This window comes from Streptomyces sp. NPDC028722, from assembly GCF_040637655.1.
GTDB lineage: Bacteria > Actinomycetota > Actinomycetes > Streptomycetales > Streptomycetaceae > Streptomyces.
In genome coordinates this window covers 1-47,196 of the sequence record NZ_JBEZWU010000036.1, presented here as the reverse complement: position 1 = coordinate 47,196, position 47,196 = coordinate 1, and the positions used below count along the sequence as shown (strand labels likewise).

Genomic DNA, 47,196 nt, shown 5'->3' with positions numbered 1-47,196 from the left:
AACATCGACTCCTTCGACCAGTGGGGCGTGGAACTGGGCAAGGTCCTCGCCAAACGCGTCGAACCCGCCCTCACCGAAGGCACCGACGTCCCCGGTCTCGATCCGTCGACGAAGGCCCTCGTCGCCACCTACCGTTCTCTCAGGAAGTGAAGTGACATGACAGCCATGCAGTTGGGCCTCATCGGTCTGGGCAAGATGGGCGGCAACATGCGCGAGCGGATCCGCCGCGCCGGCCACGAGGTCATCGGCTACGACCGCAACCCCGAGGTCTCCGACGTCAAGAGCCTCGCCGAACTGGTCGAGAAGCTCGACGCGCCCCGCCATGTGTGGGTGATGGTCCCGGCCGGCACCGCCACACAGGGCGTCATCGACGAGCTGAAGGACCTGCTGTCCGAGGGCGACACCGTCATCGACGGCGGCAACTCCCGCTGGACGGACGACGAGAAGCACGCCGCCGAACTCGGCATCAAGGGCATCGGCTTCGTCGACGCCGGTGTCTCCGGCGGTGTGTGGGGCCTGGAGAACGGCTACGCGCTCATGGTCGGCGGCGACAAGGAGCATGTCCAGCGGATCCAGCCGATCTTCGACGCGCTCAAGCCGGAAGGCCCGTACGGATACGTCCACGCGGGCCGGGTCGGCGCCGGGCACTTCTCGAAGATGGTCCACAACGGCATCGAGTACGCGATGATGCAGGCCTACGCCGAGGGCTGGGAACTGCTGGAGAAGATCCGCTCGGTGGACAACGTCCGCGAGGTGTTCCGCTCGTGGCAGGAGGGCACCGTCATCCGCTCCTGGCTGCTGGACCTCGCGGTCAACGCCCTGGACGACGACGAGCACCTGGAGAAGCTGCGCGGCTACGCGGAGGACTCCGGCGAGGGACGCTGGACCGTCGAGGCGGCCATCGACAACGCCGTGCCGCTGCCCGCGATCACCGCCTCGCTGTTCGCGCGGTTCGCGTCCCGGCAGGACGACTCGCCGCAGATGAAGATGATCGCCGCGCTGCGCAACCAGTTCGGCGGCCACGCGGTCGAGAAGAAGGACTGACCCGCCGTGGGGGACCTCCTGCTGGTCCGCCACGGTGAGACGGAGTGGAGCAGGTCGGGACGGCACACCAGCTGGACCGACCTGCCGCTGACCGGGCACGGCGAGGAACAGGCCAAGTCCCTCGTCCCGCTCCTCACCGGCCGGACCTACGCCCTGGCGCTGGCCAGCCCGCTGAGCCGTGCGATACGCACCGCCGAACTGGCCGGCCTGTCCGGGGTCGAAACCGACCCGGGGCTGCGCGAGTGGGACTACGGCGGCTACGAGGGCATCACCACCGTCGACATCCACCGCGACCGTCCCACCTGGGACCTGTGGACCGACGGCGTGCCGCCCGGCCCGGACGGCCATCCGGGCGAGTCACCGGCGCAGATCGGTGCCCGGGCCGACCGGGTCCTGGCCCGCGTCGGCGCGGCCCTCACCGAGGACGCCGGTGACGTGGTGCTCGTCGCCCACGCCCACTTCCTGCGCGTCCTCACCGCACGCCGCCTGGGCCTGCCGCCCGCCGAGGGCCGGCTGTTCCAGCTGGCCACCGGCACGGTCAGCCGCCTGTCGACCGAGCACGGCCGCCCGGTGATCGCGGAGTGGAACGTCCAGCCGTAGCCGACGCCCCGTGTGCCCCCGGTCCGCCGACGCGGACCGGGGGCACACGGCCGTCCGGGCACCGGGGGGCCGCGTTGACAGCCGCTCCCGGCCCGGGTCAGAGTCGCCCGGGTGGAGACCAGCGAGCTGACGGCGGCCGAGGAGCGGGTGTGGCGGGCGTTCCCGCGAGGGGAGTCGGTGGACCTGAGGGAGCGCCCTGACGAGGACACCGCGGACGGCGGCGGCTGGGGGCCCGGACGCACGGTGCGCGCCCGGGTGTTGCGGGCCCTGCTGCTGGACGGTCCGCGGCACGACGGGGAGATAGCCTCGCTGGATCTGGCGGGCGCCCGGATCACCGGCCGGCTCGACCTCCAGTACGCGACGATCGACCACCCGGTGCGGCTGCGGCACTGCCACTTCGACGAGGCTCCGCGGTGCGACGGCGCCCGGCTGCGCGAGCTGAACCTCAGCGAGTCCGTCCTGCCCGGGCTCACCGCCCACGCCCTCCACGTGGACGGCGTCCTGCGGATGACCCGCACCCGGTGCCACGGCACCGTACGGCTCGGCGGCGCCCGCGTCACCGGCAGCCTGTACCTGGAGAGCGCCGAGGTGGCCGCCCCCGGCGAGGAGCATCCGGTACTCCAGCTCAACCAGGTCACCATCGGCGGCGACTTACGGGCGCTGGGCCTGCGCACGCACGGGCAGACACGGCTCAACGGCGCCGTGATCACCGGGTCGGTCAACCTCTGCGAGGCGCGCCTGAACCATCCCGGGCAGGGCGCGCTCGACGCGCAGACGCTCTCCGTGGGGGGCGACATGCTGGTCCGGCACGCCGAGGTGCGCGGCTGGACGGGCCTGCGGGGCGCCCGTGTCGCGGGCCGGCTCGACCTGTCGTACACCCTCCTGTCCAATCCGGGGAGTCCGGCGCTGCGGGCCGGCAGCACGACGATCGGCGAGCTGTGGCTGCGCAAGAGCCCGCCCATGGACGGCTCCCTCGACCTGCGCCGCGCCCAGCTGGAAGTCCTGCTGCTGGAACCGGAGTCGGTGCCCGAGGAGGTGCGGCTCGCCGGCCTGACGTACACCTCGCTCACCCCGCACGCGCCCGCCGAGCACCGCCTGCCCATGCTGGAACGGGAGCGGGACGGCTATGTCCCCCACGCCTACGAGCAGTTGACGGCCTCCTACCGCCGGACCGGGGACGACCACGCGGCCCGGCTGGCGCAGCTCGCCAAACAGCGCCGGCACCGCCGCACCCTGCCCTGGTACGGCCGGCTGTGGGGCCTGGTGCAGGACGTCGCCGTCGGCTACGGCTTCCGTCCGCTGCGCGCCGCCGGCTGGCTGCTGTCGCTGCTCGCCCTCGGCTCCGCCGCCTTCGCGCTGCACCACCCGCGACCGCTGAACGCGGACGAGGCACCGCCGTTCCACCCGGTGTTCTACACGCTCGACCTGCTGCTGCCGGTGATCTCCTTCGGGCAGGACTCGGCGTTCGCGCCGCGCGGCGGCTACCAGGTTCTCGCCTACGTCCTGGTCCTCACCGGCTGGATCCTGGCGACGACCGTGGTCGCCGGCGTCACCCGCACGGTGAGCCGCCAGTGACACCGCGCGCCGGGTGCCGGACCACCGGCCGGCCGCGCCCCCGGGCCCTGCTTCTACAATCACCGGCACGCGCACGCGCACCCCGCCCAGGCTCCCCACGGCCCGAAGGAACCCGATGACCAGCGTCGAAGAACCGGCAGGACCCGGCGGGCGCCCGCGCGACCCCGCCCGGACCAGGGCCGAGATCCTCGACGTGGCCACGCGCGAGTTCGCCCGGGCCGGCTACGACGGCGCCCGGGTCGACGAGATAGCGGCCCGCACCCGCACCACGAAGCGGATGATCTACTACTACTTCGGTGGCAAGGAGCAGCTGTTCACGGCCGTGCTGGAGCGGGCGTACGGGCTGATCCGGGACGCCGAGCAGCAACTGGACGTCGAGCACCTGGACCCGGTCGCGGCGATCCGGCGGCTGGCCGAGCTGACCTTCGACCACTGCGAGCGGCACCCGGACTTCGTCCGCCTGGTCGGCATCGAGAACGTCCAGGGCGCCGGGCACCTCGCGGCCTCCGGGCGGCTCGGCCGGACCGGTTCCCCGGTGCTCGACGTGATCCGCCGCGTCCTCGCGGCCGGGCGGGACTCCGGGGTGTTCAGGACCGGCGTGGACGCGGTCGACCTGTACGCGGTGATCACCTCGTTCTGCTTCTTCCGGGTCGCCAACCGGCACACCTTCGGCACCCTGTTCGGGCGGGACCTGATGGACCCGGCCCAGCGCGCGCACCACCGGGCCATGCTCTCCGACATGGTGATCGCCTACCTCAGGGCGGAGCGGACGCCGGGCTGACGCCCACGCGCACGGATCGCCCGACCGGGCCGGCCCCGCCCGGCGCGCCCTCACCCGGTGGGGTCCACCGCCGCGTCGAGCAGCGGGCCGAGCTCCCGCACGACGGTGGTCAGGGGCCGTACGTCCCGCTCGGCGCGCGCCATCAGGATGGCGCCCTCCAGGGTGCTGATCATGAGGGTGGCCAGCGACCCGGCCCGTGCTGCGGGCACGCCCAGGTCCGTCAGCGCCGCGGTGAGCGGGCCGCTCCAGGCCGTGAACGCGGCGGCCACGGCCCGGCGGGTCGAGCCGTCCGAGGCGGCGCGGTCGACCGTGGCGGCGGCGACCGGGCAGCCCGCCGCGAAGCCGTCCCGGCCGTACTCGTCGGTCCACTGCGCGGCCATCGCCGCGAACAGCCCGCTGGGCGCCGGCTGGTCCAGGCCCGCGAGGAACCGGGCGATGCGCGTGCCCGCGTACCGGCCGGCCCACTCGACCGCCTCGTTGACGAGCTGTTCCTTGCCGCCGGGGAAGTAGTGCTGGAGTGAGCCGCGGGGGGCGCCGGCGTGTGCGGCGACCTCGCGCATGCCGGTCGCGGCGACCCCGTCGCGCCGGATGAGCTGGGCCGCGCTGAAGACCATCCGTTCCCGCGGACCGCGCCGCGCCTGTGCCATCTCCACCTCCGGTCCCCGGTCCCCACTCTATGACCCTCGTCATAACGCGCGCTACTATGACCGCTGTCATAGTCGGTGCGCGGCGGCGGAGGGCGGTCCCATGCCGGTCGGTTTCATCGGTCTCGGAGTGATGGGCCGGCCCATGGCCCTGCGTCTGGCGTCCGCCGGCACTCCCCTGGTGGTGTGGAACCGCACCCCGGAGCGCGCGGCGGAGCTGCGTGCGGCCGGCGCCGAGGTCGCCGCGGACCCCGGCGAGGTGTTCACGCGGGCGGAGACGGTACTGCTGATGCTCGCCGACGGGGCCGCGGTGGACGCCGTCCTCGGCCGTGGCACGCCCGCGCTGGCCGGGCGGGTCGCGGGCCGGACCGTCGTCCACATGGGCACGACCTCCCCGGAGTACTCCCACGCCCTGGAGGCCGAGATCCGCGCCGCGGGCGGCCGCTACGTCGAGGCACCCGTCTCCGGGTCCCGGGTGCCGGCGGAGCAGGGGCAGCTGGTGGCCCTGCTCGCCGGGGAGCGGGACGCCGTGTCCGCCGTACGGCCGCTGCTGGACCCGATGTGCCGGGAGACGTTCGTGTGCGGGCCGGCGCCGGGCGCGCTGCTGATGAAGCTGTCCGTGAACCTGTTCCTGATCACCCAGGTGACCGGGCTGGCCGAGGCGTTCCACTTCGCCGAGCGGCAGGGACTGGACCGCGGGCTGTTCCTGGAGGTCCTGGACGCGGGCCCCATGGCCAGCGGGGTCTCCCGGATGAAGGCGCCGAAGCTGCGCGAGCGGGACTTCGCCGTCCAGGCGGCGGCACTGGACGTGCTCAAGAACAACCGGCTGATCGCGGAGGCGGCTCGCACGGCCGGTCTGGCCTCACCGCTCCTCGACGTCTGTCACTCCCTGTTCGAGGAGACGGTGGCCCAGGGCCACGGCGGCGCGGACATGGTCGCCGTGCTGCGGGCGATCGAGGCGCGGACCGCCGGGGCGCCGTGAGCCCCGGCCGTACGGCGCCCGGTCAGCTCCGGGGGACGCCGTAGGCCCGCTCGACGCGCAGCCGTACGACCAGGCGGCGGTCGCGCACCATGGCGGCCCGGTAGTCGTCCCAGTCGGGGTGTTCGCCGCTGACGTCCCGGTAGAGCCGCACCAGTTCCTCGACGGTCGCGTCGTGGGTGTCGGCGGCGACCGGCGTCAGCTCGGCGGTGCCCTCGGCGACGGTGTACGCCCAGCGGTCGGCGCTGGTCACGTGGTACGAGGCGCGCGGGTCGCGGCGCAGGTTGCGGGTCTTGGCCCGGCCGTCGGTGACCGAGATCCGGATGACCCGCTCGTCCGGATCGTAGGCGTGGGTGACATTGGACAGCTGGGGACGGCCGTCGCGGCGGAGCGTGACCAGCACGCCGCCGTGACCTTCGGAGAGCAGGGCGAGCAGTGCGTCCTGCGGGGTGTCCTGAGTCATATCCGGATCAACTCCCGGCGGCGGTGCGCGCATTCCCGGCAGGCGGCAGCCGGGGCCACGGCGGTGCTCGCGCCCGGCGTCCCGGTGCTGTCCGGGCCACCGCGACACCCGTCCTCGCCGGCGGGTCCGCCCTGCTGAGCGGCGGGTTCGACGCGGTGATGACGGCGGCCGTCCGCATGACCGTCCGGCGGGGGCCACGGCCCTGGCCGTGTGAGCCCTGCCGCCGGCCCGCGCGTTGCCCGGCGCCGCCCCCCCGTTTCTCCCGGTGAGCCCGTCCCGCCGGGCGGTCCTGCGCGACGATGAGGAGCGGGCGCAGCCCTACGGGCCCCGTCCGGGACGGCGACGCGTGCGGAGGAGAGAGTGATGGCACAGCTGCGGCAGGACATCGGACCGGAGGAAGCGGGCCTGGACGCCGTGGCCCTGGACCGTCTCGACCGGCACTTCGCCCGCCACGTCGACGAGGGGCGCCTGCCCGGCTGTCTGGTGGCCGTGGCCCGCGGTGGCCGTGTCGCCCACCTGACCACGTACGGACTGCGGGACGTGGCGGCCGGGCTGCCGGTCGAGCCGGACACGCTGTGGCGGATCTACTCGATGACCAAACCCGTCACCGCGGTCGCGGTGCTGCTGCTGGCCCAGGACGGCCGGCTGTCCCTGGACGACCCCCTGGACCGTCATCTGCCCGCGTTCGCCGCCCCCCGGGTGTACGAGGGCGGGTCGGGTGCCGGCGTGCGCACCCGGCCGGCCGCCGACCCCGTCCTGATCCGGCACCTGCTCACCCACACCGCCGGCCTGACCTTCGGCTTCTACCACCGCCACCCCGTGGACGCCCTCTACCGGGAGGCGGGACTGGAGTACTCGGTGCCGCCCGGCGCCGGGCTCGCCGAGACCGTCGAGCTGTACGCGCGGATGCCGCTCCAGTCCGACCCGGGCACCGAGTGGAACTACTCGGTCGCCTCCAATGTGCTGGGCCGGGTGATCGAGGTCGTCTCCGGGCAACCGCTGGACGCGTTCTTCCGTGACCGGATCCTCGGCCCGCTCGGCATGACCGACACCGGCTTCCACGTCACGCCGGAACAGGCCGGCCGGCTGGCCGAGTTGTACGGCGAGACGGACGACGGTGGCATCGAGCCGGTGCCGGGACTGCCGGTGCACGGCCGGCCCCGGTTCCTGTCCGGCAGCGGCGGCCTGGTCTCCAGCGCCCACGACTTCCACCGGTTCATGGAGATGCTGCGCCGGGGCGGCGAACTGGACGGCGTACGACTGCTGTTGCCGCAGTGGGTGGCCCTGATGACCCGCAACCACCTGCCGGGCGGCGCCACCATCCGCTCCTTCGGCGCCCCGGTCCACCGGGAACCGGCCAACGACGGCCTCGGGTTCGGCTTCAACGTGTCCGTGGTCGTCGACCCCGCCCGCACCCCGGCCCCGTCACACCTGGGCACCTACGGCTGGACCGGCGTGGCCACCACCGCGTTCTGGGTCGACCCGGCCCACGACCTGACCGTGCAGTTCATGAGCCAGGTACGCCCGAAGACGCTGAAGGTCTTCCCCGAGCTGCGGCGGCTGGCGCACGAGGCGCTGGCGGACTGACCGCCGGCGGCCCGGCGAGCCGGAGCCGGTGGCGGGTGTCCCGTTCCGGGGGGCGGCACCCTGCCCGGGTGTCACGAGCCGTGGGCGACGGCGTCCAGATGCGGCAGATGGTGGTCCATCCGCTCCCGCTTGGTCCGCAGATAGGTGATGTTGCTCTCGCACGGCTCGATCAGCAGCGGCACCTGCTCGGCCACTTGGATGCCGTGCCGGACCAACGCCTCGCGCTTGCGCGGGTTGTTGGACATCAGCCGCACCGAGCACACCCCGAGGTCGCGCAGGATCTCCGCGGCGACGCCGTAGTCCCGGGCGTCGACGGGCAGGCCCAGCGCGAGGTTCGCCTCCACCGTGTCCAGGCCCTCCGCCTGGAGGGCCATCGCCCGCAACTTGGCGAGCAGGCCGATGCCACGGCCCTCGTGGCCCCTCAAGTAGACGACGATGCCGCTGCCTTCGGCGACCACCGCGCGCAGCGCGGCCTCCAGCTGGTCGCCGCACTCGCAGTGCCGGGAGCCGAACGCGTCCCCGGTCAGGCACTCCGAGTGCAGCCGCACCAGCACGCTGTCGGTGCCGATCTCACCGTGCACCAGGGCTACTTGCTCGTCACCGCGGTCGTGGTCCAGATAGCCGATCGCCTGGAATTGCCCGTACACCGTGGGCAGCGGCGCATTCACGACGCGCTCCGCACCCGACCGCGGCGGGGACTTCTTGCCGAGTACGCCGATGTTGACGCCGGTGTTTTCTGTCATGATCTGATTCCTATGCAGAGACGAAAGGCCGTGGACGAGATGAGTGGTTCGGGCGCGCGCGCAGCGGCATACGAAGTGGCGAGCGGCGTGATGCCGACGGACACCACGCAGGACGTACGGGCGCGGGGGGCGGGCGCGTCAGCACAGGTCGCCGTCCTTCCGGTCGGGAGCTTCGAACAGCACGGTGCGTTCCTGCCACTGGCGACCGACACGCTGGTCGCCTGCGCCGTGGCGCGGGAGATCGCCGCCGCGTACCCGGTGCATCTCCTTCCGCCGGTGACGCTCTCCTGCTCGCACGAGCACGCGGCCTGGCCGGGAACCGTCAGCATCTCCGCCGTGACCCTCCACGCGGTGATCACCGACATCGCCGCGTCGCTGCGCCGTTCGGGTGTCGACGCGCTCGTCGTGGTCAACGGGCACGGCGGCAACTACGTGCTCGGCAACGTCGTCCAGGAGGCCTCCGCGCGGGGCGAACGGATGGCGCTGTTCCCCGCCGCCGAGGACTGGGAGGACGCGCGGGAACAGGCCGGGGTGGTCACCTCGCTCCTCACCGACATGCACGCGGGAGAGATCGAGACATCGATTCTGCTGCACGCTCACCCCGAATTCGTCCGCCCTGGTAACGAGTCGGCCGATTTCACCGCCGACGACCGCCGTCATCTGCTCACCGTGGGAATGTCCGCCTATACCGAATCGGGCGTCATCGGCCGCCCCTCCCTGGGTTCGGCGGAAAAGGGAAAGGAACTCCTGGCGAGCCTCACGGAATCCTTCGCACCGTATTTCGCCCTGCTCACCGCGGCCACGGGACGGGAGTAGCCGGACGCGGGGGCCTGCCGGCCGGGACCCGTGGGGGCGGCCCCGGCCGGCAGGTGTCCGGTGTCCGGCGCGGAGCCGGGCTCCCGCGCGGCGGCCGGGCCGCGCAGACCCTCGTACCAGCGCAGGACGAGTACGGCGGCGCCCGGCAGACTCGCGACGAAGCTCAGCACGCCGTAGACGACGGCGACCGCGACCCCGGTGTCCGCGCCGAGGCCCGCCGCGCCGAACGCCCACGCGGTGACTCCCTCGCGGGGGCCGAACCCGCCGACGTTCACCGGCAGGCCCATGGCCAGCAGGGCGAGCACCGCGAGCGGCAGCAGCACCGCCACGGGGGCGGCCGAGCCGCCGACCCGGGCCGCCACGACGAACATCAGCAGATGCCCGGCGAGGACGGCCGCGGAGGACAGCGCGACCCCCGGCCCGCTCTGCCGGGACGCCAGGCCCCGGCGGGCCTCGCCGAGCACACGGCGCAGCGCCCCGACCCGGCCGGCCGGGGCCCGGTTCATCCGGACGGCGACGACGACGGCGAGCGTGCCCGCCACGGCCGGCACCATGAGCGGGGCGAAGGCGCGGGCATCGGCGCGCACCGGGGACGGCAGGGTCAGCAGCACCACCGCAGCGGTCACGGCCATCGCGATCTGCCCCGCTACCCGCTCCAGGACGACCGCCTTCACGCCGCGCCGCATGTCCCCCGCGCTCCGCCCGTGCCGGACGGCCCGGTGCACATCGCCCAGGATGCCGCCGGGCAGCGCCGCGTTCAGGAACAGCGCGCGGTAGTAGTCGGCGACGGCGGCACGGAGCGGCAACCGCAAACGCAGCCCCCGCGCGACCAGTTGCCAGCGCCAGGCGCTGAACACCGTGGTGACCGTGCCGATGCCCAGCGCGGCCAGCACCGTCACCGCGTCGATCCGCCGCAGCCCGTCCACGAGCACACCGGTACCGAGCCGCCACGTGAGGACACCGAGGATGACCACCCCGACGCAGGTCCCCGCCTGACTCCGCAGAAGGCGCGCGCCGGGGCGCCGGGGGGCGGGCGGTTGTGTGGGGGCGGGGGCCGGGATGCCGCCGGACCCGGCGGTGGAGGCGGGTGCCGGGGCGGCGCCGGGCGTGCTCGCGGCAGGCACCCCGGCAGGGCGGGCCGCGGCAGGTGGCGCCGGGCGCGGTTGCGGTTGCGGGTGCGGCGGGTGTGTGCCCGCGGGGTGCGTCTCGGTCACGTGAGGGCGGGCGGGGGCCGTCGGTGCCGTACGGGCGCGGGTGCCGGCGCCCGGCGCGGGGGCCGGCCGCGCGATCATGCGGGGCCGCCCGTCGGCCGGGGCAGCGCCAGCAGGTCGCTGTGGTGGACGGTGACCCACAGCTCGCCGGCCGCGCAGGCGGCGAGCCGGGCGTCCAGGTAGCGCTCGGCGCGGTCCCGCAGCTCCGGCCGCTGCTCGACGGCCGCGCCCACCCAGCCGCGCAGCCACTGCCCGGTCAGCGCGGCCTCGCCGGGGCCGAGCCGCCACGGGCTCGGGTGCACCCGGACCGTCGCCCCGCGCGCGGCGAACGCCTCGCCGGCCACGGTGACCGCGTCCGGGCCGAGCAGTCCGCCGCGCCGCTGGTGGGCGTTGAACGCGTCCGCGATCCCGGCGTCGAGCGGGTCCGCCGGGGTGAGTTCGACGCGGCCGGCGACGGAGAGGGTGAGCAGGGCCGGGCAGCCGGCGCCGGCGCAGGCGTCGGCCAGGTTCTCGATCTCCTCCCGGGTGAGGACGTCGAGCAGCGCGGAGGCCGTCACCAGCGAGGCTCCGGTCAGCGCGTCCGGGGTGAGCCGGGCCACGTCGCCGCGCCGGGTCTCGACCGTGACGCCGCTGCCGTCGGCGGCGGAGCGCGGGGAGGCGACGGCGGCGAAGTGCAGCAGGTAGGGGTCGCGGTCGTGCAGGATCCAGTGCTGGGCGCCGTCGAGGCGGGGCGCGAGCCAGCGGCCCATCGAGCCGGTACCGCAGCCCAGGTCGTGCACGGCGAGTCCGCCCGCACCGACCGGCCCCTCGGCCAGCCGGGTCCGCAGCGGCCCGAGCAGGTCGGCCGCGCGGGCCGCCGCGTCGGCGGGTTCCCGCAGCTGGAGCCACTCGGGCGCGTACCGCGGGCCGTCCTCGGGGGCGGCGTCGCGCAGCCGTACGGTGGCCCGCTCACCGGTCCGGACGACGGGCCCGGCCCCGGCGATGACCGCGCCCCGGGCCCCCTGGGCCCCCTTGTCAACTGCGCTGGTGTCGGTGTCCGGGCGGGTCATGGCGTCGTCCTCGGTGCTTCGGGGAGCCGTTGCAGGACTCCGGCCAGGCTACGGGCGGTGGTGGCCCAGCCGTCGAGCGCGGCGCGGCGGCTTCGCGCGGCGGCCTTGAGGCGGCGGCGTACGTCGGGTTCGCCGAACCAGCCGCGGAGTTCGGCGGCGAGCGCCGCCGGGTTCTCGGGCGGGACGAGGATGCCGGGCACCGAGCCGTCGGGGGCGCGGCCGACGGCCTCGGGCAGGCCGCCGACGTCGGTGGCGAGGACCGGGATGCCGCGGGCGAGGGCCTCGGTGACCGCCATGCCGTACGTCTCGGCGTAGGAGGTGAGGACCATCAGGTCGGCGGCGGCGTAGGAGGCGTCGAGGGCGGCGCCGGAGCGTGGGCCGGTCAGGTGCAGGCGGTCGCCGAGGCCGTGCCGGGCGATCAGTTCGCGCAGGTGGGCCACGTACGCGGGGTCGTTGCCGAGGCCGCCGACGCACTCGCAGGTCCACGGCAGGTCCCGTACCGTCGCGAGCGCCTCCACCAGGCGGTGCTGGCCCTTGCGCGGGGTCACGGCGGCCACGCACAGCAGCCGGGAGACGCCGTCGGTGCCCGGGGCGAGGGGCGCGATGTCGGCGCCGGGCGCGGCGACGTGCACCCGGCCGGGGGCGAGTCCGTGGTGGGAGACGAGCCGGCGGACCGCCCAGTCGCTGGTGGCGATCACCGCGGGCACGGCCCGCAGCACCGTCCGCTCGCGGGTGTCCAGGCCGGCGGCGACGGCCGGGTCCAGGCCGGTCTCGTCGCCGAGCGGCAGATGGACGAGGACGGCGAGCCGCAGGCGTCCGGCCTCGGGGAGGACGGTCTCCGGGACACCGCAGGCGACGAGGCCGTCGAGCAGGACGACGGCGTCGTCCGGCAGGTCCCGCAGGGTGCGGGCGAGCCCGTCGCGGGCGGCGCGGTCCGGGTGGGGCCAGGCGCCGGGGACGGGGTGCCGGGTGACCTGCCAGCCGAAGCCGGGCAGGTCCAGGCAGACCCGGCGGTCGTAGGCGTTGCCGCCGCTGGGCGCGGCCGGGTCGTCGACGCCGCCCGGCATCACGAAGTGCACGGTGCGCAGGGACATGGGAATGATTCCGGCGTTCTCGGCGGGGGTGTGCTGCGCGGGGACGTACGTCAGGCGGGCCGGCCGCACGGTCAGGTCGGTCACAGGTCACGCTCGTAACTCGCCCAGGCGACGTGCGACTCGTGCAGGGTGACGGTGATGCCGCGCAGACCCCGGGCGCCCTCGCCGAGGGCGCCCCGGTGGACGCGGTCGGCGAGCCGGTCGGCGATGACCTTGGCGAGGAACTCGGTGGAGGTGTTGACACCGGCGAAGTCGGGTTCGTCGTCGAGGTTGCGGTAGTTCAGTTCGGCGACGACGGCGCCCAGTTCCTGCGTGGCCAGGCCGATGTCGACGACGATGTTGTCCTCGTCCAGCTGTTCGCGGCGGAACGTCGCGTCGACGAGGAACGTGGCGCCGTGCAGTCGCTGCGCGGGTCCGAACACTTCGCCGCGGAAGCTGTGGGCGATCATGATGTGATCGCGGACGGTGATGCTGAACAACGGACGACCCTCCAGGTGCGGCGCGTCTGGTCCCCCGCCCTTGCCCGCCGGGGGATGTGGTGTAGTACGGCTCCTCGCTTCCCCGTGTTCAGCCGTGACTCACTCTTTTCTCAGGTCAGGCCGGTGTCGGTGTACCGGATCCGGTGGCACAAAGCCGGGATCGAGCCGGAGGCCAGTCGCGGCAGCACGGACGGCAGTTCCTCGAAGGCGCTCTCCCCGGTGACGAGCGCGTCCAGCGCCGGGTCGGCGAGCAGGTCCAGGGCGAGCGCCATCCGGTCGGCGTAGGTGCGGCCGGCCCGGGCGGCCGGGGAGACGGTGCCGACCTGGCTGCTGCGCACGGTGAGCCGGCGGGAGTGGAAGGTCTCGCCGAGCGGCAGGGCCACGCTCCGGTCGCCGTACCAGCTCAGCTCCACGACCGTGCCCTCCGGGGCGAGGAGTTGAAGGGCCCGGGCGAGGCCGGCCTCGGTGGCGCTGGCGTGCACGACGAGGTCGCAGTCGCCGAGCGCGTCGGCGGGCGCGGCGAAGTCCACGCCGAGTGCCCGGGCGGTCTCCGCGCGGCCGGGGTCGGCGTCGACGAGCTGGAGGCGGACGCCCGGGAAGCGGGCGAGCAGCGCGGTCACCGCGCAGCCGACCATGCCGCCGCCGATCACCGCGATCCGGTCGCCGATGAGCGGTGTCGCGTCCCACAGGGCGTTCACGGCGGTCTCGACGGTGCCGGCGAGCACGGCCCGTTCGGCGGGCACCCGATCGGGTACCACGGTGACGGCGCTCGCCGGAACGACGTAACGGCTCTGGTGCGGATAGAGACAGAACACCGTGCGCCCGGTCAGCTCGGCCGGCCCCTCCTCCACGACGCCGACGTTGAGGTAGCCGTACTTCACCGGGCCCGGGAAGTCGCCCTCCTGGAACGGCGCCCGCATCGCGGCGTGCTGGCTCGCGGGCACGCCGCCGCGGAAGACGAGCGTCTCCGTGCCCCGGCTGATCCCGGAGTACAGCGTGCGCACCAGGACCTCGCCGTCGGCGGGTCCGGTGAGGGTGACGTCGCGCAGTTCTCCCTGGCCGGGCGAGCGGAGCCAGAAAGCGCGGGCCGACCGGTTCATCGGCGTCCTCCTGAACGATCGGGAAGTTGTTCACGTACCGAGATGTGCACAGGCCGCGCAGAGTACGCGGCGTTGATCGACTCTGTCACTCGGCCGGAGGATGTGCGGTGGCCCTGAACAACACGTATGACGCGAGGCTCCAGCAGGAGACCGCTGTGGGAGCGGGCGTGCAGATCCTGCTGCTGGCCCTGCTCGGCTCGGCGATCGGCATGGGGCCGGCCGGCTGGCTGACGGGGCTGGCCTTCGCGTTCGCCACCTGGGCGGTCCTCTCCCGCGCCCTGCACCGCTCCCGGCTCAGCTCCTTCGGGCCCGCCAACCGGGTCACGCTCGGCCGGACGACCCTGGTCGGCGGGGTGACGGCGCTGGTCGCGGACTCCTTCGAGAGCGCGCCGCCGGTGACCCTGCTGGCCGCCCTGACCGCGGTGGCGCTGCTGCTGGACGGTGTGGACGGCAAGGTGGCCCGCCGCACCGGCACGTCCTCCGCGCTGGGCGCGCGCTTCGACATGGAGGTCGACGCGTTCCTCATCCTGGTGCTGAGCGTGTACGTGTCGACGCGCCTCGGCCCGTGGGTGCTGCTGATCGGCGGCATGCGCTACGCGTTCGTCGCCGCGGCCCGGCTGGCCCCCTGGCTGAACGCCGCCCTGCCCCCGTCCTTCGCCCGCAAGACGGTGGCGGCGCTCCAGGGAATCTGCTTGCTGGTGGCGGGCGCGGGTCTGCTGCCGCGTCCGGCGGACCTCGCGGTCGTGCTGCTGGCGCTGGGGTCGCTGGTGTGGTCCTTCGGGCGGGACGTGGTGTGGCTGTGGCGGAACGCGCGGACGGTCACCGAGGAGACGGTGACCGACCGGGCGGTGTCCGAGCCGATGGTGCTGGAGCTGGCGGGGCGGTGACGGCGCCCGGGGGCTCCCAGGGGTTCCCGGGGACTCCGGCACGCTCTTGGCACCGGTTCCCCGTGCGCCGAGGGACGTTCGCACGTCAGTCGACAGGATCAGTCCTGCTGGGTGTACCGGTAGTCGTAGTAGTCCTCGCCGCCCACCAGGACCGAGGTGACGTACCTCGGCAGGCCGTCGGCGTCCCGTTCGACCTCCTGTGAGGTCTGCCGGGTGAAGCCGAGCGACACCCCGGGGATCACGGGGTACTCCGGCTGCGAGGTGTCGACCGTCCAGCCCCGGTCGGCGGCCCGCCGGAAGAGGTCCTCGGCCGGGGTGGTGAACACCTCGTCGCCGTGGAGCAGGACGCGCGTGCCGGACGTGCGGCCCTCACCGGGCCACCACAGCTCGATCGCGGTGACATGGGCGCCGCCCTCGGCCAGGGCCTGTACGCCGACGTGGTCGAGGGTCCAGGACGCCTTCGCCGAGTTCCGGCTCGGGCGGCGCAGCACACGGGGTTCGCCCCAGTCGGGCACCGCGGCGAGTGCCTCGTCGAGCGTCATGCCCAGCAGGATCGGCGCGACTCCGCGCGGCGGGTCGAGTACCAGATCCATCGCCAACCCCTCGGTCCGTCCCGGCTCGTCATTTCAGGATGTCGTAGTTTATCGTCCAGCCCTTCTTCTCCAGCATGGCCTGGAACTTCCTGTTGTTCTTCAGGCTGTCGACCATGTCCTTGATGTGCGTGTCGTACTTGTCGCCGTACAGCTCACGGATCTCGTCGATGTCCATCTTCATGGCCTCGTCCCAGCGCCCGGCGTCGATGAACTGCCGCTGTTTCGCGCGCCACGCATCGCTCTCCTTGCTGGAACCCGTGCTCGTCAGCTCCCGGTGGTCCGCGGCGTCCATGCGGATCGCGGGGCCCATGCCGGCGCCGCCGCCGTTCTTGTTCGTCCGGAACCCGGGCATGTCGAGGTGGGAGTACGACGCCTTCGCGGGGATGTGGTTGATCTCCTGGTCGACGGGATTGACGCGGTTCTTCTCGTCGTCCAGGAGGTTCGCGGGCTGGAGGCCGCTGTACCAGCCGCCGTTCTCCGTGCACCCCTTGGCTATGAGGCCCTCGGGGTCCATCCGGGTGTGCGGGTTCGTGACGTACGCGACCGGGTTGGGCGCCGGGCCGAGGCCGAGCGGGTCGGGGCTGGCGTAGCGCGCGGTGTCCGGGTCGTAGTGGCGCTGGTAGTTGTAGTAGAAGCCGGTCTCCGCGTCGTCGTACTGTCCGGGCAGGCGCAGCGGTGTGTACGCCGTCGCGTCCCGGTTCCAGCTCGTGGCGCCCCAGACGGTGGACCGGCCGCGCCAGGCGATCACGCCCTGCTCGTCGACGAGTTCGCTGGGTGCGCCCACCAGGTCGGTGACGATGGCGAAGAAGCGTGCGTCGACCTCGCCCTGCGGCTCCTGCCCGGGGCCGATGCGGCGCTCGAGCTGGGTCAGCGGCCGGTGGCCCTCGTAGTCCCAGGTGGTGGTGATGTGGTGGGCCGTGTCCGTCTGCTCGGCCAGCCGGGTGCCGTCCCAGGTGAAGTGGACGGAGTGCACGACGGTGTGTCCGTCGTCGGCCAGACGGTGCTTGGCCGTGCGCCGCCCCAGCGGGTCGTACGCGTACGTCCACCGGGTGCCGTCCGGGGTGACGCAGGCGACGAGGCGGTTCTCCTCGTCCCAGGTGTAGCGCCAGGTGTCCGGCTTCTTCGACAGCCGCGTCTTCTGACGCAGGGTGGTGCGGCCCGCGGCGTCGTACGCGTAGCGGACCCGCCCGGCGGTCAGGACCCGGGTGCCCTCGTAAGTGCGCTCACCGCGGCCCTCCGTGCGCGCGGCCCGGTCGGGCCACTCGGCACTGATCTCGTTGCCGGCGCTGTCGTACGCGTACGCCTCCGACCAGTTCTCGGCCGTGACGCGCAGGGGGCGGCCGACCGGGTCGAGGCCGAAGCTGCGGCTGGTGCCGCTCAGTTCGTCGGATATTCGCTCCAGGCAGCCGTCGGCCCGGTAGCCGTACGCCCGGGCGCGCAGGGTCCGGCCGCCGGCGGTCAGCAGCTGTGAGGTCAGCCGGCCCAGCTCGTTCCACCCCGAGGTGAGGGTGACCGGTGCCTCGGCGGTTCCGAAGCTGCGGGTCAGCTCCTTGCCCCACGCGTCATGGGTGAAGGTCAGGGTGTGGCCGTCGGCGAGCAGCGCCGTGCGGTTGCCCACCTCGTCGTAGGCCGATCGTGCCACGGCGCCGGTGGGCGTGGTGCGGGTGGTGCGGCGGCCGGCGGCGTCGTAGCCGAACCGGGTGGTGCGCCCGTCGACGGTCTCGGCGACGACCCGGCCGACGACGTCACGTTCCAGCGTCAGCGTGGAAGTGGGTGAGGTCAGCGAGCTGACGCGGCCGGCCGCGTCGTACGTGCAGCGGGTGCGCCGGCCTGCCACGTCCTTCGCGGTGACGCGGCCCATCACGTCGTACTCGCTGGTGATGCGGGTGCCGAGCGGTGTCGTGCGCGCGACGGGCCGGCCCACCGGGTCGTACTCGTAGGTGACCGTGCGTGCGTCGAAGTCGGACTCGGACGTCAGGTTGCCGGCCGGGTCGTAGGTGTAACTCCACTTCATTCCCTGCGGGTTGAGGACCTCGCTGAGGCGCAGCTCGGTGTCGTACGTGAACGAGTACCGGGCGCCGTCCGCGCCGGTGCGGGCGGCGAGCCGGTCGAAGTGCGTGTACTCGAAGCGGGTGACGGCGCCGGTGGGTCCGGTGTGCGACGTACAGTTGCCCTCCGCGTCCCAGGTCCAGCGTTCCTCCGCACCGTCCGGTGCGAGGCGCCGGGCGAGCCGCCCCTGGGGGAGCCACTCCAGGAGGGTGGTCGCGCCGCCGGGGGCGGTGGTGCGGACGGGCCGGCCGAAGGCGTCGCGCTCCACGGACGCGGTGTGGCCGAGGGCGTCGGTGCGGGAGAGTACGAGACCTGCCGCGTCGCAGACGAGGTGCTCGGTCGCGCCGGTCGGATCGGTCAGGGTGCGCAGCGCGCCGCGCGCGTCGTAGGAGAAGTGTGTCTCGGTGCCGTCCGGCGCCGTGATCCGTATGCGGTTGCCGCGCTCGTCGAAGGCCTGGCGCCATGTCGTGCCGTCGGCCCCGGTGACCTCCTCCGGCAGGTTGAGGCCGTTGTAGCGGGTGGTCGACTCCGTACCGTCCGGGTACCGGATCCCGGTCAGATTGCCCCGCTCGTCCCAGGTGAAGCGGGCGGTGTTGCCGAGCTGGTCGGTGCGCTCCAGCAGGTTGTCGTGGCGGTCCCACACGAAGTGGACGGTGTGGCCGAGCGGGTCGGTCTCGGCGACGGTCTGGCCGAGCGCGTTGAGCCGGGTGACGGTGACGGCGCCGGTCGAGTCGGTGAACCGGGTGACGCGCTCGGCGGTGTCGTACGCGAAGCGCGAGGAGAGCGCGCCGTCCGGACCGGACGTCTCCACGACCCGGCCCGCCGCGTCGTACACGTAGGCGTAGGTGTGGCCGTTGCGGTCGGTCCAGGACGTCACCCGGTGCTGGTCGTCGTAGGTGAAACGCAGTGCGACGGTGTCGGAGAAGGAGGTGACCGCGCTCAGGTCGCCGTCCTCGTAGCCGAAGGAGGCGACCGTGACCGGGCCGTCGGCGGTGCGCAGCCGTAGAGCCGCGACGCGGCCGCTCGTCCGGTCGCAGGTCACCCGCACGTCGTAGCCGCCGTCGTGGACGACGGCCGCGGGCAGGCCCTCGTCGTCACGGACGATCTGTACGGCGTTGCCGTTGCGGTCCTCGATCTCGCTGAGCCAGTACAGACCACCGGAGGTGTAGGGGCTGCCGACGAACCGGCGCAGGTGACCGGAGTACGGGTCGGTGGTGGCGTAGGTGACCTCGCCGAGCGCGTTCCGCTCGACGTACGTGAGGGATACGCGCTCGCCCTCGACCGGCTCGACCGGATCGTCCGGGAAGGCCGGCACCCGGGGGTAGACGAGGAGTGAACCGTCCTCGCGTGCCCAGACCGCGCCGCTGCCCGTCAGCTCCAGGCGCTCGTCGAGCGTCGAGGCCCAGCTCGGTGCGAAGCAGTGGCCGTAGCGGTATCCGGAGATGTGGGTGCGCCGCAGCACCAGCGGCAGGACGCCCGGCAGACCCAGGTCCGTCTGGGACAGCACCATCTCGCCGCTCGCGACGTCGACCGGGTCGGTCTTGCAGCGGCGCCGGGTCAGGGCGACGCTCTTCTCGCGCGACTTGGCCAGGGCGTCCTTCAGCGATCCGGGCGGGCGCTTGCCCGTGCCGTCCAGGCGGATGCCTCCGCCGTGGTCACCGCCGCCCCGCTTGTGGCCGTTGATGGCGTCGAGCCTGTCGCGGACGTCCAGGTCGATGCCCTTGTGCAGGCGGGAGGTGGCCTTCACCCGGTCGGGGACTGTTTCCGTGAGGTGATGGGAGATCTTCTTCAGGGCCTTCTCCGAGCCGGTGATCGCACCGTGCAGCACGCTGTCGAACACCCGCGTGAAGGGATCGCGGCCCTTGCTCCGGCCGAACGCCCCCTTGACCCGACCCAGCGGTGAGGACGCGGCGGTGTGCAGCTCACCGCCGTGCCGGGAGACCTTGCCCGCGCCGTCCTCGAACTCGAGGTGGTCGATCCTGGTGACCCTTCCGCCACCGGAGGCGCCGGTGGACACGGGGGCACCGGCCGAGGCGAGCTGCATCCCGCCGTGCTTGCCACCCCCGTGCCCGCCGCCACCACCGCCGCCGTCGGCGGGCGGGAGGGAGAAGGCGCCCTCCGCGAGGTCGAGGACCATGTCCTCGACCATCGCCTCCAGCTTGGCGTTGACCGGCTCGGTGACCTTGGCGATCACCTCGTCGACGATCCGGTCCACGGCCTCGTCGAGGATCCGCTTGACCGCCTGCCGCATCGCGGTGATCTCGGCCGCGCCGAGCACCGCCGACAGTCCGCCGGTCACCCAGGCGAGCCCGATGGACAGGCCCACCGACCCGGCCATGACGGCCAGTTCGGCCTCCGCCTTCGTCTTCATCCAGAAGATGATCTCCGCGAGCACGTCACAGGCGTCCGCGAAGAGCCGTGCGAGCTCCGGGAGTTTCTCCAGATGGCTGGCCTTGACCTTGTTCCAGTGCGCTTCCATCGCGTCGACGGCCCAGCCCTCGGAGGAGGACAGGATCCGGGAGAACGCCGCGTGTGCGTCACCGCCGTGGCCCTCGAACTTCTCCGCGAACTCCCGCATGGCGTCCGCCATGTCGCGGTAATCGTCCTCATCGACGTTCGGAAAGTTGATCCCGATGAAGTCGAGGACCTCGTCGAGCCAGTTGGGCAGTGTGTAGCCCATCCCCCGTTGCCTCCATGCCTGTCGGCGCCGTTGCGTCGGCCCCGATCGATCCGATCATCAGCCTAGCCAGCGTCGGGCAGGAGAGAGCCGGGGGGACCGGCCACGGACGCACGCCCAGCACGGGAGGGTCCCGTCACCCCTTCTGCTCCACCCTCACCCAGTCCACCTCCGCCTGCACTCCCCCGGCCACGATCTTGTCGACGCTCGACTGGGGCAGGCCCCAGTAAGGGGTGGTGGCCTTGTTCCAGCCGGCCGGGTAGGCGCCGCCGAGGGCGAGGTTGAGGATGACGTACTGGTTGTGGTCGTAGACCCACTGGCCCCGGGTGGACTCCAGCTTGTTGCGGGTCGTCTCCTGGACCAGGCGGTCGTCCACGGAGAAGCGCAGCGCCGTCGGGGTCCATTCGACGGCGTAGGTGTGCCACTGGTCGGCGGTGCCGCCGTTGGGGTAGGTCTGGCGGGTGCCGATGTTGCCGTCGGCGGAGTAGCCGGGGCCGTGCAGGGCGGTGCTGGTCCAGTCCGGGTAGCCGATGTTCTCCATGATGTCGGTCTCGCCGGAGGCCGGCCAGGAGACGGACGGGTCGTCCACGTTGCTGCCGAGCAGCCAGAAGGCGGGCCAGAAGCCGTCGCCCACGGGCAGTTTCATGCGGGCGCTGACCCTGCCGTAGGTGAAGTCGGCGTGGGTGTGGGTGTCGATGCGGCCCGAGGTGAAGTCGTAGGTGCCGCCGCCGGCCCTGGTGCAGCCCTTGCAGTACTTCGCCTTCAGGATCAGGCTGCCGTTCTGGGTGAGGATGTTGTCGGTGGAGTCGGCGTACGCCTGTGACTCGCCGTTGACCGGGCCCATCTCGGTGCCGGTGCGGACCACCCGCCACTTCGATCGGTCGAGGCTCGCGGCGGTGAAGTCGTCGAAGAACGTGGTGCGGTACGTGCCCGACCGGTCGGCGGGAAGGGCGGGGTAGGCCGCCGCGGCGCTGCCGCCCGTGCCCCAGACCTGGAACTCGTAGAGGGAGTAGCCGAACTGGGCGGTGGCGGGGGCGGGGTTGTAGAAGGAGCGGCGTTCCTTGCCGAGCATGCGGACGTAGCGGCCGGTGGCCGGGGAGGGCAGTCTCACCGTGTCGTGCAGGCCCGCCGCGTCGCCGGGGGCCTTGACGTCGGCGCGGCGGGCGGCGATGTCGGCCGGGGACGGTTCGTACACCGTGCGCCAGGTGCGGTTGTCGTCGGACACCTGCACGAGGTAGTCGACGGCGTAGGCCGACTCCCAGTACAGGTCCACCGTGTCGATGGTGGACTGCGCGCCGAGGTCCACCGAGACCCAGCGGTCCTGGTTCCAGTCGCTCGACCAGCGGCTCGAGTCCCCCTTGAGGTCGGCGGGCCAGCCGCCGTCGGTGAGGAACGCCGGTGAGTGGCCCGCGTCCTGGTAGAAGTTCGCGTAGGCGGGGTGGTTCAGGGCGAGGTTGGTGCGAGTCGTCGACGCGGGGGCCGGTTCGCCGCCGTAGACCTTGAAGCTCCACAGCGAGTAGCCGTACGGCGTGGCGCGTTCGAGGCCGCGCAGGCGGACGTAGCGGCCGGTGACCTCCTGCGGGTGGGTGTACGCGGTGACGGAGCCGCCGGTGCCGGCGGTCTCGGTGTAGAAGGGGGTCCAGTCGGTGCCGTTCCCGGACACCTCCAGGACGTAGCGCTTGCCGTAGGCGGCTTCCCAGTCCAGGGTCACCCGGTCGATGCGGAGAGTGGAGCCGAGGTCGAGGCGGATCCAGGCGTCGTCGGCGAAGTTGCTGGACCAGCGGGTGGCGCTGTTGCCGTCGAAGGCGAGGCCGGGCGCGGTGCCGGTGTTCTCGCTGCCGGAGGCGGTGACGGCGGCCGGGTTCACGGCGTAGGCGCCGGCCGCGCGGTCGGTGTCCCAGGCGACGGCGGCGGCGTGGGCGGGGGTCGCCAGCAGGGGGCCGGTGGCCAGCAGGGCGGCGGTGGTCAGCGTGGCGAGCAGGGTGCGCGGGATACGGGATGGCATGCGGCTCTCCTGGGGGGATGGATGATTGGCGCGTGCATGACAGTCCAAGGGGCGTACCGAGGTCGGGCAGAGGTCGTCCAGGGGTCCTGCGGGTGCCGGCCGGTGGGCGCGGGTTCCCGTACCCGCGCCCACCGGCCGTCCGGGCCGGGCTCAGGCGGCCCGGCGTGTCCGGCCGCGGTGGACGCGGACGATGTCCGCGTACCGGTGTCCGCTGCCCTTGATGGTGCGCACCTGGGTGCGGTAGTCGACGTGGACCAGGCCGAACCGCTTGGCGTAGCCGTACGCCCACTCGAAGTTGTCCAGCAGCGACCAGGCGAAGTAGCCGGCCAGCGGGGCCCCCTTGCGGGCCGCCGAGGCGCAGGCGGCGAGGTGCCGCTCCAGGTACTCCTGGCGCTCGACGTCGTCCACGGTGCCGTCCGGGCGGACCACGTCCGGGTAGGCCGAGCCGTTCTCGGTGACGTAGATCCTCCGCGCGCCGTACTCCTCGGTGAGGCGCAGCAGCAGCGTCTCGATGCCGCTCGCGTCGATCTCCCAGTCCATGCCGGTGCGCGGCACGTCCGGGCGGCGCACGGAACGGGCGTGGGGGGCGGGGCCGTCAGGGTCGTCGGCGACGTAGGCGGGGAAGTAGTAGTTCAGGCCGAGCCAGTCCAGCGGGGCCGCGATGGTCTCCAGGTCCCCTTGTCGCAGCGGGAGTTCGACGCCGTAGGTCTCGACCATGTCGGCCGGGAAGCCGCGGCCGTGCACCGGGTCCAGCCACCAGCGGTTGACGTGGCCGTCGTGGCGGCGCGCCGCCTCCCGGTCCTCGGGCCGGCCGGTGGCCGGGTGCACGGTGGAGAGGTTGTTGACGATGCCGACCTGGGCGCCGGGCGCGGCGGCGCGGATCGCCTGGGTGGCGAGGCCGTGGCCGAGGAGCAGGTGGCAGGAGGCCCGCACGGCGGCGGTGAGGTCGGTCCAGCCGGGGGCCATCGCGCCTTCCAGGTGGCCGATCCAGGCCGAGCAGGACGGCTCGTTGAGGGTCGCCCAGAGCGTGACGCGGTCGCCGAGGCGGGCGGCGACCGCGGAGGCGTACTCGGCGAAGGCGAGGGCGGTGTCGCGCCGCGGCCAGCCGCCGCGGTCCTGGAGCGCCTGCGGCAGGTCCCAGTGGTAGAGGGTGACCGAGGGGGTGATGCCCGCCTCCAGCAGGGCGTCCACCAGCCGGTCGTAGAAGGCGAGGCCCTTGGCGTTCACCTCGCCGGTGCCGCCGGGGATCACCCGCGGCCAGGCCACGGACATCCGGTAGGCGTTGACGCCGAGCCGGCCCATCAGGCCGATGTCCTCGCGCCAGCGGTGGTAGTGGTCGCAGGCGATGTCGCCGTGGTCACCGCCCGCGGTCTTCCCGGGGGTGTGCGAGAAGGTGTCCCAGATCGACGGGGATCTGCCGTCCTCGGCGACGGCCCCTTCGATCTGGTACGCCGCTGTGGCGGTACCCCACAGGAAGTCGTGCGGGAGGGCGGCGAGGTCGATGCGTTCGGACACGGAAGTCCCTTCGGGGAGCGGGGTGCGGGTCACTTGACGGCGCCCGCCGTCAGCCCGGCGACGAGATAGCGCTGCAACAGCAGGAACCCGGCGACCACGGGCACGCTGACGACCAGCGAGGCGGCCATGATCTGGTTCCAGTAGACGTCGTTGAGGGTGGAGTAGCCCTGGAGGCCGACGGCGAGGGTACGGGTGGTGTCGTTGGTCATGACGGACGCGAAGAGGACCTCTCCCCACGCGGTCATGAAGGCGTAGACGGCGACCGCGACGATGCCGGGGACCGCGGCCGGCACGACGATCCTGAACAGGGCGCCGAGCGGGCCGCAGCCGTCCACGAGCGCCGCCTCGTCCAGGTCGCGCGGCACCGAGTCGAGGTAGCCGATCAGCATCCAGATGGAGAACGGCAGGGAGAAGGTGAGGTACGTCAGGATCAGCCCGCCGCGGGAGCCGAACAGGGCGATGCCGGTGGCGTTGCCGATGTTGACGTAGAGCAGGAACAGCGGCAGCAGGAAGAGGATGCCCGGGAACATCTGCGTCGACAGCACGGTGACCGTGAAGACCCGCTTGCCGCGGAAGTCGTAGCGGCTGACGGCGTAGGCCGCGAACACCGCGATGACGACCGAGCACAGGGTCGCGGCGCCCGCCACGATCAGAGAGTTCACGAAGTACCGGGCGAGCGGGACCGTCGACCAGATGTCGATGTACGGCCGGACGGTCAGCCCGCTGGGCAGCCAGCGGAACTTGCCGGTGACGTCCGCGAGGGGCTTCAGCGAGCTGGAGACCATCACGTACACCGGGACTGCCACGAAACCGGCGAGCAGGGTGAGGAAGATCCGCCGGGCCCAGACGAACGAACGGGGTGCCGCCATGGGCGAGTTCGGGCTAGACATCGGCGGCCCTCCGTCCGCGCGAGGTGAGCAGGAGGTAGCCGCCCGTCACGACGAGCAGGAACAGCAGCAGCAGGACGGACATGGCCGATCCGGTGCCGAAGTTCCAGGTGACGAAGGAGGCCTGGTAGATGTGGACCGAGATCAGGTCGGCGGACGCCGGGGCGGACCTGCCGAACAGCACGTACGGCGTGTTGAAGTCGTTGAACGTCCACAGGAACAGCACCAGCACCAGCACCTGGTTGACCGGGCGCAGCGACGGCAGGGTGATGCGGCGGATCTGCTGCCAGACGCCCGCGCCGTCGAGGGCGGCGGCCTCGTACAGCTCGCCGGGGATGTTCTGGAGGCCGGCCGTCACGATGAGGAAGGCGAACGGCCAGCCCTTCCACACGGACACCGTCAGCAGGGCGTAGAAGCTGTTGTCGCCGATGAGCCAGAACGACGGCTTGCCGGTGACGTGCAGCTGGTCGTGCAGGACGTGGTTCACCAGGCCGTTGTCGTGCTGGAACATGAACACCCAGGTGATGACGGCCGCGTAGACGGGCAGCGCGTACGGCACCAGGAACAGGGCGCGCAGCAGGCCCCGGCCCCGGAAGGCGCCCTGCATGAAGACCGCGGCGGCGGTGCCGGTCAGCCAGCACAGCCCGACCGACGCCAGGGTGAAGCCGACGGTGACGAGGAACGAGTGCAGCAGGGCCTCGCCGACGGGGGCGTCGAAGTCCACCGACATGCGGTAGTTGCCGAGGCCGGACCAGGGGGCGCTGCCCCAGTCGCGGATGTAGAACTGGGTGAGTTCCTTGAAGCTCATCACGATGCCGATGACCATCGGCACCAGGTGGACGAGGAGTTCGAGAACCAGGGCGGGCAGCAGGAGCAGGTACGGCAGTGAGACGCGGCGGATCCGCCCGGTGCGGCGCGGGACGCGCGCCGCACCGGGGGAGATCGGCCGCACCGGTTCCTTGCGTGCGGTGGTGGTCGTGGTCATCGCGTTCAGGCCGCCGGCATCTGCTGCTGGGCCTTCTCCAGCTTCGCCCGGACGGAGTCGGTGGTGACCGCGCGTCCGGCGGCGGCATCGGCGAACAGGTCCTTCACGGCCGTACCGACCGCCGTCTCGAACTGCGACTCCGACGCGACCTGCGGCAGCGCGGCGGCGCTGGTGGCGAGGGTCTGCTTGAGCACGGCGGTGGCCGGGGCGTCGAACGCCGGGTCGGCCTGGGCGCTCTTGACCGGCGGGATGGTGGTGTAGGCCTTGTTGAGGATCTTCTGCTCGGCGTCGCCGGTCATGAACTTCACGAACTTCGTGGCGCCGTCGAGGTTGTGGCTGTTCTTGAAGACGGCGATGTTGATGCCGGCGACCATCGAGTTGATCTGGGCGCCGGTGCCGGGGGCGCCGGACCGCACGGGCACGGGGGCGACGCCGTAGGCGTCCTCGCTCATGCCCTGGCTCTTGAGGTTGGCGGCGGCGGTCTGCCACAGCAGCATGGCCTGCTTGCCCTTGGCGAAGTCGCTGACGGACTGGTTCTGCGCGTACTCCGCGTCACCGGTGGGGATGATCTTGTCCTTGGCCATCAGGTCGACGTACTGCTTGACCGCGTCGACCACCTTGGGACCGGTGAAGTCGGGCTTGCCCTCGGGGGTGAAGAAGTCGGCGCCGTGCTGCTTGGCGAAGACGAAGACGTGGTGGATGTTCTCCGACAGGTTGGCGCCCTCGGCGCCGATCGCGGACTTGCCCTTGGCCTCGATCTTCTTGCCGTCGGCGATCAGTTCGTCCCAGGTGGCCGGGGGCTTGGCGATACCCGCGTCGGCGAAGATCCGCTTGTTGTAGTAGAGCGCGTACGCCATCGAGTACAGCGGTACGGCGGCCGGGTCCTTGCCCTGCACGCCCGTGGAGCCGAGCGCGGAGTCCACGAACCGGTCCCTGCCGCCGATCTTCGAGAAGTTCCCGTCGTTCCACGGCAGCAGCGCGCCCGTGGCCTGGAGGGAGGCGCTCCAGGTGTTGCCGATGTTGAGTACGTCCGGGCCCTGGCCCGAGGTGGTCGCGGTCAGGATCCGGTTGAGCAGGTCGGACCAGGGCACGACCTCCAGCTTCACCTTGATGCCGGACTGCTTCTGGAACTTGTCGAGTTCGGGCTGGAGGACCTTCTGGTCGACGGCGATGCTGGCGCCCTGGTTGGTGGCCCAGTAGGTGAGCGTCTTCGGCGAGTCGCCGGAGCCCCCGCCGCTGGACGAACCGCCCCCGCAGGCCGTGGCCGCGAGGGCGAGAGACATGGTGACGGCGCCTACGGCCGCGGCTCGGATGCTGCGCATGGCTCCTGGTGTCCCTTTCCGGGAGTCGAACCCACAGGGCGGCTCGCGGCGATCGGCACCCCGTCCGGCACCCCGAGCCCCTCATGGCTTAATTTAGGACGTGAGTTAAACCCTCGGGAGAAACGCTCGTCAAGGGATGCGGCAGCGACGGCCGGCCCCGCGGGCCCGAAAAAGACGCGAAACAGGGAGGCCAGGTGGCGGGACGGCGCGGTCGTACGGTGCGTGACCTGCGGCGGGAGAGCCGCAGCGCCGTTCTGCAACGGTTGTATTTCGACGGGCCCATGAGCCGGTACGCGCTGGGACCGGCGACGGGGCTCAGTTCGGGCTCCGTCAGCAACGTCGTGGCCGAGCTGCTGGCCGACGGCCTGCTGGAGGAGGCGGGCGTGGTCGGCGCGGACGCGGGCCGGCCACGCCGGCTGCTGCGCGTACGGCCGGACAGCGGACGGCTGATCGGGGTCGACATCGGAGAGACCCGGGTCCGCGTCGAGCTGTTCGACCTGGGCCTCACCGAACTGGCGCGCGCGGAACGACCCTTGGGGCCGCGCGGTTACGCCGTCGACGCCGTCGTCGACCACGTCCGTCAGGGGATCAGCGAGGTGCTGCGGGTGGCCGAGGGCGCCCCCGGCGAGCTGCTCGGCGTCGGCATCGGCGTCCCCGGCATCATCGAGGACACCGGGGAGGACGGCGCGGTCGTCCACGGGCAGACCATCGGCTGGGACGCGGTTCCCCTGGAGCGGCTGCTCCGGCTGAGCGGCGAACTCCCCGCGCAGGTGCCCTGCTTCATCGACAACGGCGCCAAGACGCTGGGGCAGGCCGAGATGTGGTTCGGCGCGGGGCGCGGCGCCCGCAACGCCGTGGTGGTGCTCTTCGGTTCGGGGGTCGGCGCCTGTGTGGTCACCGAGGACGCGGAGCAGGGCCGGGCGGTGGAGTGGGGGCACCTGACACTGCGGGTCGGCGGGCGCCGGTGCCGGTGCGGGGCGCGGGGCTGCCTGGAGGCGTACGCGGGCGCGGAGGCGCTGGTGGCGCGCTGGCGGGAGGCCGGCGGGCGGCCGTCGGCCGGGGCCGGCGAGGAGCGGGCGCTGACCGAACTGCTGGCCGCGGCCCGCCCGGACGACGGGGCGGAGCCCGACCCGGTGGCGGCGGCGGTGCTCGATGAGACCGCCCGGTACCTCGGTGCGGGCCTGTCCGACCTCATCAACCTCTTCCACCCCGAACGGGTCCTCGTCGGCGGCTGGGCGGGCCTCCAGCTCGGCACCACCTTCCTGGAGGAGGTCCGCGCCCACGCCCTCACCCAGGCCCTGCGCTTCCCCGCGGGCCGCAGCCGCATCCAACTGGGCCACCTCGGCCCGGACGCGGTCACGGTCGGCGCGGCGGTCCTCCCCCTGGCCGCGTTCCTCGCCCGCGGCGGACACCGGTTCCACCCCGCCGTACGCCGGGCGGCGCCACCGCCATGGCGGGCGAGCTTGGAGAGCCGGTTGGTGTAGGGCGGGGTGGGTGTAGATGGGGGTGGGGTGGGGTGGGGTGGGGGCCGGGGCAGGAGGGCTCGCCACCGCTCCCGTCGGCCGACCGTTCACCCTCCGGCCGCCCGGCTCCGCCCGTCGCCGGACGCGGTGAGAGACAGGGCGGGGTGGGGCCGGGGCCGGGGCCGGCAGGTTCGCCACCCGCTCCCGCCCGGCCGGCCGTTCGCCCCCGGCCCCCCGGCCCCATCCCTCGCCGACCACGTGCCGTGTGCAGCGGCTGTCCGTGGCGCACGACGGCCCCCGGCCACCGGGCTGTCCTGCCCCCGATCCGTCCGCCCCGCCCGCCCCGCGCCCGGCACACCGTGAGCGGTGCCGGGTGCGGGCCGGCGACGGGGACGCGGTCACCCCACGGGTGCGGCGGTCACCCCGGGGCCACCGTGGTCACCCCGCCGGTGTGGTGGACCGGTGCGGTGGTCACCGTGCGGGTGTCGTCACCGGTGCCGGTGCGTAACCGGCGGGCCGGGTGGTGAACGTGCCCCGGCCCTGGGTACGGCTGCGCAACCGGGTGGCGTAGCCGAACAGTTCGGCCAGCGGCACGGTCGCGGTAAGGACGGCCGCGCCCCCACGGACCTGCGAGCCGCCGACCCGGCCGCGCCGTGCGGCCAGGTCGCCGAGGACCCCGCCGACCGCGTCCTCCGGCACGGTCACCGTGACCTCGGCGACCGGTTCCAGCAGGACGGCCGTACAGGCCCGCAGCGCCGCGCGGAGACCGAGCCGGCCGGCGGTGCGGAAGGCCGTGTCGGACGAGTCCTTCACGTGCGTGGAGCCGTCGGTGAGCGTGACGCACAGCCCGGTCACCGGGTGCCCGCCGAGCGGCCCCTCGGTGAGGGCGTCCCGGCAGCCGGCCTCCACCGCGCGGACGTACTCCTGCGGCACCCGGCCGCCGGTCACGGCCGACCGGAAGACGAAACCGGTGACACCCGCGTCGGGCCCGAGCGGCTCCACGTTCAGGACGACATGCGCGAACTGCCCCGCCCCGCCGTCCTGTTTGACGTGCCGGTACACGAACCCGCGTACTCCCCCGCTCACCGTCTCCCGGTACGAGACCCGCGGCCGGCCCACGGTGACCTCCGGCCCGCCGTCACGGCGGATCCTCTCCACCGCGACCTCCAGATGGAGTTCGCCCCTTCCCGAGAGCACGGTCTGCCCGGTCTCGGCGTCGGTGCGCACCACCAGGGAGGGATCCTCCTCGGCGAGCCGGGCCAGCGCCGTGGCGAGCCGGCCGGTGTCCGTGCTCCGCCGTGCCTCGACCGCCACGGACACCACGGGATCGGCGGCCACGGTCGGTTCCAGCAGCAGCGGCGCCCCGGGGTCGCACAGTGTGGCGCCGGGCCGGGCCGACTTCACGCCCGCGACCGCGACGATGTCACCGGCGACCGCCCGGTCGAGCTGGACGTGCCGGTCCGCCATGACCCGCAGGATGCGCGCCACCCGCTCCGCGCGTCCGGCGCCCGCGTCCCACACGGTGTCCCCCTTCTCCAGCGTGCCCGAGTAGACCCGCACATAGGCCAGACGCCCGGTGGCGCCCGCGTTCACCTTGAACACCAGCCCCGCGAACGGCAGTCCGGGATCGGCGGCCCGCCGCTGTCCGGCACCGTCGCGCACACCGCGTACGGCGGGTACGTCCAGCGGTGAGGGCAGGTAGGCCACCACCGCGTCCAGCAGGGGTTCGATGCCACGGTTGCGGTAGGCGGAACCGCACAGCACGACCACGCCGTCCCCGCTGCGGGTCAGGTCGCGCAGGGCCGCGGTGAGGGTCACGGCAGAGAGGGTCCCGCGGTCGCAGAACTCCTCCAGGGCCACCGGGTGCCGTTCCGCGACCGCCTCCTCCAGCGCGCGCCGCCGCCGTACCGCCTCCTCCCGCAACGCCTCGGGCACCGCCCCTTCCACGGCCGGGCCTTCGCCGTCGTCCCAGACCAGGGACCGCATACGTACCAGGTCCACCACACCGGTGAAGCCGCCCTCGGCGCCGACCGGCAGTTGCACCACCAGCGGGGCGGGATGGAGCCGTTCCCGGATGGAGCCGACGGCGCGGTCGAGGTCGGCGCCCGCGCGGTCCAGTTTGTTGACGAACGCGATCCTCGGCACGCCGTGCCGGTCGGCCTGCCGCCACACCGACTCGCTCTGCGGCTCGACCCCGGCGACGGCGTCGAACACGGCGACGGCCCCGTCCAGGACGCGCAGCGACCGCTCGACCTCGTCGGCGAAGTCGACGTGTCCGGGGGTGTCGATCAGGTTGATGCGGTGGCCGTCCCACGCACAGCTCACCGCGGCGGCGAAGATGGTGATGCCGCGGTCGCGTTCCTGCGGATCGAAGTCCGTGACGGTGGTGCCGTCGTGCACCTCGCCCCGCTTGTGGGTGGTGCCCGTCGCGAACAGGATGCGCTCGGTGACGGTGGTCTTGCCCGCGTCGACGTGGGCGAGGATGCCGAGATTGCGGACAGCGGCGAGAGGGTTGGTGGTCGTACGCACGGCCCGATGCCTTTCGGAGGGTGAAGTGGGGCAGCGCGATCACCCGTGCGCCCGGAAGTGCGCCGGCCTGCGGGCCGCGTCCGGCACATGGCCGCGGCGGCGGGGCGAGGTCAGCGGGGCGTCACGGGATCCGGTGCCGGCCGCGCAGCGGGCACCGGCCCGACGAGGATACGAGGATCACCTCGTACCGGGAACGGGAAGCGACGACGGCGGTGCGCTCACACACGGCCCGGCTCCCCTCACTCGACACGGCGATCACCCCGGCGGCCCACTACGGGGCGACGCCGGATCGGTGGCGAGTCTAGGCAGGACGGTCCGGCCGGGGCACACGGTTTTCCGGGCCCGGAAGCGGTGGGGCGACGCGGACGGCGCCCCGGCCGCGCAGGTCCGCCGTGGTGGCGCCCACCGCGGCCAGGGCGCCGAGGCAGAGCAGGCCACCGCTGACGAGGGCCGCCGTTCCCGAGGTGGCGCCCGCGACCAGGCCGCCGCGCATGTTGCCGAGGTCGGGTCCGGCTTGCCCGACGATCTGTTCGGCCGCGCTGACGCGGCCGAGCAGTGCGTGGGGAGTGTGCGTCTGGACGACGGTGCTGCGGGAGACGACGGAGACGGTGTCGGCGGCACCGGCCAGGACGAGGAAGGCGAGAGCGGCCCATGGGTCGGATGCCAGGCCGAACAGCGTCAACGCGGCGCCCCAGGTGGCGGATCCGGCGAGCATGACGAGGCCGGGGCGGGCGCTCCTGGTGAAGGTCCCGGAGAAGAGGGAGGCGGCGACCCCGCCGACGGCGAGGGCCGTGAGGAACAGGCCGAGAGTGCGCGGATCGCCGCCGAACCGCTCGGCGTTGACCAGGGGGAACAGGCTGATGGGCATCGACAGGACGGTGGTGGCCAGGTCGGTGAGCAGGGCGCCGCGAATGACGGGAGTGCGGCCCAGGAAGGCCAGGCCGTCCAGCACTCCGCGCAGGCCGGGCCGCGCGGGCTCGTCGCCGGGACCCGTCCTCGGCAGACCGAAGGCGCCGTAGAAGGATGCGGCGAACGTCAGGGCGTCGATCAGGTAGCAGGCGCCCGTTCCCGGCCCGCCCGCGACGAGTCCGGCCAGCGCGGGACCGATCAGCATGGCGCTCTGGAAGGCGATGCGTCTCAGCGCCAGTCCCGCGGCCAGTTGCTCCTTGGGCAGAAGGTGCGCAATGAAGGTGCGTGAGGCCGGGCCACCGCCGGCGGCGAAGCAGGACTGGAGGGCGAGCAGTCCCAGCACACCGGCGGCAGGCAGGTGTCCGACCCATGCCTGAAGGGCGAGGAGACACGAACACAGGGCTTGCCCGCTGGTGGTGAGCAGGTAGAACCGCCGCCCGTCCACTCGGTCGACGAGCGACCCGGCGAACAGTCCGAGCACGACGAGCGGAATCGCCTGCGCCAACCCGACGGCGCCCGACCACGTGGTGCTCTTCGTCGTCTGCCAGACCTGGAACAGCACGGCGACCAGCGTCATCTGGCCGCCGAGAACGGACAGAGCCTGCCCGGCCCACAGCCGCCGGAACGCAGGCGAGGACCGAAGCGGAGTCACGTCGATCAGTGCGTGCCGGTACGTCACGCGGGATCCTCGGCCAGCTTCTCGGCGATCCGGTCGTGGAGACTCTTGCGCTCGAGAGCACGCTCGATGTCGGTGACGACCTGGGAGAGCGGGTAGGGGATCTCGGCCTCCAGGTCGGCGAGGGCGGCCTCGGTGGCCCGCCATTCCGCCGCCAGGCGACCGACGACGCGGCGAGCCTCGTCGGTGAGCGTCACCTTCCTGGTCCGCGCGTCGTCGCCCACGACGGTCCGGACCCAGCCGGCCCTACGCATGGCGGCGACTTTCTGGCTGAGCGCCGAATGCGTGCGCTGAACCGACTCGGCCAATTCCGCGATGGTCATGGGACCGCAGGCGTGGAGCCGAAGCAGCTCCATGACGAAGCTGGGCTTGAGCCCGTCGATCTGCTGTTCGGAGTAGATGCGGGCGATGTCGGCGTCCATCGACGCCTGGAGCAGCCGCAGAGGCCGCCAGAGGCTCCGCTGCGTCGGGTCGGACGGGTGGGTGTCGGCCATGCGGCACACCATAACAGTACTTATATAAGTACTGTCACTCTCTCGTCCGACGACTGCCGTCTGCCGGTGGCCGACATACTGTCGAACCCGTTACGAGGAGGACTGCCGATGCGCACCGTGACTTACTCGATGAACGTCTCGCTGGACGGCTACATCGTCGGGCCGGACGGCGGCTTCGACTGGGCGGCACCCGACGGGGAGGTCTTCCGCTTCGTCACCGACCAGATGCGAGAGGTCGGCGTCCACCTGATGGGACGGCGACTGTACGAGACGATGCTGTACTGGGAGACCGCCGACCTGGATCCCTCGCTCGACGAGTCGATGCTGAAGTGGGCCGCGATCTGGAAGCCGCTCCCGAAGGTGGTCTTCTCCACCACGCTGTCGGCGGTGCGGGGCAGTGCCCGCCTGGTCTCCGGCGGCCTGGCGGAGGAGATCGAGCGGTTGCGGGCCGAGCCCGGGGAGGGCGACATCGCGATCGGCGGCGCGACCCTCGCCGCCGAGGCGGCCGCGTCGGGTCTGATCGACGAGTACCGGGCCAGGGTCTGCCCGCTGCTGGTCGGCGGTGGCATTCCGTTCTTCCCCCGGCGCGAGCGCCGGGTGGACCTCGAACTCCTCGAAACCCGCACCTTCAGCTCGAAAGTCGTCTACCTCCGCTACCGCGTGGCGCGCTAGAGCGTGCGTCTCTCCGACGGGTCGGTCAGTCGATCGGATGTGTCTGTCCGGTCAGTGATCACTGATGCGATGTGGGACGGGATCGATCCGCTGGCGCCGGCCGATCCGGTCCGCGGACGACGGTGGGCCGACCACCTCCGCACACGCCATCGCATGGAAGTACCGCACCAGCTCGCCCGGGACCTCCCCGAGGAGCTCGGCTCGTTCCAGACCGCCAAGCACTCGACCTTCTGCCCGCGCGGAGGCGCTCACCGGAGTTCGCCCACCTGTTCCGGGGCGGTCCGGGGTGAGCGGAGAAGTTCCAGTCGGATGCCGTCCGCTTGCGGGGTCCGGGCGAGTGGATCCAACCGGGACTGGAGTTCCTGCCCGACCGCCGAGGGAGCGAAGAAGCCGGCCGCTTCCAGTGACAGCCGTACCGGCCTGCCCCCTGGTCCGACCAGGAGATGCGTTCGGCTGTTGGTCACGTGGCTGGTCACGCCACAGCCTGATGAACAGAAAAACCCCAGATCAACTGGGGTCTCTGCTGGTGTCCGAGGGGGGACTTGAACCCCCACGCCCGATAAAGGGCACTAGCACCTCAAGCTAGCGCGTCTGCCATTCCGCCACCCGGACGAGGTGTCCGCCGCCACGTGGGTGTGTTCCCCGCGGCGACATGGACAACAATACCAAGGTTTCGGAGTGCGTTTCACCTGCGTAACCGCACGCCGGGCGGTGTCCGGGGCGGCCCGGGAGCCGGTGGGCCGACGGCCGTGCACCGTGTGCGAGAGCGCGTGTACGACAGGTGAGAGTGACGGGGGGAGCCGGGGCTCCGGGGTCTCACGGGCAGCGTACGACCTGCCCGGCGTACGACAGGTTGCCGCCGAAGCCGAACAGCAGCACCGGGTCGCCGGTGCGCAGCGCTCCCTGTTCGACCAGCTTGGAGAAGGCGAGCGGGATGCTGGCGGCCGACGTGTTCCCGGACTCGGTGACATCGCGGGCGACCACCGCGTTGACGGCGCCGATCTTCGCGGCCAGCGGCTCGATGATCCGCAGGTTGGCCTGGTGCAGGACGACCCCGGCGAGATCGGCGGGTGCCATCCCGGCCTTCTCGCAGGCCTGGCGGGCGATGGCCGGCAGGCGGGTGGTGGCCCAGCGGTAGACGCTCTGCCCCTCCTGGGCGAACCGCGGCGGCGTGCCCTCGATGCGTACAGCGTGCCCCATCTCCGGCACCGACCCCCACAGCACGGGCCCGATCCCGGGCTCCTCCCCCGGCCGGCAGGCCTCCACCACGGCGGCCCCGGCGCCGTCGCCGACGAGGACGCAGGTGCTCCGGTCGGTCCAGTCGGTGACGTCGGACATCTTGTCGGCGCCGACGACCAGGGCGCGGGTGGCCGCGCCGGCCCGGACGGTGTGGTCGGCGGTGGCCAGCGCGTGGGTGAACCCGGCGCACACCACGTTCACGTCCATCGCGGCGGGCCGCGGGATGCCGAGCCGGGCTGCGACGCGGGCGGCCGTGTTCGGGGAGCGGTCGATCGCGGTGGAGGTGGCGACGAGGACCAGGTCGATGTCGTGCGGCGCCAGGCCGGCCGCGGCGAGCGCCTTGGCGGCGGCGTGCGCGGCGAGTTCGTCGACGGGTTCGTCGGGGCCGGCGATGTGCCGGGTGCGGATGCCCACCCGGCTGCGGATCCACTCGTCACCGGTGTCGACCATGCCTGCCAGATCGTCGTTGGTGAGCACCTTGGCGGGCTGGTAGTGACCGATGGCGGCGATGCGCGAGCCGTTCATGCAGGGGATCCCCTCGTTGCCGGGTAGCGGGATCCTTCAGTCTGAGCAGTGACTCACGGGTACGACGGCAGGTGAAGCCACAGGAATCGGGTGTCGGGATTGTCGGCTCCGGTCAGAGCGTAGGTCGTACGCTCCGGTCAGGGCGCAGGTCGTACGCTCCGGTCAGGCCGTCGGTCGTACGCTCCGGCCCGGAGCGCCGGACGTGCGCGCGAGCGCGCCGCCTCACCATCCGGTGCGCGCCTCGCCGAGCACCGTGCCGCCGATGTGCGCGGCGAGCGCGGCGGCGCGGGCGGGTCGCCCCACTTCGTCGTGTGGACGAAGACGGTGTGCCGGCCGGACCACCGTTCGCCGTCGGCGTCGTCGCAGTGGAACAGGATCTGGACGCCGTCGTATCCGGCGAGGCCCGGACGGTCGGCGTCCGGGTCGTCCGGCCAGGCGCCGTGCCGGCCGATGCCGGCCCTGCCCCGGCCGAGGGCCGCGACGAAGCGGTCCTCGACGGTTCCCCACGGCACACTCGCCCAGACGTGCAGGGGCAGCCCCGGGCGGAGCGCGGCCTCGTCCGCCGTCGCGACGTGGAGAGCGAAGGAGAGGTACGCGCCCGTGGCCGGATCGGTCCGGGTCTCCGCGTGCTCGAACCGGGCGCCGGGCAGGACCCCGGCCATCCGGCGCACATCCTCGGCCGTCTCCAGGTCGGCCGTGAGGTGCACCCGGTCCTCGCGCCGCGCCGTCAGGAGGTCCGCGAGTAGCCTGGCCTGCCGGTATGCGACCGTCTTGGCGGTGGAACGGAGGACGGGGTATGCCCGTGAGTTGCCCATGGTCCGCACGATCACACACCGCGGGCGCCCGGGCGGCAGCTTTTTCGCCGGCCCGCCTGGGGGTACCGGGGTACCGGAAGCGGGCCGCACGCTCAGCGTCCGTGTGCAGGACAATGAGACGGTGAAGGTCGCCTCGCCGTACGACGGCCGGGTGACCCACGGCTGCATCAAGGGCCGTTCCGGCCACCACGTACCGAACCCGGGGCTGATCAGAACATGGGACGAGTCACGGAACGACGCAGGGTCCTCCGCATCCGGGACGGGGCGGTGTCCGCCCGGCCGGACACGCTGGTCGCCGAGGAGCCGCTGGAGATCCGGCTGAACGGCAAGCCGCTCGCCATCACCATGCGCACCCCGGGCGACGACTTCGCGCTGGCGGCGGGGTTCCTGGTGAGCGAGGGCGTCCTGGCCACGGCAGCCGACCTCCAGAACATCGTCTACTGCGCGGGGGCCACCGGGGACGGCGGTGCGAACACCTACAACGTGGTCGACGTGAGGACCGCGCCGGGCGTCACGCTCCCGGACTTCAGTCTGGAGCGGAACGTCTACACCTCGTCCTCGTGCGGGCTGTGCGGCAAGGCCAGCCTGGACGCGGTCCGTACGACCACGCGCTGGCCGATCGCCGACACTCCCCCGCTGCGGGTCACGCCCGAGCTGCTGGCGGCCCTTCCCGACCGGCTGCGCGCGGCGCAGCGCGTGTTCGACCGGACCGGCGGCCTGCACGCGGCGGCCCTGTTCGGCGAGGACGGCGAGCTGCTGGACACCCGGGAGGACGTGGGCCGGCACAACGCGGTCGACAAGCTGGTCGGCCGGGCGCTCCAGCACGGTGGGCTGCCGCTGTCCCGGACGATCCTCATGGTGTCGGGCCGCGCCTCGTTCGAGCTGGCGCAGAAGGCGGTGATGGCGGGCATCCCGGTGCTGGCGGCGGTGTCGGCGCCGTCCTCGCTGGCGGTGGACCTGGCGGCGGAGACCGGCCTGACGCTGGTCGGCTTCCTTCGGGGCAACTCGATGAACGTGTACGCGGGCGAGGACCGCGTCGTCCTGCGGGAGAGCCCGGAGCGGGAGGGCCAGGAGCGGGAGCGCCGGGAGACCGAGGCCGCCACCCAGGGCTGACCATGCTCCCGGTGCCGGTCCGGTGAGCGGACCGGCCCGTCGGCGCGCGCGTTCGCCGACCCCTGCGTTCGCCGGTCCTCACGTATCCGATGCCCGCGTTCGCCGGTCCCCGCGTTAGCCGATGCCCGCGTTCACCGACCCCCGCGTTCGCCACCGCCTCCGTTCGCCGGCGCCCCGTCGCCGCCGCCAGCCGCCGCCGTCAGCCGTCCGTGCCGGAGACCCGGACCAGCAGGCCCGTGAACTGCTCGCGTTCGGCGGCCGTCAGCGGGGCGAGCAGGGCGTCGTTGGCCTCGCGGGCGGCCTTTTCGCAGCGTACGAGGAGACGCGCGCCGTCCTCGGTGAGGGTGACGGCGTTCTTGCGCCGGTCGCGGGGGTCGGGGGCGCGGTCGACCAGGCCGGTGGACTGGAGGTCGTTCAGGATGCCGACGACGTCCTTGGGGTCGAGGCTCACGGCGCGGCCGAGGTCGGCCTGGGCGACGGGGGCGAGGTCGCGGACGGCGGACAGGATGACGTGGTGCCACATCCGCAGACCCTCGGCGGCGAGGGCGTCGGCGACCAGGGCGCGGCCCCGCGCGGCGGCCCGGCCGAGCAGCCAGCTGGGGAGGGAGCGGATCGCGGGCAGAGGTGCTTCGGCCATGCCGGAAGCCTAGCCCAAGAATCATTGGACATCCCAACGAGCCTTCCCTATCGTTGGGGCTCCCCACGAATTCATAGGTCTTCCCAACGATCTCGCCGGGCGTCCCCACCCGGCCATGGAGGTGCGATGCGTCGTGTCCGGTACGAGTCCGCCGGCGGCCCCCTGTTCCTGGAGGAGGTCCCCGTGCCCGAGCCCGGCCCCGGGGAGCTGCTGGTGCGCTGCGCGGCCGTCGGCGTCACCCTGCCGACGGTCCGCAAGGTCACCGAGGCCGCGGAGCCGATCGCGCTGGGCGGGGAGATCGCCGGCGAGGTGGTCGCGGCCGGCCGGGGCGTGACCCGGTTCCGGTCCGGCGACCGGGTGACCGGTCTGTGCTTCGGGTACGGGTACGCCGATTTCGCCGTCCTGCGCGAGGACATGACCTCACCGGTACCGGACGGCGCGGACGCGGTGACGGCGGTCGCGCTGGTGCGCAGCGGTCTGGTGGCGCTCGGGGCCCTGGATGCGGCACGGCTCACGCCCGGGGAGTCCGTCCTCGTGACGGCGGCGGCGAGCGGGGTCGGGCACCTCGCGGTGCAGCTGGCGCGGGCGCGGGGCGCGACCCGGGTAGTGGGGGCGGTGTCCGGGCCGGGGAAGGCGGCGTTCGTCCGGTCGCTGGGCGCGGACGACTGCGTCCGGTACGGCGACGACGGGTGGGGCGAACCCGTCGACTGCGCGCTGGACGCTGTGGGCGGTGACCTGCTCACCCCCGCCCTCGCCGCGCTCGCCCCGCACGGCCGACTGGTCGCGTACAGCTCCGGCGGCGGCACCGTCCGGGCGTACGACCTGCTGGTGGGCGCCAAGTCGGTGATCGGGTTCCAGATGGCGCTGATCGCCCGCAACCGGCCGGAGGTGTACGAGCGTTGGCGGCGGGAGCTGTGGCGGCTGTACACGGAGGGTGCCGTACGGCCCGCCGTGCACGGGGAGTTCGCCCTGGAGGACGCGGCGAAGGCGCACGAGGTGATCACCACCCGGGCCAACCTCGGCAAGGTCGTCCTGCGCCCGTAAGTGCCCGCACGCTCCTTGTGAGGCGCTGCGTCCCCAACTACCTTCGAGGGGACGCACGTTGGACGTGGGATGTCCGGATGTCCAGTCGTCCGGCTGAGGAAGGGCAGGTCGCTCCGTGCCGTCAGGTCTTCGCGCCCGTCTCAGATCCGCCCGTCTCAGATCCGCACTGGCCACCGCCGTCCTCACCACGGGCGCGCTGCTGACACCGCTCCTCCCGGCCCACCCGGCGCAGGCCCGGCCGGCCGGCGGTCCCCCGGAGTTCGAGCAGCAGGTGCTGTTCCGGGCCTCCCAGGACCCGGGGTACGCGTGCTTCCGTATCCCGGCGGTCGTGCGGGCGGCCGACGGCACACTGCTGGCGTTCGCCGAGGGCCGGGTCCTCAACTGCGGGGACGCGGCCGACATCGACATCGTGCTCAAGCGGTCCACCGACGGCGGGCGCAGTTGGGGTCCGTTGCAGGTGGTCGACGAGGGGGCCGGCGACACCCACGGCAATCCCGCGCCGGTCGTGGACCGTTCGACCGGACGCATCTGGCTGGCGGAGACGTACAACACGGGTCGTACGGACAGCGCCAGTTGCTCGGTGCCGTGCGATCGCACCCCCCATCTGCGGTACAGCGACGACACCGGCCGGACGTGGTCGCCCGCGCGTGACCTGAGCCCGGAGATCCTGCCCGCCGACTGGAACTCCTGGTACGCGACCGGGCCGGTGCACGGCATCCAGCTCACCCGCGGGCGGTACGCGGGGCGCCTGGTGTTCGGGGTCAACACCGAGACCTGGGACGGCGGCAGGGTCAGCGCCAACCACGCGGCGCTGATCGTCAGCGACGACCACGGGGAGCACTGGCGGATCGGCGCCACCGACACCTGGCCCGTCGCCGCCGACGGGACCTTCCGGCAGAAGCCCTCCGAACTGACGCTCGCCGAACGCGGGGACGGTTCGGTGCTGGTCAGCGGCCGGGAGCAGGACGGCACCGACCTCGGCCACCGCACGCAGGCCGTCAGCCGTGACGGCGGGAGCAGCTTCACCGCGCCGTTCCGCGCCCTGCCCGGCCTGTACACCCCGCAGGTGCAGGGCTCGCTGCTGCGTCTGGGCGACCGCCTGCTGCTCGCCTGCCCCGCCGACCCCGACCGGCGCCGCACGATGATGATCCGCTCCTCCTACGACGGCGGCCGGACCTGGGACACGGTGGACCGCGGCACGGTGGTCACCCCGGACTGGTCCGGCTACTCCGATCTGGTGCGGGCCGACTCCGGCACGGTCGGTCTGCTGTACGAGGGCGGCGCGGTGGACGCGCGGGACGAGATCCGTTTCGCCCGCTTCACCGAGGACTGGCTCGCGCCGCGCCGCGATCCCGACCCGGTCACCGCCGACCGCGCCCACTACGCCCGCCCGGCCGCGGTGCTCGGCGGCGCGCAGGAGACGGACGGGGTGTCCGGGGGCGCGCTTGAGTTCGACGGCGCCGACGACGCCGTACGCCTGCCCTACCGCCCGGAACTTCCCCTGGACGAGCAGGACTTCACGGCGTCGCTGTGGTTCCGGTACACGGTGACGGCCGGGGAGCAGCCGATGCTGTGGATGGGCGGCATCGGCACCGGCCAGCCGCAGGTGTGGCTGCGCGGCGAACCGGCGAACCACCGCCTCCAGGGGCTGGTGACCGTACGGGACGGTGCCGGTGCGCCGCAGACCGCGTACGTGCGCACGGACACCGCGTACAACGACGGCCAGTGGCACCACGCCGTGCTCCGCCGGGGCGCCGGCCGGCTGTCGCTGTCGGTGGACGGCACCCGGTCGGACGTCGCCGGCCCACCGGGTTCCGTCAGCCGCAACTCCCCCTTCGGCGTCCACCTCGGTCAGCGCATGGACGGCCGCGCCTACTTCACCGGCGCGCTGGACGAGGTGCGCGTCTGGGACCGGGCGCTGACCGACGCCGAGCTGGCGGATCCCCGGGTGCTGCGGTCAGCGCGGGACACGGTCCTGTGGCTGCCCCTGGACGCCGTGCGCGGCTGACTCCCCGGCCGGGTCCGTGCTCGCCTGCGGATCGCGGGCCCGGCGTTTGGCGATGACGGCGCACACCATCAGCTGCATCTGGTGGAACAGCATCAGCGGCAGCACGGCCAGGGAGGCGTGGGCACCGAACAGGACGCTGGCCATGGGCAGTCCCGAGGCGAGGGACTTCTTCGACCCGGCGAACTGGAGGGCGATCCGGTCCTCCCGGCCGAAACCGAGCGCCCGGCCGCCGTACCAGGTCAGGGCCAGCATCACGGCCAGCAGGACGGCCTCCACGGCCAGCAGACCGGCCAGCCGTACGGCGCTGACCTGGTGCCAGACACCCTGGTTCACGCCCTCGCTGAACGCGGTGTAGACGACCAGCAGGATGGAGCCGCGGTCGACGAGTCCGAGGACCCTCTTGTGCCGGGCGACGAAGTCCCCGATCCAGCGCCGCAGCAGCTGCCCGGCGAGGAACGGCACCAGGAGCTGGCCCACGATCTTCACCAGCGAGTCGGCGGAGAACCCGGCCTCGCCGCCGAGCAGCCCCGCCACGAGCAGCGGGGTGAGCACGATGCCGGCGAGGGAGGAGAAGGAGCCGGCGCAGATCGCCGCGGGCACGTTGCCGCGGGCTATCGAGGTGAACGCGATCGACGACTGGATCGTGGACGGCACCAGTGTCAGGAACAGCAGGCCCTGGTAGAGCGGCTGGGTCAGCACGGCCGGCACGAGCCCGCGCGCGGCGAGCCCGAACACCGGGAAGATGACGAAGGTGCAGGCCAGGACGGTGAGGTGGAACCGCCAGTGGGTGAGTCCGGCCAGCGCCTCCCGGGTGGACAGCCGGGCGCCGTAGAGGAAGAACAGGAAGGCGATCGCGGCTGTGGAGGCCCCCGAGGCGACGTCCGCGCCGGTGCCGACGGCCGGGAACAGCGCGGCGAGGCCCACCGTCCCGAGCAGCAGCACGATGTACGGGTCGATCGGCATCCGAGCCGGCCAGCGCAGGCGATTCACAGTGCTCCGGTGTGCTGTGCGTGTGTCGTGCGGTCCCGGGCCCGCGGGGCCCCTCCACCATCGTGCCCCGCCCGCGGCCGATCGGGAAACCCGCACACCGTGCTGACAGTCATCATGAACCGCGATGACCGGGCTAGGCTCGGGGTGTGTACGAACCGACGCAGCTGCGCACCTTCCTGGCGGTCGCCCAGACGCTGAGCTTCACCCAGGCGGCCCGGCGGCTGGGGCTGCGCCAGTCCACGGTCAGCCAGCATGTCCGCCGGCTGGAGGACGCGGCCGGCCGGCAGCTGTTCTCGCGGGACACGCACGCGGTGGAGGTGACCGAGGACGGCGAGGCGATGCTGGGGTTCGCCCGCCGGATCCTGGCCGTGCACGAGCAGGCGACCGCGTTCTTCACCGGCACGCGCGTGCGTGGCCGGCTGCGCTTCGGCGCCTCGGAGGACTTCGTCCTGACCCGGCTGCCCGAGATCCTGGAGGCCTTCCGCTACGACCACCCGGAGGTCGACCTGGAGCTGACGGTGGAGCTGTCCGGCACCCTGCACGAGCGGCTGGCCGCCGGGAAGCTGGACCTGGTGCTGGCCAAGCGGCGGCCGGAGGATTCCCGCGGCACGCTGGTCTGGCGCGACGACCTGGTGTGGATCGGCGCCGAACGGCTGCGCCTGGACCCCGACCGGCCGGTCCCGCTGATCGTGTACCCGCCGCCCGGCCTCACCCGGGCCCGGGCGCTGGAGGTGCTGGAGCGGCAGGGCCGGCAGTGGCGGATCGCGTGCACCAGCGGCAGCCTCAACGGGCTCATCGCCGCGGCCCGGGCCGGCCTCGGTGTGATGGCCCACTCCCGGCGGCTGATCCCGCCCGGCCTGTTCCGCCTGCCCGAACGCTCCGGCCTGCCCGAACTGGGAAAGGTGGACTTCGTCCTCGTCCACGGCAGCCGCCGCGGCGCGACCGAGGGCGCCGCGGACGCCCTGGCGGCGGCGGTCCTGGCGGGCGGGGAGCGACTCCGGCGGCGGGGCGGATGACGGGAGGGCCGGGCGGGACTCCGCGTCAGCGGGGCAAGGGGTACGTGAGCTGCTTGACGCGGCGCGGGAACGGGATCGTCTCGACGTGCTGGACGCCGTCGAGGCGGCCCAGCGGTCCGCTCAGGCAGCCGTACAGCCCGGCGGTGTCGCGGACACAGGCCGGCCCGACGCCCCGGGCGGCCACGGGGCGCGGGGTGGCCCACGGGGCTCGGGGGGCCAAGAGGCGCGGGGTGGCCCACGGGGCTCGGGGGGCCAAGAGGCGCGGGTAGGCCGAGGGGCGCGGGGCAGCCGAGAGACGCGGGGCAGCCGAGGGGCCGGTAGGACCCAGGACGCGGGTAGGGCAGTAGGCGGGGGACGGCCAGGCACGGAGCAGCCAGGACGCGCGGCACGGTCACGGCGCGCGGAACGGACACAGGACGCGATGCGGCCGAGGGACGCGGGAAGGACAGCGGCCGGGGGGCGGCCGGGGGTGGCGCAAACACCAGGTGGGGGCCGGCCCCCGGACGCACGCCCGGCGCGGGACGGTCAGGAGCCTCAGGCTCCCGGGCCGCCCAACCTCAGCCCCCGGCCACCCAGGCCCACCCTCCGCCGCTCAGGACGCACGCCCGGCCCGGGACGGCCACACACCGCGAGTTCCCGGGCCACCCAACCCCGACCCCCGGCCGCCGAAGCCGGCCCCCGGCCGCTCAAGCCCGCCCCCCGGACATAAGAACCCGGCCCTCCGGCTGCCGAAATCCGGCTCCGGGGCCGCTGAGGCCCGGCCCGGGGCGCCCGGGCGCGCGGGGGGCCGTAACCGGCCCGTACAGATTCGGTGGAGATTACGGTACCGAAACTTACTGACCCGTCAGTATTGTGTCCGGCCCCTACCCATGTGCGGGCATTTCACGACCCCCGGCCGGGGAGAACGTGAGGTTTGCTACCTTTCCGTACCCCTCCCGCATGCCGGGCGGGTGGGGTAGCTTTCACGGCCTGACGGCGGTGTGCCGGCCAACGTCACTGAGGCGCGAGACACAGGGAGCGAGGTTGCGCGAGTTCACCAACCCGCCGCTGGAGTCGCCGGTGCCGGTCGGCGGTCTGGCGGATGCCGTCTTCGAGCACGCGGTGACCGACCCGCTGCACATCGCCCTCGGCCGCAAGGACGCCTCCGGGCAGTGGCGGGACGTGACCGCCGCCGGGTTCCGCGACGAGGTCATGGCGCTCGCCAAGGGCCTCCTCGCCCGTGGCGTCCGGTTCGGCGACCGCGTCGCGATCATGTCCCGCACCCGCTACGAGTGGACCCTGTTCGACTTCGCCCTGTGGACGATCGGCGCCCAGGTGGTGCCCGTCTATCCGACGTCCTCGGCCGAACAGTGCTTCTGGATGCTGCACGACGCCGAGGTCTCCGCCGCGGTCGTCGAGCACGAGGACCACGCCATGACCATCGCCACGGTCATCGGCCGGCTGCCGCGGCTGCGTGAGCTGTGGCAGCTGGACGCCGGCTGCGTGCAGGAGCTGTACGACGCCGGGGCCCACCTGGAGGACGAGATCGTGCACCGGCACCGGCAGGCCGTCACGCCGGACTCGGTCGCCACGGTCATCTACACCTCGGGCACCACCGGCCGCCCCAAGGGCTGCGTCCTCTCGCACGGCAACTTCATGTTCGAGGCGGACACCGTCATCCGGCGGTGGGAGCCGGTGTTCCACTCGAAGAAGGGCGACGAGGCGTCGACCCTCCTGTTCCTGCCGCTGGCGCACGTCTTCGGGCGGATGGTGGAGGTCGCCGCGATCCGCGGCCGGGTCCGCTTCGGGCACCAGCCGCAGCTGAACGCCGCCGCCCTGCTGCCCGACCTGGCCGCGTTCCGTCCGACGTTCATCCTCGCGGTCCCCTACATCTTCGAGAAGGTGTTCGCCTCGGCTCGCCGCAAGGCCGAGAAGGACGGCCGGGCCGGGGCGTTCGAGAAGGCCGTCGACATCGCCGTGCACTACGCGGAGGCCGTCGAGGCCAAGGCCTGGGGCACCGGGCCCGGCCCGTCGGCGGGACTGCGGATGCAGCACCAGCTGTACGACAAGCTGGTGTACGCGAAGATCCGCGCCGCGATGGGCGGCCGGCTGCGCAACGCGATGTCCGGCGGATCGGCGATGGACCGCCGGCTGGGACTGTTCTTCGCGGGCGCGGGCGTGCAGATCTACGAGGGCTACGGCCTGACCGAGTCGACGGCCGCGGCGACCGCCAATCCGCCCGAGCGCACCCGCTACGGCACCGTGGGGCAGGCCGTTCCGGGCGTCACCGTGCACATCGCCGACGACGGGGAGATCTGGCTGCACGGCGGCAACGTCTTCCAGGGCTACCTCAACAACCAGAAGGCCACCGACGAGACCCTGCACGACGGCTGGCTGGCCACCGGGGACCTGGGTTCCCTGGACGCGGACGGCTATCTGACCATCACCGGCCGCAAGAAGGAGATCCTGGTGACCTCCGGCGGCAAGAGCGTCTCCCCGGGCGCGCTGGAGGAACGGGTCCGCGACCACCCGCTGGTCAGCCAGTGCATCGTCGTCGGCAACGACCGCCCTTACATCGCCGCCCTGGTCACGCTCGACCAGGAGGCGGTCGCCCACTGGCTCCAGATGCGCAACAAGCCGAGACCGGCCCCGGCCGAGCTGGTGCGCGACGCGGACCTGGAGGCCGAGGTGCGGCGGGCGGTGGTCGCCGCGAACACCCTGGTCTCCCAGGCCGAGTCGATCCGCACCTTCCGCATACTCGCCCAGCCGTTCACCGAGGAGCACGGCCTGCTGACGCCGTCGCTGAAGCTGAAGCGCAAGGCGATCGAGAAGGCGTACGAACGTGAGGTCGAGGCGCTGTACCGGGCGTGAGGAGCCGCTCCGGGTGTGACGTGCGGCATGGAGGAGATCGGATCGCGTGGTCAGGAATGCATGGCGGCCCGTGATCGTTGAGCATGTCAGTACCCCCTGTCGACAAACGAAGGATCAAGAGGCTCGTGAGCAGCAAGGTCCCCCCGATCATCCTCAACAACGGCGTCGAGATGCCCCAGCTGGGTTTCGGCGTCTGGCAGGTGCCGGACGACGAGGCCGAGCGGGCCGTCACCACGGCGCTCGAGGCCGGGTACCGCAGTATCGACACCGCGGCGATCTACGGCAACGAAGAAGGCACCGGCAAGGCCATCGCCGCCTCCGGCCTGCCCCGTGAGGACGTCTTCGTCACCACCAAGCTCTGGAACAGCGACCAGGGGTACGACTCCACGCTGCGCGCCTTCGACGCGTCGCTGGAGAAGCTGGGTCTCGACTACGTCGACCTGTACCTGATCCACTGGCCGCTGCCCTCCCGGGACAAGTACATCGACACGTACAAGGCGTTCGAGAAGCTGCACGCGGACGGCCGGGCGCGCGCCATCGGCGTGTCCAACTTCCTGCCCGAGCACCTGCGCCGGCTGATCTCCGAGACCGCCGTCGTCCCGGCCGTCAACCAGATCGAGCTGCACCCGCATCTCCAGCAGCAGGCCGCCCGTGACTTCCACGCCGAGCGGGGCATCGCCACCGAGGCCTGGTCGCCGCTCGGCCAGGGCAAGGGCCTGCTGGAGGTGCCGGCGGTGGTGGCGATCGCGCGGAAGCACGACCGCACCCCGGCCCAGGTCGTGCTGCGCTGGCACGTGCAGCTCGGCAACATCGTCATCCCGAAGTCGGTGACGCCGTCCCGGATCAAGGAGAACATCGAGGTGTTCGACTTCAGCCTGGACGACGAGGACCTCGCGGCGATCAGCGCCCTGAACGAGGACCGGCGCCTGGGGCCGGACCCGGCCGCCTTCGACATGGCCTGATCCCCCGGACCCCGGCGGACCAGGCGGCACCGGACCGCGGTACACACGGCCGTGCGCCCCGCTCAGCGGCGGGGCTGGTCCGGCCCGGCACCGGCGTGGTGGTCTCCCCGCTGATCGCCCTCATGCAGGACCAGGTGGACGCCCTGCGCGCCCTCGGCGTCCGCGCCGG

At 72.9% G+C, this 47,196-nt stretch carries 38 protein-coding genes, 1 tRNA gene and 4 pseudogenes; 19 read left to right on the top strand and 24 right to left on the bottom strand.

All coding sequences use genetic code 11. The features are described 5' to 3' along the window. The 5 genes from AB0F03_RS33965 to AB0F03_RS33945 all read left to right on the top strand — a co-directional run. Nucleotides 1–150: hypothetical protein (locus tag AB0F03_RS33965; protein WP_361999292.1), on the top strand; the 150-nt coding region annotated here is incomplete at its 5' end. 15 nt (nucleotides 151–165) lie between these two features. After that, nucleotides 166–1,044 carry a phosphogluconate dehydrogenase (NAD(+)-dependent, decarboxylating) gene (gnd, locus tag AB0F03_RS33960; RefSeq protein WP_361999289.1) on the top strand — a complete coding sequence of 293 codons (879 nt, stop codon included), beginning with the start codon at nucleotides 166–168 and terminating at the stop codon, nucleotides 1,042–1,044. 6 nt (nucleotides 1,045–1,050) lie between these two features. Beyond that, complete coding sequence (locus AB0F03_RS33955) at nucleotides 1,051–1,644, top strand: histidine phosphatase family protein (RefSeq protein ID WP_361999284.1); 594 nt, start codon at nucleotides 1,051–1,053, stop codon at nucleotides 1,642–1,644. A gap of 111 nt (nucleotides 1,645–1,755) precedes the next feature. Beyond that, nucleotides 1,756–3,219, top strand: coding sequence for a membrane-associated oxidoreductase (locus tag AB0F03_RS33950; RefSeq protein ID WP_361999281.1), 1,464 nt, complete (start codon nucleotides 1,756–1,758; stop codon nucleotides 3,217–3,219). Nucleotides 3,220–3,334: 115 nt separating this feature from the next. Then, nucleotides 3,335–4,000, top strand: a complete 666-nt coding sequence (locus AB0F03_RS33945) for a TetR/AcrR family transcriptional regulator (RefSeq protein ID WP_361999278.1) — start codon at nucleotides 3,335–3,337, stop codon at nucleotides 3,998–4,000. A 50-nt stretch (nucleotides 4,001–4,050) separates the two neighbouring features. On the opposite strand, the gene AB0F03_RS33940 is transcribed toward AB0F03_RS33945, so the two are convergent. Next, nucleotides 4,051–4,647, bottom strand: coding sequence for a TetR/AcrR family transcriptional regulator (locus AB0F03_RS33940; protein WP_361999276.1), 597 nt, complete (start codon nucleotides 4,645–4,647; stop codon nucleotides 4,051–4,053). Between the two features lie 100 nt (nucleotides 4,648–4,747). On the opposite strand from AB0F03_RS33940, the gene AB0F03_RS33935 reads away from it, so the two are divergent. Continuing rightward, nucleotides 4,748–5,626, top strand: coding sequence for an NAD(P)-dependent oxidoreductase (locus AB0F03_RS33935; RefSeq protein WP_361999273.1), 879 nt, complete (start codon nucleotides 4,748–4,750; stop codon nucleotides 5,624–5,626). Between the two features lie 22 nt (nucleotides 5,627–5,648). Here AB0F03_RS33935 and AB0F03_RS33930 read toward each other — a convergent pair whose 3' ends face one another. Further along, nucleotides 5,649–6,086, bottom strand: a complete 438-nt coding sequence (locus tag AB0F03_RS33930; RefSeq protein ID WP_361999271.1) for a PPOX class F420-dependent oxidoreductase — start codon at nucleotides 6,084–6,086, stop codon at nucleotides 5,649–5,651. Nucleotides 6,087–6,449: 363 nt separating this feature from the next. On the opposite strand from AB0F03_RS33930, the gene AB0F03_RS33925 reads away from it, so the two are divergent. Beyond that, nucleotides 6,450–7,673, top strand: a complete 1,224-nt coding sequence (locus AB0F03_RS33925; protein ID WP_361999269.1) for a serine hydrolase domain-containing protein — start codon at nucleotides 6,450–6,452, stop codon at nucleotides 7,671–7,673. A 71-nt stretch (nucleotides 7,674–7,744) separates the two neighbouring features. Here AB0F03_RS33925 and ribA read toward each other — a convergent pair whose 3' ends face one another. Continuing rightward, on the bottom strand, nucleotides 7,745–8,416 hold the full coding sequence (ribA, locus tag AB0F03_RS33920) for a GTP cyclohydrolase II (protein ID WP_361999266.1): 672 nt from the start codon (nucleotides 8,414–8,416) through the stop codon (nucleotides 7,745–7,747). A 39-nt stretch (nucleotides 8,417–8,455) separates the two neighbouring features. Between ribA and AB0F03_RS33915 the strand changes: the two genes are divergently transcribed. Next, nucleotides 8,456–9,232 (top strand): creatininase family protein, encoded by a 777-nt coding sequence (locus AB0F03_RS33915; protein ID WP_361999287.1) that lies wholly within the window; start codon nucleotides 8,456–8,458, stop codon nucleotides 9,230–9,232. Nucleotides 9,233–9,384: 152 nt separating this feature from the next. Here AB0F03_RS33915 and AB0F03_RS33910 read toward each other — a convergent pair. The 5 genes and pseudogenes from AB0F03_RS33910 to AB0F03_RS33890 form a co-directional block, all read right to left on the bottom strand. Then, nucleotides 9,385–10,524, bottom strand: a pseudogene (locus tag AB0F03_RS33910) (lysylphosphatidylglycerol synthase transmembrane domain-containing protein); the annotation flags it as partial. Next, a complete protein-coding gene (locus AB0F03_RS33905) occupies nucleotides 10,521–11,492 on the bottom strand; it encodes a class I SAM-dependent methyltransferase (protein ID WP_361999264.1) in 972 nt (323 codons plus the stop codon). The pseudogene AB0F03_RS33910 and the gene AB0F03_RS33905, both read right to left, overlap by 4 nt. Continuing rightward, the gene (locus AB0F03_RS33900) at nucleotides 11,489–12,670 is read right to left on the bottom strand and encodes a glycosyltransferase family 4 protein (RefSeq protein WP_361999262.1); all 1,182 of its coding nucleotides are present in this window, start codon (nucleotides 12,668–12,670) and stop codon (nucleotides 11,489–11,491) included. Before AB0F03_RS33900 ends, AB0F03_RS33905 begins: the two co-directional genes overlap by 4 nt. Further along, entirely contained in the window at nucleotides 12,667–13,065 is a 399-nt protein-coding gene (locus AB0F03_RS33895) for a 6-carboxytetrahydropterin synthase (protein ID WP_361999259.1), read from the bottom strand. Before AB0F03_RS33895 ends, AB0F03_RS33900 begins: the two co-directional genes overlap by 4 nt. 110 nt (nucleotides 13,066–13,175) lie before the next feature. Continuing rightward, nucleotides 13,176–14,165, bottom strand: coding sequence for a zinc-binding alcohol dehydrogenase (locus AB0F03_RS33890; RefSeq protein ID WP_361999256.1), 990 nt, complete (start codon nucleotides 14,163–14,165; stop codon nucleotides 13,176–13,178). Between the two features lie 107 nt (nucleotides 14,166–14,272). Here AB0F03_RS33890 and AB0F03_RS33885 point away from each other — a divergent pair, with 107 nt between their 5' ends. After that, nucleotides 14,273–15,052 (top strand): CDP-alcohol phosphatidyltransferase family protein, encoded by a 780-nt coding sequence (locus AB0F03_RS33885; protein ID WP_361999253.1) that lies wholly within the window; start codon nucleotides 14,273–14,275, stop codon nucleotides 15,050–15,052. 98 nt (nucleotides 15,053–15,150) lie between these two features. Here the strand turns inward: AB0F03_RS33885 and AB0F03_RS33880 are convergent, their stop codons facing one another. From AB0F03_RS33880 to AB0F03_RS33850, 7 genes are all read right to left on the bottom strand, one after another. After that, complete coding sequence (locus AB0F03_RS33880) at nucleotides 15,151–15,645, bottom strand: hypothetical protein (RefSeq protein ID WP_361999250.1); 495 nt, start codon at nucleotides 15,643–15,645, stop codon at nucleotides 15,151–15,153. A 28-nt stretch (nucleotides 15,646–15,673) separates the two neighbouring features. After that, nucleotides 15,674–20,374, bottom strand: a complete 4,701-nt coding sequence (locus AB0F03_RS33875; RefSeq protein ID WP_361999247.1) for a DUF6531 domain-containing protein — start codon at nucleotides 20,372–20,374, stop codon at nucleotides 15,674–15,676. Between the two features lie 133 nt (nucleotides 20,375–20,507). Beyond that, the gene (locus AB0F03_RS33870) at nucleotides 20,508–22,376 is read right to left on the bottom strand and encodes a discoidin domain-containing protein (protein WP_361999244.1); all 1,869 of its coding nucleotides are present in this window, start codon (nucleotides 22,374–22,376) and stop codon (nucleotides 20,508–20,510) included. 150 nt (nucleotides 22,377–22,526) lie between these two features. Then, nucleotides 22,527–23,891, bottom strand: coding sequence for a GH1 family beta-glucosidase (locus AB0F03_RS33865; RefSeq protein ID WP_361999242.1), 1,365 nt, complete (start codon nucleotides 23,889–23,891; stop codon nucleotides 22,527–22,529). Between the two features lie 29 nt (nucleotides 23,892–23,920). Continuing rightward, nucleotides 23,921–24,760, bottom strand: coding sequence for a carbohydrate ABC transporter permease (locus AB0F03_RS33860; protein ID WP_361999285.1), 840 nt, complete (start codon nucleotides 24,758–24,760; stop codon nucleotides 23,921–23,923). Nucleotides 24,761–24,773: 13 nt separating this feature from the next. Continuing rightward, nucleotides 24,774–25,763: a sugar ABC transporter permease gene (locus tag AB0F03_RS33855; protein WP_361999239.1), complete on the bottom strand. Its 990-nt coding sequence runs from the start codon at nucleotides 25,761–25,763 to the stop codon at nucleotides 24,774–24,776. Between the two features lie 5 nt (nucleotides 25,764–25,768). After that, nucleotides 25,769–27,085: a sugar ABC transporter substrate-binding protein gene (locus AB0F03_RS33850; protein ID WP_361999237.1), complete on the bottom strand. Its 1,317-nt coding sequence runs from the start codon at nucleotides 27,083–27,085 to the stop codon at nucleotides 25,769–25,771. Between the two features lie 194 nt (nucleotides 27,086–27,279). On the opposite strand from AB0F03_RS33850, the gene AB0F03_RS33845 reads away from it, so the two are divergent. Further along, a complete protein-coding gene (locus tag AB0F03_RS33845) occupies nucleotides 27,280–28,569 on the top strand; it encodes an ROK family protein (protein ID WP_361999236.1) in 1,290 nt (429 codons plus the stop codon). Between the two features lie 450 nt (nucleotides 28,570–29,019). Here the strand turns inward: AB0F03_RS33845 and fusA are convergent, their stop codons facing one another. The 3 genes from fusA to AB0F03_RS33830 all read right to left on the bottom strand — a co-directional run bounded on the left by fusA (nucleotide 29,020) and on the right by AB0F03_RS33830 (nucleotide 33,156). Beyond that, entirely contained in the window at nucleotides 29,020–31,077 is a 2,058-nt protein-coding gene (fusA, locus tag AB0F03_RS33840; protein ID WP_361999234.1) for an elongation factor G, read from the bottom strand. Nucleotides 31,078–31,378: 301 nt separating this feature from the next. Continuing rightward, nucleotides 31,379–32,665 (bottom strand): MFS transporter, encoded by a 1,287-nt coding sequence (locus AB0F03_RS33835; RefSeq protein ID WP_361999232.1) that lies wholly within the window; start codon nucleotides 32,663–32,665, stop codon nucleotides 31,379–31,381. Further along, nucleotides 32,662–33,156, bottom strand: a complete 495-nt coding sequence (locus tag AB0F03_RS33830) for a MarR family transcriptional regulator (protein WP_361999230.1) — start codon at nucleotides 33,154–33,156, stop codon at nucleotides 32,662–32,664. Before AB0F03_RS33830 ends, AB0F03_RS33835 begins: the two co-directional genes overlap by 4 nt. A gap of 108 nt (nucleotides 33,157–33,264) precedes the next feature. On the opposite strand from AB0F03_RS33830, the gene AB0F03_RS33825 reads away from it, so the two are divergent. Continuing rightward, on the top strand, nucleotides 33,265–33,828 hold the full coding sequence (locus tag AB0F03_RS33825) for a dihydrofolate reductase family protein (protein WP_361999228.1): 564 nt from the start codon (nucleotides 33,265–33,267) through the stop codon (nucleotides 33,826–33,828). A gap of 39 nt (nucleotides 33,829–33,867) precedes the next feature. Beyond that, nucleotides 33,868–34,044 (top strand): annotated as a pseudogene (locus AB0F03_RS33820) (IS5/IS1182 family transposase); the annotation flags it as partial. Between the two features lie 308 nt (nucleotides 34,045–34,352). Here the strand turns inward: AB0F03_RS33820 and AB0F03_RS33815 are convergent. The 3 genes from AB0F03_RS33815 to AB0F03_RS33805 all read right to left on the bottom strand — a co-directional run bounded on the left by AB0F03_RS33815 (nucleotide 34,353) and on the right by AB0F03_RS33805 (nucleotide 36,407). Further along, nucleotides 34,353–34,440, bottom strand: a tRNA-Leu gene (locus AB0F03_RS33815). Nucleotides 34,441–34,644: 204 nt separating this feature from the next. Further along, nucleotides 34,645–35,592: a beta-ketoacyl-ACP synthase III gene (locus AB0F03_RS33810; protein WP_361999226.1), complete on the bottom strand. Its 948-nt coding sequence runs from the start codon at nucleotides 35,590–35,592 to the stop codon at nucleotides 34,645–34,647. Nucleotides 35,593–35,729: 137 nt separating this feature from the next. After that, on the bottom strand, nucleotides 35,730–36,407 hold the full coding sequence (locus AB0F03_RS33805; protein WP_361999223.1) for a hypothetical protein: 678 nt from the start codon (nucleotides 36,405–36,407) through the stop codon (nucleotides 35,730–35,732). Between the two features lie 91 nt (nucleotides 36,408–36,498). On the opposite strand from AB0F03_RS33805, the pseudogene AB0F03_RS33800 reads away from it, so the two are divergent. Both AB0F03_RS33800 and fdhD read left to right on the top strand, forming a co-directional pair. Next, nucleotides 36,499–36,606: pseudogene (locus tag AB0F03_RS33800) on the top strand (Fe-S-binding domain-containing protein); the annotation flags it as partial. Between the two features lie 17 nt (nucleotides 36,607–36,623). Further along, entirely contained in the window at nucleotides 36,624–37,520 is an 897-nt protein-coding gene (fdhD, locus tag AB0F03_RS33795; protein ID WP_361999220.1) for a formate dehydrogenase accessory sulfurtransferase FdhD, read from the top strand. A 199-nt stretch (nucleotides 37,521–37,719) separates the two neighbouring features. On the opposite strand, the gene AB0F03_RS33790 is transcribed toward fdhD, so the two are convergent. Next, nucleotides 37,720–38,157, bottom strand: a complete 438-nt coding sequence (locus AB0F03_RS33790) for a MarR family transcriptional regulator (protein WP_361999217.1) — start codon at nucleotides 38,155–38,157, stop codon at nucleotides 37,720–37,722. Nucleotides 38,158–38,283: 126 nt separating this feature from the next. Between AB0F03_RS33790 and AB0F03_RS33785 the strand changes: the two genes are divergently transcribed. Both AB0F03_RS33785 and AB0F03_RS33780 read left to right on the top strand, forming a co-directional pair. Next, complete coding sequence (locus AB0F03_RS33785; RefSeq protein ID WP_361999214.1) at nucleotides 38,284–39,201, top strand: zinc-binding dehydrogenase; 918 nt, start codon at nucleotides 38,284–38,286, stop codon at nucleotides 39,199–39,201. Between the two features lie 115 nt (nucleotides 39,202–39,316). Next, nucleotides 39,317–41,209, top strand: coding sequence for a sialidase family protein (locus AB0F03_RS33780; RefSeq protein WP_361999211.1), 1,893 nt, complete (start codon nucleotides 39,317–39,319; stop codon nucleotides 41,207–41,209). On the opposite strand, the gene AB0F03_RS33775 is transcribed toward AB0F03_RS33780, so the two are convergent. Continuing rightward, nucleotides 41,159–42,172 carry a bile acid:sodium symporter family protein gene (locus tag AB0F03_RS33775; protein WP_361999209.1) on the bottom strand — a complete coding sequence of 338 codons (1,014 nt, stop codon included), beginning with the start codon at nucleotides 42,170–42,172 and terminating at the stop codon, nucleotides 41,159–41,161. The genes AB0F03_RS33780 and AB0F03_RS33775 overlap by 51 nt on opposite strands. 173 nt (nucleotides 42,173–42,345) lie before the next feature. Between AB0F03_RS33775 and AB0F03_RS33770 the strand changes: the two genes are divergently transcribed. After that, the gene (locus tag AB0F03_RS33770) at nucleotides 42,346–43,215 is read left to right on the top strand and encodes a LysR substrate-binding domain-containing protein (RefSeq protein ID WP_361999206.1); all 870 of its coding nucleotides are present in this window, start codon (nucleotides 42,346–42,348) and stop codon (nucleotides 43,213–43,215) included. 25 nt (nucleotides 43,216–43,240) lie between these two features. On the opposite strand, the pseudogene AB0F03_RS33765 reads toward AB0F03_RS33770, so the two are convergent. Further along, a pseudogene (locus AB0F03_RS33765) lies at nucleotides 43,241–43,369 on the bottom strand (AsnC family protein); the annotation flags it as partial. 869 nt (nucleotides 43,370–44,238) lie between these two features. Here AB0F03_RS33765 and AB0F03_RS33760 point away from each other — a divergent pair. Together AB0F03_RS33760 and AB0F03_RS33755 are read left to right on the top strand one after the other, a co-directional pair. After that, the gene (locus tag AB0F03_RS33760; RefSeq protein WP_361999203.1) at nucleotides 44,239–46,065 is read left to right on the top strand and encodes an AMP-dependent synthetase/ligase; all 1,827 of its coding nucleotides are present in this window, start codon (nucleotides 44,239–44,241) and stop codon (nucleotides 46,063–46,065) included. A gap of 125 nt (nucleotides 46,066–46,190) precedes the next feature. Beyond that, entirely contained in the window at nucleotides 46,191–47,027 is an 837-nt protein-coding gene (locus tag AB0F03_RS33755; RefSeq protein ID WP_361999200.1) for an aldo/keto reductase, read from the top strand. Nucleotides 47,028–47,196: the final 169 nt, after the last annotated feature.

Excerpts from the sequence above, each read along its gene's own strand:
- AB0F03_RS33860 (WP_361999285.1), bottom strand. The coding sequence starts at position 24,760 with ATGGCGGCACCCCGTTCGTTCGTCTGGGCCCGGCGGATCTTCCTCACC.
- AB0F03_RS33940 (WP_361999276.1), bottom strand. The coding sequence starts at position 4,647 with ATGGCACAGGCGCGGCGCGGTCCGCGGGAACGGATGGTCTTCAGCGCG.
- AB0F03_RS33870 (WP_361999244.1), bottom strand. The coding sequence starts at position 22,376 with ATGCCATCCCGTATCCCGCGCACCCTGCTCGCCACGCTGACCACCGCC.
- gnd (WP_361999289.1), top strand. The coding sequence starts at position 166 with ATGCAGTTGGGCCTCATCGGTCTGGGCAAGATGGGCGGCAACATGCGC.
- AB0F03_RS33935 (WP_361999273.1), top strand. The coding sequence starts at position 4,748 with ATGCCGGTCGGTTTCATCGGTCTCGGAGTGATGGGCCGGCCCATGGCC.
- AB0F03_RS33855 (WP_361999239.1), bottom strand. The coding sequence starts at position 25,763 with ATGACCACGACCACCACCGCACGCAAGGAACCGGTGCGGCCGATCTCC.
- AB0F03_RS33830 (WP_361999230.1), bottom strand. The coding sequence starts at position 33,156 with ATGGCCGACACCCACCCGTCCGACCCGACGCAGCGGAGCCTCTGGCGG.
- AB0F03_RS33810 (WP_361999226.1), bottom strand. The coding sequence starts at position 35,592 with ATGAACGGCTCGCGCATCGCCGCCATCGGTCACTACCAGCCCGCCAAG.
- AB0F03_RS33875 (WP_361999247.1), bottom strand. The coding sequence starts at position 20,374 with ATGGGCTACACACTGCCCAACTGGCTCGACGAGGTCCTCGACTTCATC.
- AB0F03_RS33890 (WP_361999256.1), bottom strand. The coding sequence starts at position 14,165 with ATGAACCGGTCGGCCCGCGCTTTCTGGCTCCGCTCGCCCGGCCAGGGA.
- AB0F03_RS33880 (WP_361999250.1), bottom strand. The coding sequence starts at position 15,645 with ATGGATCTGGTACTCGACCCGCCGCGCGGAGTCGCGCCGATCCTGCTG.
- AB0F03_RS33785 (WP_361999214.1), top strand. The coding sequence starts at position 38,284 with ATGCGTCGTGTCCGGTACGAGTCCGCCGGCGGCCCCCTGTTCCTGGAG.
- AB0F03_RS33905 (WP_361999264.1), bottom strand. The coding sequence starts at position 11,492 with ATGACCCGCCCGGACACCGACACCAGCGCAGTTGACAAGGGGGCCCAG.
- AB0F03_RS33915 (WP_361999287.1), top strand. The coding sequence starts at position 8,456 with ATGAGTGGTTCGGGCGCGCGCGCAGCGGCATACGAAGTGGCGAGCGGC.
- AB0F03_RS33945 (WP_361999278.1), top strand. The coding sequence starts at position 3,335 with ATGACCAGCGTCGAAGAACCGGCAGGACCCGGCGGGCGCCCGCGCGAC.
- fdhD (WP_361999220.1), top strand. The coding sequence starts at position 36,624 with ATGGGACGAGTCACGGAACGACGCAGGGTCCTCCGCATCCGGGACGGG.
- AB0F03_RS33825 (WP_361999228.1), top strand. The coding sequence starts at position 33,265 with ATGCGCACCGTGACTTACTCGATGAACGTCTCGCTGGACGGCTACATC.
- AB0F03_RS33790 (WP_361999217.1), bottom strand. The coding sequence starts at position 38,157 with ATGGCCGAAGCACCTCTGCCCGCGATCCGCTCCCTCCCCAGCTGGCTG.
- ribA (WP_361999266.1), bottom strand. The coding sequence starts at position 8,416 with ATGACAGAAAACACCGGCGTCAACATCGGCGTACTCGGCAAGAAGTCC.
- AB0F03_RS33850 (WP_361999237.1), bottom strand. The coding sequence starts at position 27,085 with ATGCGCAGCATCCGAGCCGCGGCCGTAGGCGCCGTCACCATGTCTCTC.
- AB0F03_RS33925 (WP_361999269.1), top strand. The coding sequence starts at position 6,450 with ATGGCACAGCTGCGGCAGGACATCGGACCGGAGGAAGCGGGCCTGGAC.
- AB0F03_RS33775 (WP_361999209.1), bottom strand. The coding sequence starts at position 42,172 with ATGCCGATCGACCCGTACATCGTGCTGCTGCTCGGGACGGTGGGCCTC.
- AB0F03_RS33805 (WP_361999223.1), bottom strand. The coding sequence starts at position 36,407 with ATGGGCAACTCACGGGCATACCCCGTCCTCCGTTCCACCGCCAAGACG.
- AB0F03_RS33930 (WP_361999271.1), bottom strand. The coding sequence starts at position 6,086 with ATGACTCAGGACACCCCGCAGGACGCACTGCTCGCCCTGCTCTCCGAA.